General features: G+C 65.3%; 52 protein-coding genes (1 of these 52 running past the window's edge). 33 read left to right on the forward strand and 19 right to left on the reverse strand.

The window, feature by feature from the left end:
* Positions 1 to 153: 153 nt before the first annotated feature.
* Genes U0025_RS17870 through U0025_RS17880 form a run of 3 tightly spaced genes read left to right on the forward strand, consistent with a single transcriptional unit; the run spans position 154 to position 5,810 of the window.
* A complete protein-coding gene (locus tag U0025_RS17870; protein WP_004208826.1) occupies positions 154 to 1,296 on the forward strand; it encodes an efflux RND transporter periplasmic adaptor subunit in 1,143 nt (380 codons plus the stop codon).
* 1 nt (position 1,297) lies between these two features.
* Complete coding sequence (locus U0025_RS17875) at positions 1,298 to 4,387, forward strand: efflux RND transporter permease subunit (protein WP_004208827.1); 3,090 nt, start codon at positions 1,298 to 1,300, stop codon at positions 4,385 to 4,387.
* The gene (locus U0025_RS17880) at positions 4,380 to 5,810 is read left to right on the forward strand and encodes an efflux transporter outer membrane subunit (protein ID WP_004208828.1); all 1,431 of its coding nucleotides are present in this window, start codon (positions 4,380 to 4,382) and stop codon (positions 5,808 to 5,810) included. The genes U0025_RS17875 and U0025_RS17880 overlap by 8 nt, the downstream gene beginning before the upstream one ends.
* A 100-nt stretch (positions 5,811 to 5,910) precedes the next feature.
* Here U0025_RS17880 and U0025_RS17885 read toward each other — a convergent pair whose 3' ends face one another.
* Both U0025_RS17885 and U0025_RS17890 read right to left on the reverse strand, forming a co-directional pair.
* The gene (locus tag U0025_RS17885; protein ID WP_254792327.1) at positions 5,911 to 6,078 is read right to left on the reverse strand and encodes a TrbI/VirB10 family protein; all 168 of its coding nucleotides are present in this window, start codon (positions 6,076 to 6,078) and stop codon (positions 5,911 to 5,913) included.
* A gap of 190 nt (positions 6,079 to 6,268) precedes the next feature.
* Complete coding sequence (locus U0025_RS17890; RefSeq protein WP_004208829.1) at positions 6,269 to 6,943, reverse strand: DUF2490 domain-containing protein; 675 nt, start codon at positions 6,941 to 6,943, stop codon at positions 6,269 to 6,271.
* Positions 6,944 to 7,217: 274 nt separating this feature from the next.
* On the opposite strand from U0025_RS17890, the gene U0025_RS17895 reads away from it, so the two are divergent.
* Complete coding sequence (locus U0025_RS17895) at positions 7,218 to 9,332, forward strand: TonB-dependent siderophore receptor (RefSeq protein WP_004208831.1); 2,115 nt, start codon at positions 7,218 to 7,220, stop codon at positions 9,330 to 9,332.
* A 19-nt stretch (positions 9,333 to 9,351) separates the two neighbouring features.
* Here U0025_RS17895 and U0025_RS17900 read toward each other — a convergent pair whose 3' ends face one another.
* The 8 genes from U0025_RS17900 to mnmA all read right to left on the reverse strand — a co-directional run bounded on the left by U0025_RS17900 (position 9,352) and on the right by mnmA (position 19,975).
* Positions 9,352 to 11,343: an alpha/beta hydrolase family protein gene (locus U0025_RS17900; protein ID WP_004208833.1), complete on the reverse strand. Its 1,992-nt coding sequence runs from the start codon at positions 11,341 to 11,343 to the stop codon at positions 9,352 to 9,354.
* A gap of 54 nt (positions 11,344 to 11,397) precedes the next feature.
* A complete protein-coding gene (locus U0025_RS17905) occupies positions 11,398 to 13,521 on the reverse strand; it encodes a sodium-translocating pyrophosphatase (RefSeq protein ID WP_004208834.1) in 2,124 nt (707 codons plus the stop codon).
* A gap of 227 nt (positions 13,522 to 13,748) precedes the next feature.
* Positions 13,749 to 14,666 (reverse strand): thiamine-phosphate kinase, encoded by a 918-nt coding sequence (gene thiL / locus U0025_RS17910; protein WP_004208835.1) that lies wholly within the window; start codon positions 14,664 to 14,666, stop codon positions 13,749 to 13,751.
* A 102-nt stretch (positions 14,667 to 14,768) separates the two neighbouring features.
* Complete coding sequence (nusB, locus tag U0025_RS17915) at positions 14,769 to 15,215, reverse strand: transcription antitermination factor NusB (protein ID WP_004208836.1); 447 nt, start codon at positions 15,213 to 15,215, stop codon at positions 14,769 to 14,771.
* A gap of 84 nt (positions 15,216 to 15,299) precedes the next feature.
* The gene (gene hisD, locus U0025_RS17920; RefSeq protein WP_004208837.1) at positions 15,300 to 16,586 is read right to left on the reverse strand and encodes a histidinol dehydrogenase; all 1,287 of its coding nucleotides are present in this window, start codon (positions 16,584 to 16,586) and stop codon (positions 15,300 to 15,302) included.
* The gene (gene hisG / locus U0025_RS17925) at positions 16,576 to 17,238 is read right to left on the reverse strand and encodes an ATP phosphoribosyltransferase (protein WP_004208839.1); all 663 of its coding nucleotides are present in this window, start codon (positions 17,236 to 17,238) and stop codon (positions 16,576 to 16,578) included. Before hisG ends, hisD begins: the two co-directional genes overlap by 11 nt.
* A 65-nt stretch (positions 17,239 to 17,303) precedes the next feature.
* A complete protein-coding gene (locus U0025_RS17930; RefSeq protein WP_004208840.1) occupies positions 17,304 to 18,767 on the reverse strand; it encodes a CYTH and CHAD domain-containing protein in 1,464 nt (487 codons plus the stop codon).
* A gap of 101 nt (positions 18,768 to 18,868) precedes the next feature.
* Positions 18,869 to 19,975: a tRNA 2-thiouridine(34) synthase MnmA gene (mnmA, locus tag U0025_RS17935; RefSeq protein WP_004208842.1), complete on the reverse strand. Its 1,107-nt coding sequence runs from the start codon at positions 19,973 to 19,975 to the stop codon at positions 18,869 to 18,871.
* Between the two features lie 294 nt (positions 19,976 to 20,269).
* On the opposite strand from mnmA, the gene U0025_RS17940 reads away from it, so the two are divergent.
* From U0025_RS17940 to U0025_RS17950, 3 genes are all read left to right on the forward strand, one after another.
* On the forward strand, positions 20,270 to 20,398 hold the full coding sequence (locus U0025_RS17940; protein ID WP_289305503.1) for a hypothetical protein: 129 nt from the start codon (positions 20,270 to 20,272) through the stop codon (positions 20,396 to 20,398).
* A gap of 107 nt (positions 20,399 to 20,505) precedes the next feature.
* Entirely contained in the window at positions 20,506 to 20,805 is a 300-nt protein-coding gene (gene sciP / locus U0025_RS17945; protein ID WP_004208844.1) for a CtrA inhibitor SciP, read from the forward strand.
* A 195-nt stretch (positions 20,806 to 21,000) separates the two neighbouring features.
* Positions 21,001 to 21,258: a GlsB/YeaQ/YmgE family stress response membrane protein gene (locus tag U0025_RS17950; RefSeq protein WP_004208845.1), complete on the forward strand. Its 258-nt coding sequence runs from the start codon at positions 21,001 to 21,003 to the stop codon at positions 21,256 to 21,258.
* A 60-nt stretch (positions 21,259 to 21,318) separates the two neighbouring features.
* Here U0025_RS17950 and U0025_RS17955 read toward each other — a convergent pair whose 3' ends face one another.
* Positions 21,319 to 21,567 carry a GlsB/YeaQ/YmgE family stress response membrane protein gene (locus tag U0025_RS17955; protein ID WP_004208846.1) on the reverse strand — a complete coding sequence of 83 codons (249 nt, stop codon included), beginning with the start codon at positions 21,565 to 21,567 and terminating at the stop codon, positions 21,319 to 21,321.
* Positions 21,568 to 21,799: 232 nt separating this feature from the next.
* Between U0025_RS17955 and U0025_RS17960 the strand changes: the two genes are divergently transcribed.
* From U0025_RS17960 to U0025_RS17970, 3 genes are all read left to right on the forward strand, one after another.
* Positions 21,800 to 22,972 carry an efflux RND transporter periplasmic adaptor subunit gene (locus U0025_RS17960; RefSeq protein ID WP_004208847.1) on the forward strand — a complete coding sequence of 391 codons (1,173 nt, stop codon included), beginning with the start codon at positions 21,800 to 21,802 and terminating at the stop codon, positions 22,970 to 22,972.
* 92 nt (positions 22,973 to 23,064) lie between these two features.
* The gene (locus tag U0025_RS17965) at positions 23,065 to 26,229 is read left to right on the forward strand and encodes an efflux RND transporter permease subunit (protein ID WP_004208848.1); all 3,165 of its coding nucleotides are present in this window, start codon (positions 23,065 to 23,067) and stop codon (positions 26,227 to 26,229) included.
* Positions 26,230 to 26,310: 81 nt separating this feature from the next.
* Complete coding sequence (locus tag U0025_RS17970) at positions 26,311 to 27,576, forward strand: DUF445 domain-containing protein (RefSeq protein ID WP_004208850.1); 1,266 nt, start codon at positions 26,311 to 26,313, stop codon at positions 27,574 to 27,576.
* Positions 27,577 to 27,666: 90 nt separating this feature from the next.
* Here U0025_RS17970 and U0025_RS17975 read toward each other — a convergent pair whose 3' ends face one another.
* On the reverse strand, positions 27,667 to 28,275 hold the full coding sequence (locus tag U0025_RS17975; RefSeq protein ID WP_004208851.1) for a hypothetical protein: 609 nt from the start codon (positions 28,273 to 28,275) through the stop codon (positions 27,667 to 27,669).
* A 187-nt stretch (positions 28,276 to 28,462) separates the two neighbouring features.
* Here U0025_RS17975 and U0025_RS17980 point away from each other — a divergent pair, with 187 nt between their 5' ends.
* The 6 genes from U0025_RS17980 (at position 28,463) to ribH (ending at position 33,126) form a co-directional block, all read left to right on the forward strand.
* On the forward strand, positions 28,463 to 29,152 hold the full coding sequence (locus U0025_RS17980) for an energy transducer TonB (RefSeq protein WP_004208852.1): 690 nt from the start codon (positions 28,463 to 28,465) through the stop codon (positions 29,150 to 29,152).
* Positions 29,153 to 29,203: 51 nt separating this feature from the next.
* Positions 29,204 to 29,704: a hypothetical protein gene (locus U0025_RS17985; protein ID WP_004208853.1), complete on the forward strand. Its 501-nt coding sequence runs from the start codon at positions 29,204 to 29,206 to the stop codon at positions 29,702 to 29,704.
* Between the two features lie 35 nt (positions 29,705 to 29,739).
* Positions 29,740 to 30,693 carry a bifunctional diaminohydroxyphosphoribosylaminopyrimidine deaminase/5-amino-6-(5-phosphoribosylamino)uracil reductase RibD gene (gene ribD, locus U0025_RS17990; protein WP_051156951.1) on the forward strand — a complete coding sequence of 318 codons (954 nt, stop codon included), beginning with the start codon at positions 29,740 to 29,742 and terminating at the stop codon, positions 30,691 to 30,693.
* Positions 30,694 to 30,729: 36 nt separating this feature from the next.
* Entirely contained in the window at positions 30,730 to 31,338 is a 609-nt protein-coding gene (locus U0025_RS17995; protein WP_004208855.1) for a riboflavin synthase, read from the forward strand.
* Between the two features lie 73 nt (positions 31,339 to 31,411).
* Positions 31,412 to 32,692, forward strand: a complete 1,281-nt coding sequence (gene ribB / locus U0025_RS18000) for a 3,4-dihydroxy-2-butanone-4-phosphate synthase (RefSeq protein WP_004208856.1) — start codon at positions 31,412 to 31,414, stop codon at positions 32,690 to 32,692.
* A gap of 11 nt (positions 32,693 to 32,703) precedes the next feature.
* Positions 32,704 to 33,126, forward strand: coding sequence for a 6,7-dimethyl-8-ribityllumazine synthase (ribH, locus tag U0025_RS18005; protein ID WP_004208857.1), 423 nt, complete (start codon positions 32,704 to 32,706; stop codon positions 33,124 to 33,126).
* Between the two features lie 75 nt (positions 33,127 to 33,201).
* Here the strand turns inward: ribH and U0025_RS18010 are convergent, their stop codons facing one another.
* On the reverse strand, positions 33,202 to 34,293 hold the full coding sequence (locus U0025_RS18010; protein ID WP_004208858.1) for an alkene reductase: 1,092 nt from the start codon (positions 34,291 to 34,293) through the stop codon (positions 33,202 to 33,204).
* 68 nt (positions 34,294 to 34,361) lie between these two features.
* Here U0025_RS18010 and U0025_RS18015 point away from each other — a divergent pair, with 68 nt between their 5' ends.
* From U0025_RS18015 to U0025_RS18045, 7 genes are all read left to right on the forward strand, one after another.
* Positions 34,362 to 35,243, forward strand: a complete 882-nt coding sequence (locus U0025_RS18015; protein ID WP_004208859.1) for a DMT family transporter — start codon at positions 34,362 to 34,364, stop codon at positions 35,241 to 35,243.
* A 9-nt stretch (positions 35,244 to 35,252) separates the two neighbouring features.
* Complete coding sequence (locus tag U0025_RS18020; RefSeq protein ID WP_004208860.1) at positions 35,253 to 35,918, forward strand: COQ9 family protein; 666 nt, start codon at positions 35,253 to 35,255, stop codon at positions 35,916 to 35,918.
* Between the two features lie 75 nt (positions 35,919 to 35,993).
* Complete coding sequence (locus U0025_RS18025) at positions 35,994 to 36,251, forward strand: FeoA family protein (RefSeq protein WP_004208861.1); 258 nt, start codon at positions 35,994 to 35,996, stop codon at positions 36,249 to 36,251.
* Positions 36,248 to 38,104 carry a ferrous iron transporter B gene (feoB, locus tag U0025_RS18030; RefSeq protein WP_004208862.1) on the forward strand — a complete coding sequence of 619 codons (1,857 nt, stop codon included), beginning with the start codon at positions 36,248 to 36,250 and terminating at the stop codon, positions 38,102 to 38,104. Before U0025_RS18025 ends, feoB begins: the two co-directional genes overlap by 4 nt.
* 89 nt (positions 38,105 to 38,193) lie before the next feature.
* Entirely contained in the window at positions 38,194 to 38,820 is a 627-nt protein-coding gene (gene ssb / locus U0025_RS18035; protein WP_004208863.1) for a single-stranded DNA-binding protein, read from the forward strand.
* Between the two features lie 29 nt (positions 38,821 to 38,849).
* A complete protein-coding gene (locus U0025_RS18040) occupies positions 38,850 to 39,803 on the forward strand; it encodes an NAD-dependent epimerase/dehydratase family protein (protein ID WP_004208864.1) in 954 nt (317 codons plus the stop codon).
* 162 nt (positions 39,804 to 39,965) lie between these two features.
* Entirely contained in the window at positions 39,966 to 40,097 is a 132-nt protein-coding gene (locus U0025_RS18045; protein WP_257010957.1) for a hypothetical protein, read from the forward strand.
* Positions 40,098 to 40,140: 43 nt separating this feature from the next.
* Here the strand turns inward: U0025_RS18045 and U0025_RS18050 are convergent, their stop codons facing one another.
* The 3 genes from U0025_RS18050 to U0025_RS18060 form a co-directional block, all read right to left on the reverse strand.
* The gene (locus U0025_RS18050; RefSeq protein ID WP_004208866.1) at positions 40,141 to 41,019 is read right to left on the reverse strand and encodes a UTP--glucose-1-phosphate uridylyltransferase; all 879 of its coding nucleotides are present in this window, start codon (positions 41,017 to 41,019) and stop codon (positions 40,141 to 40,143) included.
* Between the two features lie 91 nt (positions 41,020 to 41,110).
* Complete coding sequence (locus tag U0025_RS18055) at positions 41,111 to 41,590, reverse strand: hypothetical protein (protein WP_051156887.1); 480 nt, start codon at positions 41,588 to 41,590, stop codon at positions 41,111 to 41,113.
* 158 nt (positions 41,591 to 41,748) lie between these two features.
* Positions 41,749 to 41,922, reverse strand: a complete 174-nt coding sequence (locus U0025_RS18060) for a DUF1674 domain-containing protein (protein ID WP_004208868.1) — start codon at positions 41,920 to 41,922, stop codon at positions 41,749 to 41,751.
* A 108-nt stretch (positions 41,923 to 42,030) separates the two neighbouring features.
* Between U0025_RS18060 and htpX the strand changes: the two genes are divergently transcribed.
* The 5 genes from htpX (at position 42,031) to U0025_RS18085 (ending at position 47,366) form a co-directional block, all read left to right on the forward strand.
* Complete coding sequence (htpX, locus tag U0025_RS18065) at positions 42,031 to 42,981, forward strand: zinc metalloprotease HtpX (RefSeq protein ID WP_037490615.1); 951 nt, start codon at positions 42,031 to 42,033, stop codon at positions 42,979 to 42,981.
* A 39-nt stretch (positions 42,982 to 43,020) separates the two neighbouring features.
* The gene (locus U0025_RS18070; protein ID WP_004208870.1) at positions 43,021 to 44,331 is read left to right on the forward strand and encodes an RsmB/NOP family class I SAM-dependent RNA methyltransferase; all 1,311 of its coding nucleotides are present in this window, start codon (positions 43,021 to 43,023) and stop codon (positions 44,329 to 44,331) included.
* 51 nt (positions 44,332 to 44,382) lie between these two features.
* Positions 44,383 to 44,868: a hypothetical protein gene (locus U0025_RS18075; protein ID WP_004208871.1), complete on the forward strand. Its 486-nt coding sequence runs from the start codon at positions 44,383 to 44,385 to the stop codon at positions 44,866 to 44,868.
* 72 nt (positions 44,869 to 44,940) lie between these two features.
* Positions 44,941 to 45,603 carry a ribulose-phosphate 3-epimerase gene (rpe, locus tag U0025_RS18080; RefSeq protein ID WP_004208872.1) on the forward strand — a complete coding sequence of 221 codons (663 nt, stop codon included), beginning with the start codon at positions 44,941 to 44,943 and terminating at the stop codon, positions 45,601 to 45,603.
* Positions 45,600 to 47,366, forward strand: coding sequence for a heparinase II/III family protein (locus U0025_RS18085; protein WP_004208873.1), 1,767 nt, complete (start codon positions 45,600 to 45,602; stop codon positions 47,364 to 47,366). The genes rpe and U0025_RS18085 overlap by 4 nt, the downstream gene beginning before the upstream one ends.
* A 170-nt stretch (positions 47,367 to 47,536) precedes the next feature.
* Here the strand turns inward: U0025_RS18085 and U0025_RS18090 are convergent, their stop codons facing one another.
* Entirely contained in the window at positions 47,537 to 49,483 is a 1,947-nt protein-coding gene (locus tag U0025_RS18090) for a S9 family peptidase (RefSeq protein WP_004208874.1), read from the reverse strand.
* 159 nt (positions 49,484 to 49,642) lie between these two features.
* Here U0025_RS18090 and purH point away from each other — a divergent pair, with 159 nt between their 5' ends.
* The 5 genes from purH to U0025_RS18115 all read left to right on the forward strand — a co-directional run bounded on the left by purH (position 49,643) and on the right by U0025_RS18115 (position 55,713).
* Positions 49,643 to 51,235, forward strand: a complete 1,593-nt coding sequence (gene purH, locus U0025_RS18095) for a bifunctional phosphoribosylaminoimidazolecarboxamide formyltransferase/IMP cyclohydrolase (protein ID WP_004208876.1) — start codon at positions 49,643 to 49,645, stop codon at positions 51,233 to 51,235.
* A 228-nt stretch (positions 51,236 to 51,463) separates the two neighbouring features.
* The gene (locus U0025_RS18100; RefSeq protein WP_004208877.1) at positions 51,464 to 51,796 is read left to right on the forward strand and encodes a UrcA family protein; all 333 of its coding nucleotides are present in this window, start codon (positions 51,464 to 51,466) and stop codon (positions 51,794 to 51,796) included.
* A gap of 180 nt (positions 51,797 to 51,976) precedes the next feature.
* Positions 51,977 to 53,500 (forward strand): NAD(P)/FAD-dependent oxidoreductase, encoded by a 1,524-nt coding sequence (locus U0025_RS18105; protein WP_037490620.1) that lies wholly within the window; start codon positions 51,977 to 51,979, stop codon positions 53,498 to 53,500.
* Between the two features lie 25 nt (positions 53,501 to 53,525).
* A complete protein-coding gene (locus U0025_RS18110; protein ID WP_004208879.1) occupies positions 53,526 to 53,927 on the forward strand; it encodes a GtrA family protein in 402 nt (133 codons plus the stop codon).
* Positions 53,905 to 55,713 (forward strand): hypothetical protein, encoded by a 1,809-nt coding sequence (locus U0025_RS18115; protein WP_004208880.1) that lies wholly within the window; start codon positions 53,905 to 53,907, stop codon positions 55,711 to 55,713. The genes U0025_RS18110 and U0025_RS18115 overlap by 23 nt, the downstream gene beginning before the upstream one ends.
* Here the strand turns inward: U0025_RS18115 and msrB are convergent.
* Both msrB and U0025_RS18125 read right to left on the reverse strand, forming a co-directional pair.
* The gene (gene msrB, locus U0025_RS18120; protein ID WP_004208881.1) at positions 55,700 to 56,176 is read right to left on the reverse strand and encodes a peptide-methionine (R)-S-oxide reductase MsrB; all 477 of its coding nucleotides are present in this window, start codon (positions 56,174 to 56,176) and stop codon (positions 55,700 to 55,702) included. The genes U0025_RS18115 and msrB overlap by 14 nt on opposite strands.
* A gap of 18 nt (positions 56,177 to 56,194) precedes the next feature.
* Positions 56,195 to 56,806 carry the 3' portion of an ABC transporter permease gene (locus tag U0025_RS18125; protein ID WP_004208882.1) on the reverse strand. Its footprint extends 579 nt past the window's final position, so 612 of the gene's 1,191 nt are visible here — the last part of the coding sequence; its start codon lies off the right edge, out of view — the gene reads right to left on this strand; it ends in the stop codon at positions 56,195 to 56,197.

A 56,806-nucleotide genomic window follows, 5' to 3' on the forward strand; every position in this document is an offset into this window, starting at 1 on the left:
ACTGTCTTTGACGAAGTCCTGCGCGACTTCGCGGCAGCCATCTCGCCTATATTCCTCTTATCCAACTGGATTTTCGATGAGCATCGATCCTTTCGGCCTTGCGGTTCTCCTCTGGCCCCACTTCGTTCGCCCGAAGCGGGGGGAGGTGAAAGCATGAGCGATCATAATCTGCCCGAACCATCGCGCGTTGCCCCGCGATTGATCCGCCCGACACGCACCATGTTGCTGACGATCGTCCTGCTTTTCGTGCTTCTGGGGACCCTGTATCTTTGGCGTGGATGGCGTGCGAGCCAGGCGCAAGCCTGGGAACCCAAAGCGGTACCGGTCGCTGCCATGGTCGTGCAGTCGCGCGACATTCCTGCCGCGCTGGAGGCTGTCGGTTCTCTGCGTGCCGTGCGCGAAGTCACTTTGTCGCCCGAAATTGCCGGCAGAGTTTCAGCGATTCATTTCGAAGCGGGGCAACCGGTTGGAGCCGGCGCGCTGCTGGTGCAATTGTTCGACGGGCCGGAACTTGCGGATCGTAGAGCGGCGCAGGCCAAGGCTGCCTTTGCCGGCCTTCAGGTCGCCCGATCACAGGAACTGGCGCCAACCGGTGCGGAACCGCGAGAGACACTCGAACAGCGCCGCGCTGATCGCGATCAGGCCGCAGCCGCCGTGCAGCAGATCGACGCACGGCTGGTCCAGAAGCAGGTGCGCGCGCCTTTTGCCGGGATATTGGGCATCCGGCAGGTCAATCTCGGCCAATATCTCAATCCCGGCGATGCCGTCGCGACGCTGACCGCGCTTGACAGCCTGTTCGTGGATTTCGCCCTGCCGCAACAGGAACTGAGCCGATTGCAGCCGGGGGCAACGGTCATCGTTACAAGCGACGCCTGGCCCGGCCGTCGCTTCACGGCAAAGGTGAATGCGATCGAGCCGAAGATCGGCGCGGATACCCGCAACGTCACCGTCCAGGCGCTGCTGGGGAATGGCGATCGCGCATTGCGTCCGGGCATGTATGTCACCGCCGCGCTGGAACTGCCGGTGCAGCAGGGCGCGTTGCTCGTGCCCGCCACCGCGATCCAGACGTCCGCACAGGGGGACAGCATCATCGTCATTCGTGGCAGCAATGCGCGCCTTGGCGGCAAGGCGGAGATCGTGCCGGTCCAGACCGGGCGCCGGGTCGGCAATGATGTCGTCGTCACGAGCGGCCTGCGCGCCGGCGACGTGATCGTCACCGAGGGCCAGTTGCGGGTGCAGCCGGGCGCCGAGGTCAAGGTCGCCGGGGCCATCCCTGCCAAGCAGGGAGGACGCTGATATGACGGCCACCCGTTCCTTCACCGATCTCTTCATCCGCCGGCCGATCCTGTCGGTCGTCGTCAGCCTGCTGATCCTGCTGGTCGGCCTCGCCGCCCTGTTCAGCCTGCCGATCCGCCAATATCCCAAGATGGAAAGTGCGACGATCACGATCGACACGGCGCTGCCGGGCGCGACGCAGGACGTGATGCAGGGCTTCGTCACGACGCCGATCGCACAGGCGATCGCGACCGCCAACGGTATCGAATATCTCAGCTCCACCTCCAGCCAGGGCAAGAGCCATATCGCGGCCAAGCTGGTGCTGAACGCCAATGCCGACCGGTCGATGACCGAGATTCTCGCCAAGGTGCAGCAGGTGAAATATCGCCTGCCTGCCGGCGTGACCGATCCGGTCATCGCCAAGATCACCGACGGCGCGTCGGCGATCCAATATGTCTCCTTCTCCAGCAAGGCTTTGTCACCGCCGCAGATCCAGGATTTCGCCACCCGCGTGGCGCAGCCGATGATCACCTCCGTCCCGGGCGTCGCCTCGGCGGAGATGACCGGCGGCGCACCGCTCGCCATGCGCATCTGGGTCGATCCGGTGAAGCTGACCGCACGCGGCCTGACCGCCAGCGACGTCGCCAATGCGCTGCGCGCCAATAATGTGCAGGCGTCGCCCGGCCAGTTGAAGGGCGCCAGCACGGCGATCAACATCACCGCCGGAACTGACCTGCGCGATGTCGGCGCCTTTCGTGACATGGTCCTCAAGAGCGAGGCGGGCGGTATCGTTCGTCTGGCCGATGTCGCGACGGTGGAAATGGGCGGTCAGAATTATGATGCCGGCGCCCTGTCGTCGGGCGTGCCCGGCATTTCGATCGCCATTTCCCCGACGCCCGATGGCAATCCGCTGGAAATCGTAAAGGCCGTCCAGGCAATGATCCCAGAGATGCAGCGGGTCGCGCCGCCGGGGGTGAAGGTCCATAATGATTTCGACGTCGCCCATTTCGTCAACGCCTCGATCGAGGAGGTCGAACATACGCTGGTCGAGGCGATCCTGATCGTCGTGATCGTCATCTTCCTGTTCCTCGGTTCCTTCCGCGCGGTCATCATCCCGATCGTCACCATCCCGCTCTCGCTGCTCGGCACGGCGGCGCTGATGCTGGCCTTCGGCTTCTCGCTCAATCTCCTGACCCTGCTGGCCATGGTGCTGGCCATCGGTCTGGTGGTCGATGACGCCATCGTCGTGGTTGAAAATATCCACCGTCATATCGAGGAAGGCCTCTCTCCCTTCAACGCGGCCTTGGTCGGTGCGCGGGAAATTGTCGGTCCGGTCATCGCCATGACCATTACCCTGGCAGCAGTCTATGCACCGATCGGCCTGATGGGTGGCCTCACCGGTGCGCTGTTCCGGGAGTTCGCCTTCACCCTGGCCGGATCGGTGATCGTGTCGGGCGTGATCGCGCTCACTTTGTCTCCGATGATGAGCGGCAAGCTGCTCAACGCCAAGCTGGCCGAAGGCAGGCTGAGCCAGGCGATCGAGCATAATATGGCGCGGCTGACCCAGGGCTATGGCCGGCTGCTCGACCGCACGCTGGCGGCGCGCGCGGCCGTACTGGTGGTCGGTGTGGCGATGCTGGGTACGATCGTCCTGCTCTTCACTGGAAGCCAGCGCGAACTCGCCCCGCAGGAGGATATGGGCTATGTCTTCGTCGCGACCAAGGCGCCGCAATATGCCAATATCGACTATATCTCGCGCTTCAACCGCCAGGTTGATGACATCTTCCGCACCTTCCCGGAATATCGCGGCAGTTGGTTCGACGCAGGCGGCGCCAATGCCACCAATAATGGGTTCGGCGGTATCATCCTGTCCGAATGGGGTGAGCGCAAACGCAATGCCGACGCCATTCAGGGTGAACTGGCCGGCCGCACCAGCGCCGTCACCGGCATCTATGCCACCGCCTTCCAGGACAGCCCCTTGCCGGCGGGCAGCGGCGGCCTGCCGGTGCAGATGGTGATCCGTTCCTCCGATGACTTCTCGCAAATCTACCAGACGCTGGAGGCCGTGAAGGGCGCGGCCTGGGGCAGTGGCCTCTTCGCCTTCGTCGACAGCGACCTCGCCTTCGACAGTCCCGAAGCGCATATCAGCGTCGATAGGGCCAAGGCCGGGCAACTGGGCGTCACCATGGCGGAGATCGCCGATACGCTGGCGGTGCTGGTGGGTGAAAATTACGTCAATCGCTTCAACTGGCATGATCGCAGCTATGACGTGATCGCGCAGGTGCCTCGCGACAAGCGCGTCACGCCTGACAATCTGGGCCAATATTATATCAAGGCCGGGTCGGGCGCGCTGATCCCGCTGTCCACCGTGGCAAAGGTCGAGATGCGCCCGCAGCCCAACAAGCTGCCGCAGTTCAACCAGATGAACTCCGCCACCCTGTCCGCGGTGCTGATGCCGGGTGTCACCATGGGCCAGGCGGTGGACTTCCTGAAGAAACAGCCGATGCCGGCCGGCACCAGCATCGACTGGCTGTCCAACAGCCGCCAATATGTGACCGAGGGCGACCGGCTGACCGTCTCCTTCGCCTTCGCCCTGATCGTCATCTTCCTGGTGCTGGCGGCGCAGTTCGAAAGCTTCCGCGATCCGCTTGTGATCCTGGTGACGGTGCCGCTGGCGGTGTGCGGTGCGCTGGTGCCGCTCTATCTCGGCTTCACCACGCTCAACATCTATACCCAGATCGGGCTGGTGACGCTGATCGGCCTCATCTCCAAGCACGGTATTCTCATGGTGTCCTTCGCCAATGAGATGCAGGAAAAGGAAGGGCTGAGCCGCATGGAGGCGATCCGCCATGCCGCCGCCGTCCGGATGCGGCCGGTGCTGATGACCACGGCGGCGATGGTAGCGGGGCTGGTTCCGCTGCTCTTCGCTGGCGGCGCCGGCGCAGCCAGCCGCTTTGCCATCGGCATCGTCGTCGTCATGGGCATGCTGATCGGCACGCTCTTCACCCTGTTCGTCCTGCCCACTTTCTACACGCTGCTGGCCGGCGACCATCGCAAGGCGGTGCCTGGCGATGAAGGCGCCCAGCCGGCGGGAGACCTTGTCCATGCATAAGAGCCTGTTGCCGCTGCTAGCGGCGCTGCTGGCCGGCGGATGCGCCGCCGGCCCCGACTATCACCGTCCCGAACCAAAGGCCGCCGCCAGTGGCGCTTTCGTGACGCAGGCCAATGCCTTCGATCCGACCGCGCCGCTGCCGGACCAATGGTGGAAACTCTATAATGATCCGGCGCTCGATGCGCTGGTGGCGCAGGCGCTGGTCGCCAACACCGACCTGCGCGTCGCCGCCGCCAATCTCGCCAAGGCCCGCGCCACGCTGAGCGAGGCCAAGGCAGGACGCCTGCCGGCCACCGACATCAATGGCGGGGTCAGCTATGGCGATGGGATGCAGGGCGCGGGCGGCGCCTTCACCCAGGATCAGGCGCAATGGTCGCAAAATGGCAGCCTGGCGCTGAGTTGGGAGGTTGACCTGTTCGGCCGCGTCAGCCGCGCGGTCGAGGCGGCCCGTGCCGATGCGCAGGCTGTGGAGGCGGCCCGTGACGCCGTGCGCGTGACGGTCGCGGCGGAAACGACACGGGCCTATCTCGATGCCTGTTCCTATGCTCATGCGCTTGGCGTGGCGCAGGATAGCTGGCGGGTCAGCACCGACAGTCTGGGGCTGGTGACCGCGCAGGAAAAAGCCGGATCTGTCGGCAAGTTCGATGTCGAGCGTGCCGCCGCCGCCGCCGCAAGCGCGCGTGCAGCGATCCCGGCGCTGGAAGCGCAGCATCAGGTCGCCCTGTTCGAGCTTGCGGCCCTGCTGGGCGCCACGCCCGCCGACATTCCCCTTTCTGCCCGGCAATGCATGACGCCGCCTGCCCCCGTGGCGGCATTGCCGGTGGGCGACGGCGCATCCCTGTTGCGCCGTCGCCCCGATCTGCGCCAGGCGGAACGGCAACTGGCGGCCGACACCGCACGGATCGGCGTCGCGACCGCCGCGCTCTATCCGAAGATCAGCCTGGGCGGGTCGGGCAATGTCTTCCGCAACGACAGCGTCCGCGGCAATGACAGTCTCAGCTTTTCGGTGGGACCGCTGCTCAGTTGGAGCTTCCCCAATATCAGCGTCGCGCGTGCCCGCATCCGTCAGGCCGAAGCGCAGGGGGACGCCTCGCTCGCCGCCTTCGACGGCACCGTCATCACGGCGCTCAAGCAGGTTGAACAGGCATTGACCAATGTCGGGCGTGAACAGGAAAGGCTGGCCGCTCTTGACGAGGCTGAGATTCGCTCGGCCCGCGCTTTCGATTTCGCCAGCCAGCGCTATCGGGCCGGGTCTGTCAGCCTGCTGGATGTGCTTGTTGCACAATCGGCCTTGCTGGACGCCCGAACGGCGCAGGCGACGGCGCTCCAGCGCCTATCCACCGCGCGCGTCGATCTGTTCAAGGCGCTTGGCGGTGGCTGGCAATCGGGCAACGCAAGCGCGCCCATTACTGGCGTCAGATAGAAGGACAAGCTGCAGCCGGCCTCCTGGAACAAATGCTCATCCACGGGAGGTCGGCTGCAGGGGGAGCGCCGCTGACGTCGCTTTCACCGTTGATGGTCAGTTAGGATCCAACATCCAGAAGCGTTGCGATGGCGATTCCCTTGAGCCGGGACCAATTGTGGAAAACGACCTTGTCGGCCAGCCCGGCATATCCAGCCGTATCCGTCGCTGGAAAATTGTCGAGCCGCAGCGAACTGCCGTCCGTGAGAAGGAGGCGCTGACAGATCACCAGCGCGCGCCGCTGGCCGAAAACATCAATGCTTTGACTTCACAGTAATTCAGCATCCTTATGCTCCAATTCGATGTCGTCTCCGCACCATTTCTCGAAGTATCGCAAATTCCGTTCCTTCAAGAGAGCAACGTTAATTTTGTCATCAATCGCTACAGGATTCCCTTCCCCCCCCCAATCAATCCAGCGATCAGAAACTGAAGCTGAGCGAGAGCGAGGCGACATTGTCGTTGCTGTCGTCGGCATCGGGGCGGAAGCCATGCTGATGGAGATAGCCGATCTCCGCATTCACATTCTTGGCCAGCGGCGTGGTGATCGCGATCAGGTTGCGCATCCGCTCCTCGCCCTGGACACGCTGGAAATTGGTCTTGTTGAGATCGATGAAGCTTTCATGGCTCAGGATCAGCGCGGTCTTGCCGCCTTCCTTGAAGGGCATGGTCAGCTTCACATAGGGCCGCAGGCGCCAGGCGGTGCCGTCAATCCCTTCGCGCCAGCGCTGCTCCATCCGCATCCGCGCGCTGACCGACACCGGGCCGAGCTTGAGGATATTGTCGACCGTCACCTGTTCGCGGGCGCGATGCTCCATCACGGTGAAATCGCCCCCATTATATTGCGGGTCATGGGTATAACCGGCCCAGACCGTCACCTGCTTGTCGAGCTTGTAACCAACCAGCGTGTTGCTCTCGATCTCGTACAGGCCATTCCGATCATTGCTGAAGCGGGCGACGATCTCCTGCTGGAGGCGCCAATGGTCGGACAGCTTCACCGTCGCGCTGGTGGTGGTCCAGAGTTGCTCATCCTCGCTGGCATGGGCGGTCGCGGGCAGCGCCATCAGGGCGAAAAGACAGAGGGACAGGCGGCGCATCGGGCATTGCTCTCCAACAGGGTTGGCGGGCCTCTATGACGATTCGATTACATGACAGCGTCAGTTTGATTGCTATTTTGTGACAATGGCAGTCCGGATGATTGCTGATACGCACATCCTCCGTCAGGCATTCGGCAGGCCGGAACATGTCGCGCCAAATCAGCCCGTTACATATTGCAATATAGTCGCAATATCATTAGCCGAGCGACATTGGGGAGAGGCCAGAAGGAGCGAACCGGCTCCATTCCTTATCCATTTCAACGGGATCGCCGCCTTGCCCAGCCTCCGCCTCGCGCGTCTTTGCGCCCTGCCCTTCCTGTTCGCGCCACTGCCCGTGCTGGCGCAGGCCCCGCTTGATGCGGCCGCCGGCGACAGCGACATCCTGGTCACCGCCCGCGCACAGAAACTCTATCGCGTCGAGGATAGCGAGATCGGCAAGATCCCGGCTGATCCCATGGACATTCCCCAGTCGGTGCAGGTCATCACCAGCGAGTTGATCCGCGATCAGGGCGCACGCGACATCACCGACCTTTATCGCAATGTCGCGGGCGTCAGCGCCAACCAATATGCCACCGTTACCTATCGCGGTTTCCGGCAGGAATCGATGTTCTATGACGGGCTGCGCGGCGACCCGTTCCAGGGCTTCGCCGTGCCGAACCTGTTCAGCATCGACCGGGTCGAGTTTCTCAAAGGACCGGTCGGCATGCTCTATGGCGCCAGTTCGCCGGGCGGCATGGTCAATTATGTCACTAAGAAGCCGCAGGACAAGTTCGCCGCATCGGTGCGCGCGGTGGTCGGCAATTATGATCGCTATGGCGCGTCGGGCGAAGTGACCGGGCCGATCGACGCCAATGGCGTGGTCGCGGGCCGGGCTGGCCTGTTCTACGAGAGCTTCGACACGGTGCAGCGCTTTTCCGGCAGTCGCAGCCTGGTCGCGGACGGCGGGCTGAAGTTCAAGCTGGCGCCCGACACCAGCCTGACGGTGCAGGCGACCCGTTATGACCAGGATCTGCCGGGCAACCGGCTGCGCGGCGTGGCAATCGATGCGGACGGCCACTTCCTGGCCGACCGGAGCTGGACCCATAATGAAAAGAACGACAAGCTGGACCTGAAGGGCACTGTGCTGCAGGCGCGGTTGGACAGCAAGCTGTCGGATGCGGTCAGCATCAATGCATCGGGTCGCTGGTTCCGCTATACCGAATATCAGCGCTATCATGAACCGCTGGGGCCAATCGACACCGATGGCGATGGCGTGGTCGATACCCAGCCGCGCGAATTCCGCTCGCAGCATCGCACGATCGAGGGCGCGAGCCTAGCGAGCAACATGATCGCCAGGCTGGAGACCGGCGGGATCAAACACACAATATTGGTCGGCGCCGACTGGTATCGCGAAACCCAGGATTTCAGTGGTGTGACGATCAAGGGCGTGCCGGGCCTGTCGCTGAGCAATCCCGTCTATGGCTTGAGCAATCCGACCGAGGCGGATCTGGCCGGCCTGACCCCGGAAGTGAATGCGTCGCGCGCCCATCGCTATGGCGTCTATGCCCAGGAACAGGCCGATATTGGCGAGCATGTCATCCTGGTCGGCGGCGTGCGCCATGACTGGTTTGACGACAAGGACGAGATTGGCGGCGCCTATGCCGATGGCGGTCGCTGGAGCTGGCGTGTCGGCGGCATCTACAAGCCGGTGCAGTCGGTGTCCCTCTATGGCAGCTATGCCCAGAGTTTCGAGCCGCAAAGCCCCGGCAACCAGAATCCGGCCGTCGGCGGCCCCTTCGCCCCGATCGCCAGCCGCCAGTTCGAGGTCGGCGCCAAGGGCGAACTGATGCAGGGCAAATTGCAGCCGACGATCGCGCTCTATCATATCGTGCGCAACGGCATCGTGCAGGTCGATCCCGATCTGGAACCGGTCAATGGCCTGGACCAGCTGTCGCCGGTCGGCGAAGTCACCAGCAAGGGGATCGAGCTGACGCTGGCGGCCGACATTAGCAAGAATTGGGTGCTGACCGCCAATTACGCCTATAGTGATGCGCGCATCACCGACAGCGCGGAGGGTGCGACGATCGACAATGCCGTCGGCGGCCGCTTCCCCAACGCACCGCATCATCAGGCCGGGCTATGGTCCCGCTATCAGATCCCTGCCTGGGGCACGGCGCTGGCGCTGGGCGGCCAATATGTGTCGGGGCAGATCGACCGGCGCGGCGCGCATATCCCCGGCTTCACCGTGTTCGACGGCAGCATCACCCAGGATCTGGGCTTTGCCGAGGCGATGATCCGGGTCGAGAATATCTTCGACAAGACCTATGCCGTCGCCACCTTCGACGCGCGCAAGGGCGCCTTTGTCGGCCGGCCGCGCACCGTCTTCCTGGAACTGCGGCGCGACTTCTGACGGTCGCGCCGCACCTCGCTCAGGCGGGGTTATGCGCTTTCAGAAAGGCTTCGAGCTGCTGGAGGAATTCCAGCCGGTCGGCCTGACGCGAGAAGAAATGGTCGGCCAGCGGCTGTTCGACATAGATATAGTCGCGGCCATCCACCTTGCCGGCAGCCTTGAGCTTTTCCGCCATCTCGCGGGACTGGCCGACCGGCACGCGTCGGTCCTTCTTGCCATGCATCAGCAGGATCGGCGTCGAGAAGCCGGCGGCATAGTTGATCGGCGACACGACAGCAAAATCGGGCGCCTGCTCCTTCAGCCAGTCGCCACTGGCACCGGAATTCAGGAAGCGCCGGTCATAGCGCATCATCGCGCCCAGATCCGACACGCCGGCATAGGAGACGGCGCAGCGATAGCGGCCGCCGTCGCGCTGGGCCGCGCGCATCGCGGCATAGCCGCCATAGGAGGCGCCGACGACGCAGACCCGCTTGGCGTCGGCAATGCCCTGCTTCACCGCCCAGTCGACCGCATCATTGAGGTCATCCTGCATGGCAAGGCCCCATTGCCCCTCGCCCTTGGCCGCGAATTCCGTGCCATAGCCCGATGAGCCGCGATAATTGGGCTGGATCACCGCATAGCCGCGATTGGCCAGGAACTGCACCCACCAGTCCCAGGTCTCCGCGTCGCGGGCGAAGGGGCCGCCATGGGGCATCAGGATCAAAGGAAGATCCTTCGCCTCCTTGCCATAAGGCAGGGTCAGCACCGCCGCGATTTCCAGACCGTCACGCGCCTTGTAGCGGATCGTCTTGACCGGCGAGAGTTGAGGCCGGACGCCCAGCGTCTCGCTGACTTTCGACAGCAGCGACATGGCGCCATAGTCGGTGTCGTAATAATAATAGGCGCCCGGCTGGCTGGCCGCGCCGACATGGACGATCAGTTTCTTCAAGTCCTGGCTGGTCGAGATGATGCGCGCGCGGCGATCACCCACGGCCTTGTCGATATCGGCCTGAATCTTCGCCAAAGTCGGGTCGAACCAGTGAACGGCCGGCGCATCGGCCGTGTAGCGCACGCCCGCCATGCCGGTGCCGGCAGCGTCGACCTCCAGCCCGCCAAGGTCGAAGCCAGGTGCTTCATAGAGCTTCTTGCCCAATTCCAGCGTGCCGAGGTCCAGTTCATAGAAGGCATCGGTGCCGTCGCGATCGTCACTGGCGATCGCCTTGCCCGGATCGGCCGTGAACAGCATCGGCACGATCAGCGATTCATGGCGACGCCGATTGGCCTTGTCGACCACGCGAAAACTACCGCGACCATCGGGGCGGTAGAGCAGTTTCGAGGAACGGGCCGTGTCATTATAGCCCACCCCCATGCGCACCGCGCCGGTCGCATCGGCATACCAGCTGCGCACATATTGGCGCGAGGGCACGACGGTGCGCATCTTGCCGGTGCTGACATCCACCTCGCTGACCTGCGGCCAGAAACCAAGATCATCATAATAGATGGAGGTCTGGTAGGAGAGCAGGATGCGCGGGCTGCCATCACGGGCGACCCAGATGACATCGTCGCCATTTTGCGCGGCGACAGCCTTGGCAAGGATGCTGGCCTTGGTGCCGTCCGCCTTGATGCTGGCGACGCGGCTAATCGACCAGGGCATGCCCTGCACATTGGTTTCCGCGCCGATGCCGACGATCAGCCAGTCATTATTGACCCAGCGCCACCAGTTGAGGTCATTTTCGCCCAGGCCCATGGTGCGAACATTGCCGCCTTTCACTTCGGCGATCACCAATTGCTGCACGCCCTTGATCGCGATCCGCGCGGCGACGCGCGCGCCATCAGGCGAGAGTTCGGGTGAATCCATTGCCGGCAGTTCGGCAAAGGCCTCGACCGGCCAGGTCTTGGCGGCGGTCGCCGGCACCTTGGCAGCGTCGGCCTTGGTCGCATCGGCTTGCGCAGAGACAGCAGGTGCGAAAGCCGCGAGCGCGCAGGCTGCGGCGGACAGAAACAGTTTCAAACATACCCCCCAGTCAAACATGACCCCGCCCGTTGCCGGGCGGGGTCATCGTCAGTCCGGCGATTTAAAACCGGGTTAAGCGCCGTGCGCAAGCGCCGCGAGCAACAAGAGCGCGACGATATTGGTGATCTTGATCATCGGATTGACCGCCGGGCCGGCGGTGTCCTTGTAGGGGTCACCGACCGTATCGCCGGTCACCGCGGCCTTGTGCGCCTCGCTGCCCTTGCCGCCATGATGGCCGTCCTCGATATATTTCTTCGCATTGTCCCAGGCGCCGCCGCCCGACGTCATCGACAGGGCGACGAACAAGCCCGAGACGATGACGCCCAGCAGCAACGCGCCCAGCGCGGCAAAGCCGTTGGGCACGCCTGCCACCGCCGCGATGATGAAATAGACCGCAATGGGCGCCAGCACCGGCAGCAGCGAAGGGATGATCATCTCCTTGATCGCGGCGCGGGTGACGAGGTCGACGGTGCGGGCATAATTGGGGCGCGACGTCCCTTCCATGATGCCCTTGTTGGTGGCGAACTGGTCGCGCACATCCTTGACCACGTCGCCAGCCGCGCGGCCGACCGCCGTCATCCCCATCGCGCCGAATAGATAGGGCAACAGCGCGCCCAGCAGCAGGCCGACGATGACATAGGGGTTGGACAGGCTGAAATCGACCGGCTCGGTAAGGCCGAGCGCGGAATTGTAGAATTTGAGATCCTCCGTATAGGCGCCGAACAGCACCAGCGCAGCGAGGCCCGCCGACCCGATGGCATAGCCCTTGGTCACCGCCTTGGTGGTGTTGCCCACAGCATCCAGTGCGTCGGTCTTCACCCGAACGCTGTCGTCGAGATGCGCCATTTCGGCGATGCCGCCGGCATTGTCGGTGACCGGCCCATAGGCGTCCAATGCGACGACCATGCCGGCCAGCGCCAGCATGGCGGTGGCGGCAAAGGCGATGCCGATCAGGCCCGCCAGCTGATAGGCGACGATGATGCCGATCACGATCACGATCGTCGGCAGCGCGGTCGATTCTAGGCTGATGGCGAGGCCCTGAATGACATTGGTGCCATGGCCGGTTTCCGATGCCTTGGCGATCGAGCGGACCGGGCGGTAATTCGTGCCGGTATAATATTCGGTGATGACGACCAGCAGGCCGGTGACGGCAAGCCCCACCATCATCGACCAGAACAGCGCCATGCCGGTATAACCGCCAACGCCGTCGAGATCGGTGCCGAACGGCGTGCTGAGGTCACCCAGCGTATAATGGGTAACGAACCAGAGCGCCGGGATCGACAGGATCGCGGTGGTCCAGAAGCCCTTGTAGAGCGCACCCATGATCGACTGGCTGGCGCCGAGGCGGACCATATAGGTGCCGATGATCGAGGTGATGATGCACACCCCGCCAACGATCAGCGGCAACGCCATCAAGCGCATCAGGAAGGCGTTGTCGACGCCGGTTACCAGCAATGCGGTCAGCACCATGGTGGCGCCGACGGTAACGACATAGGTTTCGAACAGGTCGGCCGCCATGCCGGCGCAGTCACCGACATTGTCGCCGACATTGTCCGCGATCACCGCCGGGTTGCGCGGGTCATCCTCCGGGATGCCGGCCTCCACCTTGCCGACCAGATCAGCGCCAACATCGGCCGCCTTGGTGAAGATGCCGCCGCCCAGTCGCGCGAAGATGGAGATGAGGCTGGCGCCGAAGGCGAGAGCGACCAGGCTGTCGATCACCAGACGGTCATCGGGGGCATGGCCGGCCGGGCCGGTCAGATACCAGAAGAAGGTGCTGATCGCGAGCAAGGCAAGCCCCGCCACCAGCATGCCGGTGATCGCGCCGGCGCGGAAGGCGACGGTGAGACCGCTCTGCAACGTGCCGCGCGACGCCTCTGCCGTGCGCACATTGGCGCGGACCGAGATGTTCATGCCGATGAAACCGGCCGCGCCCGACAGCATCGCGCCGATCAGGAAGCCGATGGCAGAGGTTATCCCCAAAAAGAGGAAGACGAGGACGGCCGCGACGATGCCGACCACCGCAATGGTGGTATATTGGCGGCCGAGATAGGCCTTCGCCCCTTCCTGGATCGCTCCCGCAATCGCCTGCATGGTTTCATTGCCCGCCGGCGCGGCGAGCACCTGCCGACTGGTGAAAAGCCCGTAGAGCACGGCCAGCAGGCCGCACCCTATGGCGATATAGACTATCTGCATGCTTGTTCCTCTCCCCCTATTGTTGCTGTCATCGATCGCTCCGCAGGGAATGACGGGCGGGCGAAGGGCGCAACAGCGGGCGGCCGGACGGGCGAGGTCCGGCATCGGGCACCGCGTCAATCAGCAACAGGGCGATGCGCATCGGGCGCTCCAACCGGCTGAGAATAGGGTCAGGGGAAGCTACAGTTCAGGCGGCGCGCGTCAAGCCGGTAGCGCAATGATCGAGATCAACCATGTTCCCAGCCGAGCCTATCGGGCAGCGGCATGACCGCACCGTCGATCAGCAGGGTCAGGCCCGCCCCTTCCGCGAAACAGCCGACCGGGATCGCCCGCACCGGCGGCGACACGCCGGGCGGCAGGGCAAAGAGCAGTTCATAATCGTCGCCGGCGCGTGCCGCAGCGAGTTGGATCGCGGTACTGGCGCCGCGCACGCTTTCTAGTGCGGGCGAAAGCGGAATATGATCGATGGTGACGGCGAGGTTGCTGGCTGCGCCCATGCGGGCAGCGTCGATCAGCAGTCCGTCGGACAGGTCCATCATCGCACTCGCGACGCGAGCGAGCAAGGCGCCCTCAGCCAGACGCGGGCGCGGGCGGCGATAGGCGGCGACCAGCGGGCCGGATGCGGCGGGATCGGCACGGGCAAGATCGAGGCCGATGCCGGCATCGCCGACCGGCCCGGTGACATAAAGACGGTCGCCAGCCCGCGCGCCGGCACGGCTTGGGACTGGATCGCTGGTCGCCTGACCAATGGCAGTCAGGCTGTAACTGCGCGGTGCGCCTGTCGGCATGCTGACCGTATCGCCGCCGAGCAGCGGCATGGCGTGGCGCTCCAGCGCCTCGCCCAGACCTTCGAGGAAAGCCGCGTCCCAGCCATCGTCGCCCGACAGGCTGTAGTTGAGCAGGCAGCCCATGGGCTTCGCGCCCTTGGCGGCGAGGTCGGACAGATTCACCGCCGCCAGTTTCCAGCCGATATCGGCCGGCGGATCGGTAGGGAGATAATGGACGCCCTCGACCATCGTGTCGCTGGTGAGGATGAGGCGCGTGGCGCCGACCGGCAGCACCGCGACATCGTCCTGCAACCCCTGCGCGGCAGGATCATGCGCGAGCAAGCGCAGCAGGGTAAGGAAGCGGGATTCGGCGGACATGGCTCCCTTCCTGAAATAAATCCGTTCGGTTCGAGCCCGTCGAGAACCGACTGGCGCGACGGCCGCGTTTCTCGACTTCGCTCGAAACGAACGGGGGTAAACCTATTTCCGCACATCCTTCGACACGCCGTCGAGCAGGCCGTTGACGAAGCCGGCTTCGCGCTTGTCGTAGAAGGCGTGGGCGACGTCGACATATTCGCTGATGACGGTGCCGGTCGCGACATCCTGACGGGCGAGCAGTTCATAGGTGCCCGCGCGCAGGATCTGGCGCATCGGCTTGTCGAGGCGGTCGAGGGTCCAGCCGCTCGACAGGCGCGCACTGATCAGCCCATCAATCTCGGCGCGGCGGCGATCGACGCCCGACACGACGTCATCGAAGAAATTCTGCTCAGCTTCGGCATAGGTCACGTCCTCGATCGTCGCGCCCAGGCGATGTTCGTGGAATTCATGCAGCAGCAGATGGAGCGGCGTGCCCTCCATTTCGAGCTGGTAGAGCGCCTGGACCGCGGCGAGGCGCGCGGCGGAGCGGGATTTGGAGCGGTCGTTCATGCGGCTTTCTAATCCGTGAATATCATGCCTGTCGAGAAGCCCGCATAACCGGTTCTCGACAGGCTCGAACCGAACGGGAAGAAATCAGAGCCGCAGCGCGACCGATGCGGCGTGAGCGGGCAGCCCTTCCGCCTCCGCAAGCGCGACGGCCGCGGGGCCGATCGCCTGGATCGCGTCAGGGGTAAGGCCAAGAAAACTGGTGCGCTTCATGAAATCGAGCACCGAAAGCCCCGAGGAGAAGCGCGCGCGGCGACCGGTCGGCAGCACATGGTTGGGGCCAGCGACATAATCGCCCACCGCCTCGGGCGTCATACGGCCAAGGAAGACCGAGCCGGCGTGGCGGACCTGCGCGAAATAGCGGTCGGGATCGTCGACAGCGAGTTCAAGATGCTCGGGCGCGAGTCGATCGACCAGCGGCATCGCTTCATCCAGGTCGCGCACCAGAATGATCGCGCCATTGGCGGCCCAGCTGGTGGTGGCGACGGCCTGCGTCGACAGCAGCGGCAGGCGGCGCATCACCGCCTGTTCGACGGCATCGGCAAAGGCGGCATCGTCGGTGAACAGGATCGACTGGCTGGTCGGGTCATGTTCCGACTGGCTCAGGAGATCGGCGGCGATCCAGTCGGCATCGTTCTGGCCATCCGCGACGACCACGATTTCGGACGGGCCGGCAACCATGTCGATGCCGACCACGCCGTAAAGTTGGCGCTTGGCTTCCGCGACCCAGGCATTGCCGGGGCCGGTGATGACGTCGACCGGCTTGATGCGATCGGTGCCATAGGCCAGCGCGGCGACGGCCTGCGCACCACCGACACGCCAGATTTCCTCGATCCCCGCGATCTGGGCAGCGGCCAGCACCAGCGGGTTGATCTCGCCTTTCGGCGTCGGTGTCACCATGGCGATGCGCTGCACGCCCGCGACCTTGGCCGGGATGACGTTCATCAGCAGCGAGCTGGGATAGGCGGCGCGGCCACCCGGCACATAGAGGCCAGCCGCATCCACCGCGGTCCAGCGCGCGCCGAGGCGCACGCCGGCGGCGTCGATACCGTCACTATCCACCGGCCTTTGCTTTTCATGATAGGCAGTGATGCGCGCGGCCGCGAGTTCGAGCGCATCGCGCAGCGGCGTAGACAGGCCATCGAGCGCGGCGCGGCAATCGGCCGGGTCGACCGCCCAGCCGCTGACATCCAGATCATGATGGTCGAAGCGGCTGGTATAATCGGCGAGCGCGGTGTCGCCATGGGCGCGCACGGCCTTCAGGATGGCGCTGACGTCGCGCGACACATCCTCGTCCGCCTCGCGCCGGGCATCGACCAGGGCGGTGAAATCGGCGGCGAAGCCGGCGGCCTTGCTGTCGAGCCTAAGCGGCATCGCGCACCTCCACGGCCTTGCGGAACGCCTCCACCAGCGTGGTGAGATCGGCCGAACGCATCTTGTAGGCGGCGCGATTGACGATCAGCCGCGCCGAAACCGGCATGATGATCGCGGTTTCAACGAGGCCATTGGCCTTGAGCGTGGCGCCCGAGGACACAAGATCGACGATGCGACGCGACAGGCCGAGCGAGGGCGCCAGTTCCATCGCGCCATTCAGCTTGACGCATTCGGCCTGAAGCCCGCGCGCCTCATAATATTTGCGGGTGAGATGCGGATATTTGGTGGCGACACGGACATGGCTCATCGCCGCCTGATCCTCGTCGCCCGCATCCGCCGGCTCGGCGACCGACAGGCGGCAATGGCCGATATTGAGGTCCACCGGAGCGTAAAGTTCGGAATAATCGAACTCATCGACCACGTCGGAACCGACAATGCCGATCTGGGCTGCGCCATGGGCGACGAAGGTCGCCACGTCAAAGGCGCGCACGCGGATGATCGACACGTCGGGCCGGTTGGTGGCGAAGCGCAGCGCGCGGCTCTTCTTGTCATGAAATTCCGCCTCCGGTTCGATACCGGCTTTGGCGAGCAGGGGCAGCGCCTCTTCGAGGATGCGGCCCTTGGGGATGGCGAAGGTGATCGGGCGAGTCATGACCGGCGGGCCTTAGCCATCGACGCGCCAAAGCACAAGATTTTCGGGGCAGGAAGGACGGAAGCTCAGCCCCAGAAGCGCCTTGTGTCGAGCAGAGAGGCATAGGCCTTTTCGGCGCGGCGCAGCAGACGGCGCTGCGCCTTGTCATCCGGCGCGGGCAAATCGAAGCCGATACCGGCCGCCGCGAGGGTGGCGGGCGCGGTCGCCAGATCGTTGAGCGCGCCCAGGTCATCCTGTAGCTTTTCCAGCATGGCGGAAAAGGCCGCATGGCGCCGCTGCTGCTTGTTCTTGGGGAAAAGCGGCGCAAAGAATTCGCTGGCGTAGCGCAGCTTCTTGGCGGCGATGCGGGCCTGATGACGCCGCTCGTCGCTGCGCTTGGCAAGATTCTTCCCCTTGTGCTTCAGCCGCTTGCGTCGATCCGACAGGATTTCCGTAGCAAAGGGCCTGGCAGGCGCATGCAGCAACGCGGCATCGGCCGGTCGGCTACACCAGTCGCCCAGCGCCAGCCATTCGGCCAGATCCAGCATCAGGATTCGGGTCTCGCGTGCCTGCAGGCGGAGTTCGGCGTCGGCCAGCGCTTCCGCCCGGACAAGCGCGAGGCGGGCGGCGGCATCGTCGGGCAGACTGGGTAGCAGCACGTCGATATTGCGGACCCGGCCAAGCGTGGCAGCCAGTGCGCGCAGACCATCCTTGAGCGGCGCGAGTGCCGGATCGCCCGCCAGCACCGGCGCAAAGATCGACAGCGCCGAGCGCAGTCGGCGCAGCCCCACCCGCGCCTGATGCAGAGCGCCCGGCGCACCGGTGGTGAACAGCAGATCCTCGTTCAGGCGGAATTGGCGGATGCAGCCTTGGGCGATGGCTCGAAAGGCCTGCTCGACGGTTGCGTCGGGCGCGATCGCAATGGGTTCAGCCTTTGCCGGCTTGCGCCGTTCCTTCGCGAGCAGGGCATAGCCGCGCTCCGACTTGGAGCGCATGCCCAGACGCAGCGGCACCAGATCGTTGAGCTGGCGGGCCATCGAAAAAAGCAGGGCCGGTTCACCCGACAATAATTCCAGTTCCACCTCTGCCAGCGGGGTGGCACGACGGCCGACCCGAACCCGGCCGATGTCGATCGCGCATTCGACCCCCTGCCCGTCTCGATTGAGCCGATGCACGGTGCGTTCGATATCGGTGACGAAAATCTTGTCGGCGGTCGCGACAGTGGCGGCGCCGACGGCCCGATCGAGCGGATCGGGAATCGCATCGAACAGCGGGACATTACCCTCGACCGGCTTTTCCCATTCCGAGCGGGCGAAGAGGCCAGCCGCCCTGCCGCCATCGGCCTTGATCGTCTGAACATGGGCACGCCCCTTGCGCCGGACGCGCAAGGAAAAGCCCGCACGGTGCAGATCGAGCGCGGGCGTATCGAAATAGGTCGCAACCAGATGGGCCGCCTGGCCCTTCTGCCCCGCGAACAGCGGTGCATCGGCCAGCAGGGCGCGATCGGCCGGATCAAATTCCAGTTTCAGCTCGACTTCGCGGTTGTCCATCCGTGCGCCCCTTGTTGCGAGCGGTGCCGCCAGGGCGGGGACGCTAGATCGAATCGGGCGCGAAAGGAAATATAAATGTCACAATTGGCCGTGCCGCCGGCTCAGGCGGCCTCGGCCAGCGCAGCTTCGGTCGCGGCGATCCAGCCTCCGCCCAGCACCTGATCGCCGGCATAGAGAACCGCCGCCTGCCCTGGCGCGACACCATATTCGGGCGCGTCGAAGATCAGTCGGTCTCCTTCCAGACGCGCGGGAACAGGCTTGGCCATGGAGCGGACCTTGGCTGTCAGCGGCCCGGTGAAATCCCGACCGAGCCAGTTGATGTCGCTGAGGCGTGCGCCCGACACAGCCAGCGCAACCTTCGGCCCGACGATCACCCGCCGTCCTTCGGCATCGAGCCGCACGACATAGAGCGGTTCGGCCTGGCCGCCGATCTCCAGCCCCTTGCGCTGGCCGACCGTATAATGGATCAGCCCCTTGTGCCGGCCCAGCACCCGGCCGTTGACATGGACGATATCGCCCCCCTCATCCGCATCGGGGCGCAGCTTGCGTACGATCTTGGCATAATCGCCATCGGGCACGAAGCAGATGTCCTGACTGTCAGGCTTCAACGCCACCGACAGGCCAAGTTCAGCGGCGATTTCGCGCACCTGCGGCTTGGGCAAACCACCCAACGGGAAACGCAGATAGTCGAGCTGGGCCTGAGTCGTGGCGAACAGGAAATAGCTCTGGTCGCGGGCCGGATCGGCAGCGCGATGCAGTTCCGCGCCCTGCGACCCTTCAACCCGGCGGACATAATGGCCGGTCGCCAGACAGTCGGCCCCCAGGTCGCGCGCGATCTGGAACAGGTCGGTGAACTTCACCCCCATATTGCATTTCACGCACGGGATCGGGGTGCGGCCGGCCATATATTCATCGGCAAAGTCGGCGATCACCGAATCGCGAAACTGGCTTTCATAATCAAAGACATAATGCGCAATGCCGATGCGGTCGGCGACGGCGCGCGCATCGCGGATATCCTGGCCCGCGCAACAGCTGCCGGTACGGCCGACGGCGGCGCCATGATCGTAAAGCTGGAGCGTCACGCCGATCACTTCGGCGCCAGTCTTCGCGGCGAGCGCGGCGACGACGCTGCTGTCCACGCCACCGGACATGGCAACGACAATGCGCCGCTGCGAGAGCGGCTCTGGGAGCTGAAATTCGGGCTGCATGGCCGCCCATATAGTCGCAGGCGGCGCCGCGTTCCAGCATCTTCCCCAAGAGGCGCATCGTTTCGATGACGAAAATGTGTCCGGCATTTACCGGACCTTATCGATTAGCCCGGTAGAAGCCTGGTCATGGATCTGAGTTTTCTCCGGACAGGCGGGCTGAAACCCGCCCTGACAAGGCCGACAGGCCGGGCACGCGTCCCGGCCTGGCCTTTCCTGCGGGCGGCTTCGGCTGCGGCGCAGGCGGCCAGTCCCACGGCCCTGGCGGTCGCGGGCGTCCTGCGGGGGCAGGATGGAATGGAGGACTGGATTCAGGAACTGGCCGAGGTTTTCGCGCCACGTTCCGACGGCAAGATCGAAGCCGTTCGTCTCGCAGGAAGCTTTAACCCGCTGATCGCGAGCCATTTAGGGGTGGGGCAAGGATGATGAAGCCTGTGTTTACCTTGGGGCTTTAGCCGATCTTCAGGGCTGATGTGACAACGAGGTTTCGCTGCTGAATTCGGCAACGCCAATGCCGCTAATTGAGGGTAAAGATGATAGAGAACCAGAAAATCAGGCCTGCACAGGTCGTAGGACCGCTCGGCGAACCCCTGACGCTGGAAAATCTGCCGCCCGTGAACACCACCCGTTGGGTGGTGCGTCGCAAGGCGGAGGTCGTCGCTGCCGTCAATGGGGGCCTGCTGACCGTGGACGAGGCCTGCGCCCGCTACAGCCTGACGCTGGAAGAATTTGCCAGCTGGCAGCGGGCGGTGGACCGTTCGGGCATGCATGGCCTGCGCGTCACGCGCATCCAATATTATAAGTCGCTCTACGAGCGGCAGCAGAAATATTGAGGGATCGGGTGCCGCCGACGGGCGGACACCGTGGAAAATGATGCGGGGACCGCCGGACAGACCGTCCGACGGTCCCTTTCGCGTTGCGGGTCGGGGATGGTTTCCAAGGCGGAATCATTTTGTGCGGGAACGCGAAGCCATGTTCCGGGTTGAATAGCCAGCAAACCCGTTGGGGGTGTGGTTAAGGAGAGTAACATGGGCATCATCTTGTGGCTTATCGTCGGCGGCATCATTGGCTGGCTCGCCAGCATGATCATGCGCACGGACGCGCAGCAGGGCATCTTGCTGAACATCGTCGTCGGCATCGTCGGCGCCTTCATCGGCGGCCTGATCTTCAGTGGCGGCTCGATCAACAATGCCGGACTGACGCTCTACAGCTTCCTTGTTTCGCTGCTGGGCGCGGTCATCCTGCTGGCGATCGTCAACCTGGTACGGCGCGGATCGGTCCGCTAACGACCGGACATGCAATATCAAAGGCCGTGTCCTTCCCAGGAAGGACGCGGCCTTTTTGCGTCAGCGCCGGACGCTGAACCAGCGATAGAGCGCCAGCACTGCAATCGCGCCCAGCACGGCGGCGATGAAACTGGCATGCTCGCCCGGCGCATAGAAGCCCATGATCTGGCCTACAAAGGCCGCCAGCAAGGCCCCGGCCATGCCGAGCAGGATGGTCACGACACATCCCCCCGGATCGCGCCCCGGCATGACCAGACGCGCCAATGCCCCCGCGAGCAGGCCCGTGATGATCCATCCCAGCAATTCCATGGCGCGTATCCTCTTGCACTGTCCAACCCGCCCCAAGGCGCGGCATAGCGACATAGTCCGGCCCCTTTGGCAAGAGACGGACAAGATGCAAGAGCCCGCCAAGCCCTTCGCATCAGCACAATTGGCTTTGCGAAGGCCCGTCCAAGCGTGATATTGGGGCTTGAGGGCGGTGATATATTCATATAACACAGTTCCGAGTTTGGGCGGAACCCGCCGGAGAGATGGAAACGGCATGAATTACGAAACTACGCTGACGGGCGAATCGTCCGCGATCCTGGTCGATGACGAAGACCGGACTCGCCGTCGCCGGCGTCTGCTGATCATCGGTGGCGTTGTTGCGGTTGCGCTGGTGGCAGCTGCCGCCGCGCTGTCGATGCGGGGCAAGGATGCCGCCGCGCCCGACGCGGCACCGCAGGCGCCGGTCGTGACCGTGCTGACCCCCGGCCAGACGATGGTCGCCCGCACCGTGAGCAGCACCGGATCGCTGGCCGCCCGTGTCGACATGCCGGTCGGCGTGGTCGGCGAAGGCGGCATGGTGACGCGCGTGCTGGTGCAGCCGGGCGACTGGGTCCGTGCCGGCCAGGTGCTGGCCACCGTCGAACGGTCGGTCCAGAGCGAGCAGGTCAATTCGCTGGCCGCCCAGGTCGAGGTTCAGCGTGCCAATGCCAAGCTGGCCCAGGCCCAGTTGGAACGCGCCAAGGCGCTGGTCGGCCGCGGCTTCATCAGCGCCGCCGACATCGACCAGCGCACCGCCACCCGTGACCAGGCCGTCGCCCAGGTCCGCGTGGCCGAAGCGCAACTGGCCGAACAGCGCGCCCGTACCGGCCGCCTGGACATCCGCGCGCCGGCATCCGGCCTGGTGCTGACCCGCACGGTCGAGCCCGGCCAGATCGTCCAGGCCGGCGGCGGCACATTGTTCCGCATGGCCAAGGATGGCGAGATGGAAATGCAGGCGCAGGTGGCCGAAGCCGATCTGGCGACGCTGCGCGCCGGCAACAGTGCGACCGTGACCCCGGTCGGCAGCAACCAGCATTTCAGCGGTCGCGTCTGGCAGGTATCGCCAGTCGTCGATCCGCAGACCCGCCAGGGCATCGCCCGCATCGCGGTCGCCTATAATGACGCTATCCGCCCCGGCGGCTTCGCGTCGGCGACGATCACCAGCGGCTCGGGCAATGCCCCGCTGCTACCGGAATCGGCGGTGCAGAGCGATGCCAAGGGCAGCTATGTCTATATCGTCAACGGCAAGAATCAGGTCGAACGGCGCGACGTGAAGGTGGGCCAGGTGTCCGACACGGGCGTCGCCATCACCAGCGGCATCACCGGCGCCGAACGCATCGTGACGTCGGCCGGCGCCTTCCTGACCGTGGGGCAGAAGGTGAAGCCGGAAGCGCTCAAGGCGCGCTGAAGCAATGGTCCCGGCCGGGCCATCGTGCCCGGACCGGCAGGACTGACAATATTGGAAGCGGACGCGGTGGCGTCCGGTGAGGGAAGCCCGTCATGAGTTTTCGCAATATCTCCGCATGGGCGATCCGCAATCCGGTACCGCCGCTGGTCCTGTTCGCCGCGCTGATGCTGGCCGGTGTCGTCAGCTTCCTGCGGATGGACATCAACCAGAATCCCGACATCAGCTTCCCCATGGTCAGCGTCACCGTGTCCCAGCCGGGTGCCGCGCCGACCGAACTGGAAACCCAGGTGACCCAGCGGGTCGAGGCCGCCGTGCGCGGCATCAGCGGGGTCGAGGACATCACCTCCTTCGCATCCGAAGGCCAGTCGCTGACCAATGTCCAGTTCAAGATCGGCACGCCGGTCGATCGCGCAGTCAACGACGTCAAAAATGCCGTCGACCAGATTCGCAGCGACCTGCCCGACGGCATCCTGGAACCGCAGGTCCAGCGCATTGACGTGGATGGCGGCCCGATTGCCTATTTCAGCGCCGAAGCGACCGACATGACGCTGGAGGAACTGTCCTGGTATGTCGACAATACGGTCGCCAAGCGATTGCTGTCGGTCAGCGGCATGGCAGCGGTGCGGCGCGGCGGCGGCGTCAGCCGCGAGATCCGCGTCATTCTGGATCCTGCCCGTCTGCAGGCCTATGGCGTCACCGCCGCGCAGGTGAATGCGCAGCTGAGCCAGGTCAACATCAACGCGGCCGGCGGCCGCACCGAGATTGCCGGCGCCGAACAGTCGATCCGCGTGCTGGGCAATGCCCGCAACGCCCATGATCTGGGCCAGACCCAGATCGCCATTTCCGGCGGCCGCACGGTCAAGCTGGCCGATATTGCCGATGTTCGCGACATGTATGCCGAACAGCGCAGCCTGGCGCTGATGAACGGCCGGCAGGTCACCAGCTTCAGCCTGGAAAAGGCCAAGGGATCGTCCGACGTCACCGTCTATGATGATGCGATGAAGGTGCTGGACAAGCTGAAGAAGGAAAATCCCAAGGTCCAGTTCAAGCAGCTCTATTCAAGCGTCGAATATACACGTGGCCAGTATCACAGTGCCATGTCGGCGATGATCGAGGGCGCGGTGCTGGCGGTCGTCATCGTCTTCCTGTTCCTGCGCGACTGGCGCGCGACGATGATCTCTGCCCTCGCCATCCCGCTGTCGGCGATCCCGTCCTTCTGGTTCATGGACATGCTGGGCTTTACGCTGAACGGCATTTCGCTGCTGGCATTGAGCCTGGTGGCGGGCGTGCTGGTCGATGACGCGATCGTGGAGATCGAGAATATCGTGCGCCATATGCGCATGGGCAAATCGGCCTATCAGGCGTCGATCGACGCAGCCGACGAAATCGGCCTGGCCGTGCTGGCCACCACCATGGCGATCGTCGCGGTGTTCCTGCCGGTCGCGCTGATGCCGGGCATTTCGGGCCAGTTCTTCATCCAGTTCGGCATGACCGTGGTCGTGTCTGTGCTGATGAGTCTGGCCGTGGCGCGCCTGATCACGCCGATGATCGCAGCCTATTTCCTGAAGGCCCATGGCGAGGCGAGCCATGGCGAAGGCTGGCTGATGGACCGCTATATGAGCGTGCTCCACTGGTCGCTGGACCAGCGCAGGGCGAAGGCCCGACGCGCGCGCGGCGGTTTCCGCAACCGCTTCGTCGCCTTCTTCGTCGACCATCGCGTGTGGACTTTGGGCATCGGCATGCTGGCCTTCGTGGCGACCCTGTTCGCCTTTGGCACTTTGCCCATGACCTTCCAGCCGACGATCAACACCGATTTCAGCCAGGTGAAGATCGAGACCGTGCCGGGCAGCACGCTGGAGCAGACCACCGCCATCACCCGCAAGGTTGCCGACATGCTGGCCGCCGACACGGATGTGGTCGAGGCCGCCTTTGCCGATATCGAGCCGACCAGCGCCGACATCTTCCTGACGCTCAAGAAGACCCGGCCGATGTCGTCGGTGGATTGGGAGCGCAAGATCGCGCCCAAGTTCCAGACGATCGCCGACGCACGGGTCAATTTCCAGTCGCAGTCGGGTGGTGGCTTCGGCCGCGACATCATCATGATGTATGGTTCGGACGATCCGGAGCTGCTGGAAAAGACCGCCAACCAGCTGGTGCATGAAATGGCCGGCATCCGCGAACTGCGCGCGCCGCGCGTGCAGGGCGACATGCAGCGGCCCGAAATCATCATCAAGCCGCGCCTGGACCTGGCCGCCAGCATGGGCGTGACGACCGCTGCGCTCAGCCAGTCGATCCGCATCGCCACGATCGGCGACATCGACCAGAATGTCGCCAAATTCTCGCTGTCCGATCGCCAGATCCCGATCCGCGTCGCGCTGGCCGAGGATAGCCGCAAGGATATCGCCACGATCGAGAATATGCCGGTGCCGACCGTGTCGGGTGGTTCGGTCCCGCTCAAGGTGGTCGCCGACATCAGCTTTGGCGCAGGCCCGACGCAGATTCGCCGCTATAACCAGATCCGCCGCGTCGTCGTCGGCGCGGACCTGGCGCCCGGCATCGTCACCAGCCAGGCCAACCAGAAGATCAACGAACTGCCGACGATGAAGGCCATCAAGGAAGGCCGCATCCAGGGCGTGCAGAAGATCGAGGCGGGCGACAGCAAGTTCCAGGCGGAAATGCTGACCAACTTCGTGATCGCCGTCTTCTCCGGCATCATGCTGGTGCTGGCGGTGCTGGTGCTGCTCTACAAGCGGATCATGCCGCCCTTCGTGAACCTGGGGTCGCTGCTGCTGGCGCCGCTGGGCGGGGCGATCGCGCTGCACATTGCCGGCCAGCCCATGTCGCTGCCGGTGTTCATCGGCCTGCTGATGCTGCTGGGCATCGTCGCCAAGAACTCGATCCTGGTGATCGACTTCGCGCTGGAGGAAATGGAGAAGGGCGTGCCCAAGCAGGAGGCGATCCTCGACGCCGGCCACAAGCGCGCGCAGCCGATCGTGATGACCACGGTCGCGATGGTCGCGGGCATGGTGCCGACGGCCCTTTCGCTGTCGGGTGACGCCGCCTGGCGCGCGCCGATGGGCATCACGGTGATCGGCGGCCTGCTGCTATCGACGGTGCTGACGCTGGTGATCGTGCCGGCCGTGTTCAGCCTGGCGCTGGGTGTCGAGCAATGGGCCGGGCCGCGGCTGAGCCGCCGCTTCCTGACCCACAAGTCGCATGACGGCCATGCGGGCAGCCATGCCCAGCCGGCGGAATAAGGGGCCGCGATCGCGCGGGCGGCCCCATGGCAAAATATGGGGCTTGCCTGAACGAAACGGGCGCGTAACCGTTTCACCACCATGAAGCTGCTGCGCATGCCCCGCTCGCCCCTCGACGCCGCCGCCCATCCCGCGCGGCGCATGCGGCTGGTGGCGACGGGGATGTTGCTGGCGATGGCGGCGCTCTTCATCGCGGCGCGCGCCACCGTCCATCTCCATCCCGCGATCGGCTTCGTCCAGGCCTTTGCCGAGGCGGCGATGGTCGGCGGCCTGGCCGACTGGTTCGCGGTCACCGCCCTGTTCCGCCATCCGCTCGGCCTGCCGATCCCGCATACGGCGATCATTCCGCGCAACAAGGACCGGATCGGCGACACGCTGGCAATATTCCTGCGCGACAATTTCCTGATCCCGGCCGTCGTCGCGCGGCGGATGCGCGGCATGGACGTGGCCGGTGCGGCCGGCCGTTTCCTCGCCAGCCCGTCCGCCGGCGACGGGCGACTGCGCGTCGGCGCATCCCGGTTGCTCGCCGACATGCTGGAGGCGCTGGACCAGGAACGGCTGGGCGGGATGGTGAAGGGCGCGATCGGCCAGCGGCTGCGCGCGATCAAGGTCGGCCCGCTGGTGGGGCAAGCAATTGAGGCGGCGATGCGCGACGGCCGCCATGCGCCGGTGATGGATGGCATCATCCAGTGGGCCGACAGGGCGCTGGAGGCGAATGACCATCTGATCCGCCAGATGGTGCATGAGCGCGCCGGCACGGTGCTGCGCTGGACCGGGCTGGACGAAAATCTGGCCAATGCGATTCTGGGCGGCCTGCGCAAGTTGTTGGCGGACATGGCCGCCGATCCTGGCCACAGCCTGCGCCTCAAGGCCGAGGAAGGCATGGCCAAGCTTGCCTTCGATCTGCAGTTCGACATCGAGATGCAGGCGAAGGCCGCGAAGATCCGCGACGAGATACTCGACAATCCTGCGATGCAGCGCTGGATCGAGGGGATGTGGGAACAGGCCCGCACCGGCCTGCTGCGTGCGGTGCGCGATCCGGGCAAGGCGATGGCGGGGCGACTGGGCGAGGCGTTGCAGCAACTGGGCGGCACCCTGCAGGAGGATGCGCGGCTAAAACTGGTGATCAATCGCTTCGTGCGGCGCGGCGCGGTCGGGGCCACGGCGACCTATGGCGATTCGATCGTCAAGCTGGTGAGCGAGACGGTGCGCGGATGGGATGCCGGCACGGTCACCAGCCGGCTGGAGAATGCGGTCGGTCGCGACCTGCAATATATCCGCATCAACGGCACGCTGGTCGGCGGGCTGGTTGGGCTGGCGATCCACGCGATCGACACATTCTTCTGAGAAATGGTCGGGGCGCATCGGGCCAAAAACGACGCGCCCCGACCGGAACCGGTCGCACAGAGGAGAAGGCCCCCGGTTCCTAACTGAACATCAGTCTTCGGGACCGCCCTCACCCCCCGGTGGTGGCGGCGATGGCGGTAGCTCGTCGGCGCTCAGCACGCCGTCGCCATTGCGGTCTAGATCATGGAACATGGCGAGCGACGGGGCGGAAAATTCGGCGCGATCGATCACGCCATCCTCATTACCATCCTCGGGATAGGGCATGGCGCGGCCCGGAGGTGGGGGTGGAGCGGCGTCGCCACTCTGGCCGCCCGGTCGCGGGCCGGGTGGCGGACCACCGGGCGGAGGGCCGCCAGCGCCACCGGGGCCGCCGCCAGGACCACCACGGCCATGCCGACGTTCGCCCTGCCCTTCCTGCCGCGGGGTGCGCTGATGGCCCAGCATCTGTTGCATGGCTTCGGCCGAGATCGCCCCATCGCCATCCGAATCCATCGCCGAAAAGCGGCGGTCGAGCCAGGCGTGCATCTCGTCCCGCGTGATCCGGCCATCACCGTCGGCATCGGCTGCCCAGGGCCCCTCGGGCCGTGTCCCGCCGTCATGCGGACCTTCCGTCCGCGCAGACAGGTCGGCTGGCTGCTGGGCGAACAGCGGCACCGGCAGCAACAGGGTCGACAAGAGCAGCATCGTGGGAAGGCGCATCGGGGTTCCTGGATTTGCGTTGCCCCAATGTCTCGCACCGCCGCATTGCCCCGATATGTCCCGAGGCAACGCGAATATTTCAGGCGCACCGCATTCCTGAAAATTGATGTTGCAACATATCATATTTTGATGTTGTATCATTTCATGGCCGTCGGAGAGACGGCGCCACGAGAGGAGGGTGCAGTCCATGTATATGACGATGCAACCGACACAGGATGCGACCCGGTCGGGCTATGCCGCGCGGCGCAAATCACCGATCGGGATCGGCGGGGCAATTGCGGTCCATGCCGTGGTGGTCGGCGCCTTCCTGCTGATGCCCAAGGAGGTCATCGACTGGGTGCGGCCGACGCCGCCGATCACCGGCTATCCGGTGCCGCTGCCCCCACCGCCTGAACCGGCGCCGCCGGAACCGACCACCCAGACGGTCCAGACCAATCCGCTGCCGCAAAAGCCGACGACCACCGATCCGATCGTACCGATGCCCGTTCCGGCCGGCCCGACGATCGAAACCGGCCCATCCTCGCCCTTTGACGGCTCTGGAACCGGGACAGTCATCGATCCCCCCCTGCCCCCGCCACATATCCCGGTCCTGATCGATGCGACGATAGCGCCAAACGCGCTGGGGTCTTTCCAACCCGATTATCCCGGCGCGATGATCCGCCAGGGGCTGGAGGGCAACGTCACCGTGCGCGTCACCATCAGTCCGGAAGGCCGCGTCAGCGACATCGTCAAGATTTCGGCGACCGACGAGAGCTTCTGGCTCGCCACCCAGAAGCATGCGCTGCGCAAATGGCGCTTCCGGCCGGCAACGCGCGACGGTGTTGCTGTGAGCAGCGTCAAGACGCTGACCGTGCGCTTCACCCTGACCGATCGCTGAGCAGAGGACGGGCGGGCATAGCCCGCCCGTTCCTTCATGGAGGGATGTTCGATGGATCATTTTGCATCCGCGCCCGCCCTGCCCTATAAGCGCGGCATGGCGATATTTCCCCGTCCCGTTTCTCCCAAGAGCGCCTTTGGTGATTTCTGGAGCTATTTCCGGCAGCAGCGCCAGCATAAATGGCCGCTGCTCGGCGTGTCCGCGGCCTTCACCTATGTGATCGTCTGGGCCTTCATCGTCGACGCGAACACAAACACGATGCCGACCCGCAACAAGATCATCTATGTCCAGAGCTGGGATGCGAACCGTTCCGACGCGGCGGTGATCCTGCAGCAGAAGATCGACTTCGCCAAGCGCGAGGCGGCCCTCGTCAAGCAGCAGAAGAAGATGCAGGGCTTTGCCGACGCATTCGGCATCGAATGGCGCGACGAAGAGGCCCGCAACACTGCGCGGCGCAAGGAAGCCGTCCGCCAGATCAATGGCTTGCTGGACCAGCGGCTGGCCAAGGCGGAGGCCGAACAGAAGGTCGACGCGGCGACCGCCAAACCCTGACCATGATCACCGACGTCGCCGCTGACCGTCGCTATATGGCGGCGGCGATCGCCCTGTCGGAACGTGGCCGGGGCCTGTCCACGCCCAATCCCAATGTCGGCTGCCTGATCGTGCGCGGTGGCCATGTCGTCGGCCGCGGCTGGACCCAGAAGGGCGGCCGCCCCCATGCCGAGGCGCAGGCGCTGGACGAGGCGATGGACCGGGCCGAAGGTGCCACCGCCTATGTCACGCTGGAACCCTGTTTTCACCTGAGTCCGCGCGGGCCGCGCTGCGCCGACCTGATGGCGCGCGCCGGCGTCGCCCGAGTCGTGATTGCGCTGCGTGATCCCGATCCGCGCACCGATGGCCAGGGCGCCGCCTGGCTGCGCGAACGTGGCGTGACGGTCGAGATGGGGCTAATGGCGGCCGAGGCCGCCGAGGCGATGCGCGGTTTCGTGCTGCGCCAGACTCTGGGGCGCCCGGCAGTGACGCTGAAGCTGGGCCTCTCGCTCGACGGGCGGATCGCGCTGGCTGACGGGTCGAGTCGCTGGATCACCGGGCCGGATGCTCGTGCCCATGCCCATCTGGAGCGGGCACGGCATGACGCCATATTGGTCGGCGGCGGCACGCTGCGCGCCGATGCGCCCAGTCTGGACGTGCGCCTGCCGGGGCTGAAGGAGCGATCGCCCCGCCGGCTGCTGCTGAGCCGGAGCGCCGCGCCCGAAGGCTGGAGCGCGATTGCCGATCCGGAGGATATCGCGACGCTCGACCGGGTCGATCATCTGATGATCGAGGGCGGGGCCGAGACCGCCGCCGCTTTCCTGCGTGCCGATCTGGTCGACCGGCTGCTGCTCTATCGCGCGCCGATCCTGATCGGGGCGGGCCTAGCCGGGATCGGCGACATCGGCCTGACCGACCTGGCTGATGCCCATGGGCGCTGGCGCCAGACCGACCAGCGTCAGTTCGGCCCGGACCGGCTGGAGGTTTACGCGCGGACGCGCAGCGCCTAGATCAGCGCAAATTTCTTTCCCAAGGATCTGGGCACCATGTTCACCGGCATCATCACCGACATCGGCACCATCCGCACCCATGAGCAGCGCGGCGACCTGCGCCTGGTCATCGAAAGCGGCTATGACATGGAGACGGTCGCGATCGGCGCATCGATCGCCTGTTCGGGCGCCTGCCTGACGGTGGTCGAAAAGGGGCCGGGCTGGTTCGCGGTCGACCTGTCGGCCGAGACTGTCGCCCGCACCGCGCCGGGCCTGTGGGTGCAGGGCGGCAAGCTCAACCTGGAACGCGCGTTGAAGGTCGGCGACGAGCTGGGCGGCCATATCGTCACCGGCCATGTCGACGGCATCGGCCATCTGGTGTCGGCCAGCCGCGAGGGCGATTCGATCCGCCTGGTCATCAGCGCACCGGCGGAACTGGCTGCCGCACTGGCCGCCAAGGGGTCGATCACATTGGACGGCATCTCGCTGACCGTGAACAGCGTCGAGGATCAGCCCGACGGCAGCGTGCATTTCGGCCTCAACATCATCCCGCACACCGCGATTGCTACCACGCTGGACAGCCTGCCCGACAGCCGGGCGTTCAATCTGGAGATCGATGTGCTGGCCCGCTATCTCGACCGGATGCAAAGTCTTCGCAGTAAATGATGTGATTTCACTCTTGAAGAAATCACATCACAGTGTGATATAACGCTCATCCCCGATCCGGGAAGGAGTGTTTATGTCGTCCTCGCTTATCGATTCCGTCCGCGCCCTCGTCACCGATGGCGGCATGTCCCGATCGGGTCTGGCGCGCGCCGCCGGTCTGCACGCCAACAGCTTGCGCAAGCTGGGCGAAGGCGACTGGAACCCGACCGCCGAGACGCTGGGCAAGCTGGAGGCCTATCTGCTCAAGCGCGAGGGCGGCACCGCACTTGCCAGCCCCGAGGAAATCATCAACGAGGCCCGCAACGGCCGCATGTTCATCCTGGTCGATGACGAGGATCGCGAGAATGAGGGCGATCTGGTCATCCCCGCCCAGATGGCGACCCCCGACGCGATCAATTTCATGGCCACCCATGGCCGCGGCCTCATCTGCCTGGCACTGACCAAGGATCGCGTCGACCAGCTGGGGCTCGACCTGATGAGCCGCAACAATGGCACCCGCCACGAAACGGCGTTCACCGTGTCGATCGAGGCGCGTGAAGGCGTCGACACCGGCATCAGCGCCGCCGACCGCGCCCGCACCGTATCCGTCGCCATCGACGCGTCCAAAACGCGCGCCGACATCGTGACGCCTGGCCATGTCTTCCCGCTGATCGCCCGTGACGGCGGCGTGCTTGTGCGGACCGGCCATACCGAGGCGGCGGTGGACGTCGCCCGCCTGGCCGGCCTCAATCCGTCCGGCGTCATTTGCGAAGTGATGAAGGACGACGGCACGATGGCGCGCCTCGACGACCTGATCGTCTTTGCCCAGAAGCACAAGATGAAGATCGGCACGATTCGCGACCTGATCGCCTATCGCCGCCGCCACGACCATGTGGTCGAGCGTCGCGCCGAAACCAGCTTCGAAAGCAAATGGGGCGGCGAGTGGAAGGCAATCACCTTCTTCAACCGCGCCACCCAGTCCGAGCAGCTGGTTTTGCAGAAGGGCCGCATCAGCCCCGACCAGCCGACCCTTGTGCGCATGCATCAATTGGCTCCGCTGAGCGACATTTTCGGTGCCGAAGGCCCGCGTGGCGACATGCTGGCCCGATCGATGGAAATCATCGACAAGGAAGGCGCCGGCGTGGTCGTGCTGCTGCGTGACGGCGAACCCGACATGCTGACCCGCATGATCCAGGCCCATGCCGGCAAGGCACCGGCGGGCATGGACGAACTGCGCGACTATGGCGTGGGCGCACAGATCCTGGCGGAACTGGGCGTGCATGACATGATCCTGCTCAGCAACACCCAGCACAGCCTGATCGCCCTTGACGGCTATGACCTGGCCGTGGTTGGGCAGCGTCCGATCGAGCTCTGAAGGATATTCACATGGCCAAGTTTCTCATCGTCGAAGCCCGCTTCTACGACCATCTCAACGACCTGCTGATCGAAGGCGCGAAGGCTGCGCTGGACGAAGCCGGCCACAAATATGAGGTGGTGACCGTTCCGGGCGCGCTGGAAATCCCCGGCGCGATCGCGCTGGCAGCCGAGACCGGCCGCTTTGACGGCTTCGTCGCGATCGGCGTGGTGATCCGCGGCGAAACCTATCATTTCGAAGTGGTGTCGAACGAAAGCGCGCGCGGCCTGATGGCACTGAGCATGGACGCGATCGCCATCGGCAACGGCATCCTGACCGTCGAGAATGAGGAGCAGGCCCTGGTCCGCGCCCGTCCCGACCAGAAGGACAAGGGCGGCGAAGCGGCCAAGGCAGCGATCGCCATGCTGGGCCTGCGCGAGCGTTTCGCGATCTGATCCCCGGCCTTTCGGCAGACACAAATAAGGGCGCGCTCCGCGAGGAACGCGCCCTTCTTCATGGGTGACGAGGGATCAGGCGGCCGCCTTTTTCTCGGCCAGGGTCGGATAGTCGGTATAACCCTCCGCACCCTGGCTGTAGAAGGTCGCCATCTGCGCCTGGGTCAGCGGCGCGCCTTCGCGCAGACGATCGACCAGATCGGGATTGGCGAGGAAGGGGCGACCGAAGCTGATCGCGTCGGCCAGGCCAGAGGCGAGATCGGCCTGGGCGCGACCCAGCCCATAATCGCTGTTGAGGACCAGCGGCCCCTTGAAATGCTGGCGGATCAGCGGCGACAGGCGCGGCACGTCGGTGGCGCCGAAGGTGCCGTCCGGGCCGGGCTCGCGCAGTTCGAGGAAGGCGATGCCGATCTGGTTCAGCACATCGGCGGCGGCGGCGAACAGCGGCTCGGGATTGCTGTCATTGACGCCCTGGGTATCGCCATTGGGCGACAGGCGCACGGACACGCGATCGGCACCGATCGCATCGACCACCGCCTGAGTCACTTCGCGCAGCAGGCGGACGCGATTCTCGATGCTGCCGCCATAGATGTCATCGCGAAAATTGCTGTTGTCGCGCAGGAACTGGTCGATCAGATAGCCATTCGCGGCGTGGATCTGGACCCCGTCGAAGCCGGCGGCGATCGCGTTTTTGGCTGCCTTCACATAGTCTGCGATAATACCGGGAATTTCGTCGATCGCGAGCGGACGGGCGACCTCATAGGGCTTCTTGCCCTCATAGGTATGGGCGTCACCCGGCGTCGCGGTGGCACTGGAGGAAACCGGCTGCTCGCCGGTGACGGCCGAATGGACGGCACGGCCCATATGCCAGAGCTGGGCGACGATCAGCCCGCCCTTGTCATGCACGGCCTGGGTGACCGGCTTCCAGGCCTCGACCTGTTCGTCGGACCAGAGGCCCGGCGCATAGGGCCAGCCCAGGCCCTGGTGCGAAATGCCGGTCGCCTCGCTGATGATAAGGCCGGCCGAGGCGCGCTGCGCATAATAATCGACCATGATCGGGGTCGGGACATGATCGCGGGTGGCGCGGCCGCGCGTCAGCGGCGCCATGATGGCGCGGTTGGCAGCGGTATCGGCGCCGAGCTTTATCGGATCGAAAATAGTGGTCATGAAACCTCCCTCATGAACGTTGCAATTTGCAACGGGACTTGATGCAGAAAGCCAGCTAGGGAGCCGCCATGGCCGCTTCAACCCCCATGGCGCATATCGCGACGCCCAGACTCGCTTTTCCGGCGCTGATCCTGGCCAATATCATTCTGGCGCTCGGACCGGTGCTGGTAAGGCTGGCCGATGTCGGGCCGGTAGCGGCCGCCTTCTGGCGATTGGCGATCGCCATGCCCTTCCTGTTCATCCTGGCATTGCCGAAGCTGCGCAAGAGCCGCTTGTCGCGCGGCCAGTGGACGATCGTGATTGTCGCTGGGGTCTGCTTTGCCGCCGACCTGGCCGCTTGGCATCTGGGCATCGGCCATACCAAGGTCGCCAATGCAACGCTGTTCGGCAATATGAGCGCGCTGATGCTGCCGCTCTGGGGGCTGATCGTGCTGCGGGAGCATGTATCGAAGCTGCAGATCGGCGCGCTGATCCTGGCCGCGATCGGCGCGGCCATATTGATGGGCAGCAGCTATGAGCTGTCGCCTGTCAACCTGAAGGGCGACCTGTTCTGCCTGCTCGCCGGGCTGCTCTACACTACCTATCTTCTGCTGATCCAGGGCGCGCGCAAGCGGCTGGACAGCTGGTCGGTGCTCGCGGTCGTCAGCGCGGCCGGGGCCTTGCCGCTGCTGCTCGCCGCCAATGCGATGGGCGAAACGGTGATGCCGCAAGACTGGACGCCGCTCATCATCCTTGCCCTGTCCAGCCAGATCGTTGGCCAGGGGTTGCTCACCTATGCGCTCGGCTGCTTTTCGCCGCTGGTGCTGGGGCTCAGCCTGTTGCTGCAACCCGCCGTCGCCGCGCTGGCCGGTTGGCTGCTGTTCGGCGAAACATTGAGCGCGACCGACATTGTCGGCGGCGTGGCCGTGACGATCGCACTGGTGCTTGTGCGCCTGCCGCGACGGGCCTAGATTGGCGCCATGACCGACCAGACCCAAGACCTGACCCTGGACGAGATCCGCGCATTGCTGGCGCCGATCCTGCCGCGCCACGCCGCCTTTGACGGCTGGCGGCCCGAAGCGGTGGCGATGGCGGCGGCGGAAAAGGGCATCGATGCCGATGTCGCCGCGCTGGCCTTCGACAATCGTGCCATGGGCATGATCGAGGCCTGGTTCGCCAGCATCGACACGCGGATGCTGGAGGCGTTGCCCCCCGAAAAGCTGGCCGCCATGTCGATCCGCAAGAAGATCAGCGCGCTGATCGAGACCCGCCTGGCCCTGTTGGCGCCCGACCGCGAAGCGCTGCGCCGGGCGCAGGCGATTCTGGCGATGCCGACCAATGCCGTGCGCGCCGCCAAGCTGGGCTGGCACGCCGCCGATATCATGTGGCGGGCAGCGGGCGACACCGCCACCGACCTCAACCATTATAGCAAGCGCGCGACGCTCGGCAGCATCTATGCCGCGACGCTGCTGACCTTCGTCAATGACGAGAGCGAGGATCATGCCGACAGCCGCGCCTTCGTCGGCCGGCGGATCGAGGGGATCATGCGTTTCGAGAAGATGAAGGCCCGTTTCAAGGGCGTGGGCGATGGCGAGCATCTCAGCCTGTCGCGCTTCATCGGCCGGCTGCGCTACCCGGCGGTGTGAAGTTCGGGCTGGCCTTCACCAGACGTAATTGATAGTCAGTCGCAAATCTGATTTCTGGTTAAGAGTCCATCCTCCTTGCGCCTGACCGATCTGCCCCTGCGCCAACCCGCTTTTGTTGAAACCATCGACTGGGAATCGCTGTCGTCCGTGGAAGGACAGCGCCTGCGCGAGTTCGGCCTGTGCGAAGGTGCCAGCGTCGAGGCACTGCATCATGGCGGCCTGCTGGGTCGTGGACCGCTGGCGGTGAAGATCGGGCGCATGACCATCGCCATGCGCCGCACTCATGCCGCCGCCGTGGAGGTCAGCACCGGCCCGCAGGAGGCGCAGGCATGAGCGGTCTTCCCCTCGTCGCGCTGGTCGGCAATCCCAATGCGGGCAAGTCCGCCCTGTTCAACGCGCTGACCGGTGCGCGGCAGAAGCTGGGCAATTATCCGGGCGTCACGGTGGAGCGCAAGGCGGGCCGCCTGTCGCTGGCCGACGGCCGGCCGGTCGAACTGGTCGATCTGCCCGGCACCTACAGCCTGTCGCCTGCCAGCCCCGACGAACAGGTGACGCGCGACTTCGTGCTAGGCAAACAGACCGGCGAGAAGCTGCCCGATGCACTGGTGATCGTGGTCGACGCGTCAAACCTCGACAATCATCTGCGCTTCGCGCTGGAGTTGATCGCGCTGGGACTGCCCACCGTCGTCGCACTCAACATGGTCGATCTGGCCACCCGCGACGGGCTGGAACTGGACGCCAATGTGCTGGCGCAGGAACTGGGCGTGCCGGTGGTGTCCACCGTGGCGGTGCGCAAGCGCGGCCTGGATCATCTCAGGACCGAGCTGGAAACGCTGCTCGGCGCCCAGACGGGCATGTTGCGCGCCTCCGCCGGTGAACCCGATTTCGACGCCGTGCGCCGCGAGGCCCGGCGCATCGCCCGCGCCGCAATCGTGCGCGAGACGCCATCGCGCCGGCTGACGGCAGCGGTCGACCGGGTTCTACTGCATCCGATAGGCGGCCTCATCGTTTTGGCAGCCCTATTGTTCGTCATGTTCCAGGCGGTCTTCACTTGGGCCAAACCGCCGTCCGATATTCTGGAAGGCTGGGTCACGGCACTCGGCGAAGCAGTAACTAGCACCCTGCCGCCCGGCATCATCCACGACTTCCTGTTGCAGGGCGTGGTCGGCGGCGTCGGCGCGGTGATCGTGTTCCTGCCGCAGATCCTGATCCTCTTCTTCTTCATCCTGATGCTGGAGGCGACCGGCTATATGGCCCGTGCCGCCTTCCTGATGGATGGCATCATGGCCAAGGTCGGCCTGTCGGGCCGGGCCTTCATCCCGCTGCTCTCCTCCTTCGCCTGCGCGGTGCCGGGGATCATGGCGACGCGCACGATCAGCGATCCCAAGGACCGGCTGACCACGATCCTGATCGCGCCGCTGATGACCTGTTCGGCGCGGCTGCCGGTCTATGGCCTGATCATCGCCGCCTTCATTCCGGCGCGCAGCGTGGGGCCGGGCATCGGCCTCCAGGGGCTGGTGCTGTTCCTGCTCTATGTCGCCGGCATCGTCGGTGCCATGCTGGCCGCCTGGGCACTGCGCCTGACCGTGGCCAAGGGCCGCAGCGGCGGGTTCCTGATGGAAATGCCGAAATATCAGTGGCCCCGGCCCCAGGATATCTTGATCGGCCTGTGGCAGCGCGGCGTCATCTTCCTCAAGCGCGCCGGCACCATCATCCTGGCCACCAATATCGTGCTGTGGGTGCTGGCCAGCTTCCCCCATGCGCCCGAGGGCGTGAAGCAGAGCGAATATTCGATCGCCGGGCGGATCGCGGGCGGCATCAACGTGCTGGTCGAGCCGATCGGCTTTAACCGCGACATTTCGCTCGCCCTGCTGCCCAGCATGGCGGCGCGCGAAGTCGCCGTGTCCGCCATCGCCACCGTCTATGCGATCGATGCCGAGGATGATGCCGAGGCGCTGGAACAGGGGCTGGGTGATCGGCTGGCCGGCCGCTGGAGCCTGGCTACCGCGCTCGCCTTCCTGGCCTGGTTCGTGTTCGCGCCGCAGTGCATCTCGACCATTGCCGTTACCCGGCGCGAGACCAATGGCTGGAAATGGCCGCTGTTCATGATCGGTTATCTGTTCGTGCTGGCCTATGCCGCGGCGGGCGTGACATATTGGGCAGCAATCGCGATGGGACTCGGCTGATCCCAAGCCCCGGACATTTGGCCTAGCTTTGTTCTTTACCGCCAAGGCGAGGCTTCTATAACGGCGCCTTTAGTGCTTTCGGAGGAATCATGGCAGGCTCGGTCAACAAGGTCATTCTCATCGGGAATCTGGGGGCCGACCCGGAAGTGAAGAGCTTCCAGAATGGCGGCAAGATCTGCAACCTGCGGATCGCGACCTCGGAAAGCTGGAAGGACCGCATGTCGGGGGAGCGCAAGGAGCGCACCGAATGGCATAGCGTCGTCATCAATTCCGAAGGCCTGGTCGGCGTCGCCGAGCGCTTCCTGCGCAAGGGATCGAAGATCTACATCGAAGGCCAGCTGCGCACCCGCAAGTGGCAGGACAATAATGGCAATGACCGCTACACCACCGAAGTCGCCCTGTCGGGCCCCGGCGCGGTGCTGACCATGCTGGACGGTGCGCCGGGTGGCGGTGGCGGTCAGGGCGGCGGCTATGGCGGTGGTCGCTCGTCGGGCGGCGGCAACCAGGGCGTCAGCGACTGGGGCGCAAGCAGCGGCGGCTTTGGCGGCGGCGATTATGACGATTTCGGCGGCGGCAACAGCGGCGGCGGCTTTGGTGGCGGACGCTCCTCGGGCGGCGGCAACCAGGGTGGCGGCTTTGGCGGCGGACGCTCCTCGGGTGGCGGCCAGGGCGGCCCGAACTTCGACAACGACCTGGACGACGAAGTGCCGTTCTGATCGATCCTTTCCACAGGGATTGACCTGACATGCATGTCCTGCTGACCGGATCGTCGGGCTGGCTGGGCCGTTTCCTGGCGCCGATGCTGCGCGCGGCGGGACATGCTGTGACCGGCCTGGACGTCGCGCCGGGCCGGGGCACCGACATCATCGGATCGGTCGCCGACCGGGCGCTGATCGACCGGGCCTTTGCCGAGCGCGGGATCGAAGCGGTGATCCATGGCGGCGCGTTGCACAAGCCGGACATCGCCCGCTACCCCGCCCAGGCCTTCATCGGCGTCAATGTCACCGGCACGCGCAACCTGCTGGAGGCTGCGGTCGCGGCGGGGCATGACCGCTTCGTCATGACATCCACCACGTCGCTGATGATCAGCCAGGCGGTGCGCGACGAGGCGGGCGACGCGGCGGTGTGGCTGGACGAGCAGAGCGGGCCGCTGGAGCCGCGCAACATCTATGGCGTGACCAAGCTGGCGGCCGAGGGGCTGTGCCGGGTGCAGCAACTGGAGCAGGGCATTGGCTGCACCATCTTGCGTACTGCCCGCTTCTTCCCGGAGGATGACGACACGGACGCCAGCCTGTCGGGGCAGAATCTGAAGGCCAATGAATTTCTCCATCGCCGGCTGACGGTCGAGGATGCGGCGCGAGCGCATCTGGTCGCGCTGGAACGGACGCCGCCGGCGCGCTGCGAAACCTATCTGGTGTCGGCACCGACGCCCTTCTGTCGGGAGGACGCCATCGAACTGAAACGCGATGCGGCAGCGGTGATCGCGCGGCATTTTCCGGAAGCCGCAGAGCTATATGCCCGGCGTGGCTGGCAACTGCCGGCGTCAATCGGCCGGGTCTATGACGCGGGGTTGGCGCAGCGCCAGATGGGGTTTCGCTGCGCGACGGCCTTTGCCGCGATCCTGACGGCGCTGGCGAATGATGCGGCGATGCCGTTCATCCACGACGCCGATTATGTGTCGCCGGCGGTGCAAAGTTGACAGTGAAGCTGACAGTTTGAGCCCATTGTTGCGTTACTGATTTGAAAGCAGCCATTCCGATCATTCGTTACTTTTAATCACGAATGATGATCGATCCGCTGCATCAGTGTGAGTGGAGAGATGGATGTGACTCTCCGCTCGCATTATGCGATAATGATTTGCATGAGCAAGATTGAAGCTGCCATCGGTGTGCCAATCCGGCAGATAGTCCGCCCGCTGCAACTGGCAATCGGTGGCACCATCACCCTGTCGGGCATCGGGATTTTGCTGGCACAGGCCGTCCGCCTGCTCTGACGGTCAGCAGGGGCGACCAGCGGCCACCCCTGCGGATCGAAGCCTAGTTGGCCAGTTCGGCCTTCGCGAAGTCGCGGATATGGGCGCCGATATCCTCGCGCTCCAGCGCCAGGGCGAGGTTCGCCTCGATATAGCCGGCCTTGGAGCCGCAGTCGAAACGGCGACCGTCGAAGGTGACACCGTGGAAGGGCTGCTTGCCGATCAGCGAGGCCATGGCATCGGTCAGCTGGATCTCGCCGCCCGCGCCCTTTTCCTGGGTTTCCAGGATCGTCATGACGTCGGGCTGCAGGATATAGCGGCCGGGCAGGATGAGGTTGGAGGGGGCGGTGCCGAGCTTGGGCTTTTCCACCAGGCCCTTCACCTCGGTCAGGGCGCCGTCGCGCGCGCCCGGATCGATCACGCCATAGCTGGGCGTCTGGTCCATCGGGATTTCGAGCGCGCAGACCAGATTGCCGCCGACCTTTTCATAGGCCTCGACCATCTGCTTCATGCAGCCATTGCCGGGCGCGCCCTTCATGAACTCGTCGGGCAGGATGATGGCGAACGGTTCGTCACCGACGATGTCGCGGGCACACCAGATGGCGTGGCCAAGGCCCAGCGGCTCCTGCTGGCGCAGGAACACTGCATCACCGGGCGCCAGGCGCGTCCCTTCGAGTGCCGACAGATCCTTGCCGCGCTCGCGCTGGGTGATCTCGCATTCGAAGGCGATGTCGAAATAATCCTCGATCGCGCCCTTGCCGCGTCCGGTGACGAAGATCATCTGCTCGATCCCCGCTTCGCGCGCTTCATCCACCGCATATTGGATCAGCGGACGATCGACCACGGGCAGCAATTCCTTGGGCACCGACTTGGTGGCGGGCAGGAAACGCGTGCCAAGACCGGCGACAGGAAAGACGGCTTTGCGAATCGGTTTGTTCGACATGGGACTCCGTTCTCGATGAGTGCCGGCTCGCTTGGGGGGATCGCGAACCGGGAGAAAAAGGTCAAGCGCTACGGCAACTTGTCTTTATGGGTCAGATCGTCAGAAGACGCTGTGCAACCTGTTCCAGCGCCGCAATTTCATTATCCAAATGCTCCAGGCTTACATATTGAGCATTGTTACGTAAGTCGCGGCACAGAAAGCCTTCAGGTGACGGCTGCTGAAAGCCGCCGATGATGAGGGTACGGAAACGGTCGATCCGCTGGAGATCGCGCTCGACCTCCGCAATTTCGGTCAGCCCGGCCGCGTTGCGCCGATCCCGCATGGCGACGGTCGTGCGCAATTCGGTCATCAGCTTGGTCATGGTCGGCCGCGTGCGGGCCCCCACGGTGCGGACGTCGCCCATGGTTTCCCGCAGTTCGGCCAGCCGCGCCTCCAGACTATGTTCCAGCATCGTCCAGGCGCAGACCAGCCGACCGATACCGCACAATAATGCCGCATCTTCCGGCGCATAGGCCGCAACCGGCTTCGTCACCTTGTCGTCCTGCGCCAATTCCGCGCTCACGCCCCGCATACTCCTCATGCCCCTGAATCTGCGCAGACCCGGCCGGAAAGGCCAGAGCAACGGGTCGCGCTCGCCCGCTAGCCGGGCACGGGCCAGCGGAATATGTGCTGAAACGTCGGCAAGCCGAACAAGTTGCGTTCAGCGGTGGCCGATCGGAAGGCGCCAGATCAGAAGTCGATGGCGATGCCCTTGCGCTCCCAGTCGCCATAGCGGACCGGGCTCAGCTCCTCGTCCAGCACCAACTGCTGGTCGACCGGGTCAGGCTGGGGCACGGGCGGGCTCTTGGAGAGATGCTCGGGCGCCTTCACATGCGCCGGGCGCTTGCCGTTGAAATGTCCCATGGCGGGCCTTTCGATTGCGGAGCGCGCGCGGCAACCCCATATTCAGTGTCAGGCCCGCTATCTGGGCCGCAAAGGAGCGATGTGCAAGTGAGTGGTTTTCGCACGGTGATGCTGTTGTCGGCGCTGACGGCGCTGTTCATGGCGCTGGGCTATACGCTGGGCGGCAGCGGCGGCGCGGTGATTGCCCTGCTGGTGGCGGCGGGGATGAACCTGTTCACCTTCTGGAATGCCGACAAGATCGTGCTCTCCATGCACAATGCGCGCGAGGTGGATGCGCAGAGCGCGCCCGAATTTTACGGCATGGTCCAGGCGCTGAGCCAGCGCGCAGGCCTGCCGATGCCGCGCGTCTATGTGATCGACCAGGATGCGCCCAACGCCTTTGCCACTGGCCGCAACCCCGAAAATGCTGCCGTGGCGGCGACCACCGGCCTGCTCAACATGCTGACCCGCGACGAGGTGGCGGGCGTGATGGCGCATGAACTGGGCCATGTGAAGAATCGCGACACCCTGATCATGACGATGGTGGCGACCATTGCCGGTGCCATTTCGATGCTGGCCAATTTCGGCCTCTTCTTCCGCGGCGGCAATGAGGAGAATGGCCATAGCAACATGATCGCGACCTTGCTGGCGGTGATCGTCGCCCCCTTTGCCGCGATGATCGTGCAGATGGCGATCAGCCGCACCCGCGAATATGGCGCCGACCAGGCCGGGGCGGAGATCAGCGGCAATCCGCGCGCGCTCGCCTCCGCCCTCGCCAAGATTTCCGGCCGGGCCGAGCTGATCCCCAACCCGGTGGCCGAGCGCAATCCCGCCGCCGCGCAGCTCTATATCGTGCCGGTACATGTGAGCGAGTTGTTCTCGACCCATCCGGCGACCGAGAAGCGCATCGCCGCGCTGGAGGAGATTGCGCAGGATATGGGGCAGAGCGGTAGCCCACCGCCCGTGAGCATGTCGGGGCAAGAACGAGCGACGCAGGCATCGGCGCTGTCTCCGGTGGCGCCGCCGGTGGCATCGCCCAAGCCGCGCCGCAGCGCCCTTGACCCGCACGGGCGCGACTGAGTTTTTGCGCGCGGAGCGGAAAGCGCGTAGGGGCCGCTGATGTCCCGTCGTCCTAACGCCCGTTCCGGTGCCCCGCGCGCCGATGATGTTCCCGGCCTGCCCGCACGCCGCGCGGCCCTGAAGCTGCTGGACGCCGTCTTGCGTCGGGGCGATCCGCTGGAAATCGCGCTGCATGGCGCGACCCAGGGGCTGGCCGACCGGGCCGACCGCGCGCTGGTCCATGCCATCGTCGCCGAGACGTTGCGCCATTTGCCCGATCTCGACGCGCTGATCGACGGCGCGACCAAGCAGCCGCTGCCCGATGATGCCAAGGCGCGGATGGTGCTGCGCATCGCGCTGATCCAGGTGCTGGCGCTGGGCACCGCGCCCCATGCGGCGATCGCCACCGCGCTGCCGCTGGTCGATGGCGGGCCGCGCAAGCTGGTCCATGGCGTGTTCGGCACCGTGACCCGCGCCGAGCCGAGCCTGCCCGTGCCGCCCACCCTGCCCGCCGACGTCGCCGAACGCTGGACCGGGCAATGGGGCAAGGCGATGCCGCTGGCCGCCGCCCACGCCTATGCCGTGCGCCCGCCGGTCGACATCAGCCTGCGCGATCCGGCCGAGACCGGCAAATGGGTCGAGGCGCTGGGCGGCACCAGCTTTGCGTCCGGCCATGTCCGCCTGCCCGAGGGGGCGGTCGTGCCCGAATTGCCCGGTTTTGCCGAGGGGGCCTGGTGGGTGCAGGATATCGCTGCCTCCTGCCCGGCCCGGCTGCTGGGCGCGGGCGAAGGCCGGACCGTGCTGGACCTGTGCGCCGCGCCGGGCGGCAAGACGATGCAGTTGGCGGCGGCCGGATGGGCCGTGACCGCGGTCGACCAGTCGAAGAAGCGGCTGGAGCGGCTGAGCGAAAATCTGGCCCGCACCGGCCTGTCGGCCGATGTCGTGCAGGCGGACCTGCGCCAATGGGCACCCGAGGCGCCGGTCGATGCGCTGCTGCTCGACGCGCCCTGCACCGCCACCGGCATCTATCGCCGTCATCCCGACGTTTTGCACCGCATCGGCCCGCGCCAGATCGCGGAACTGGCCGAACTGCAGGGCGAACTGCTGGCCCGCGTCGCTGACTGGGTGAAGCCGGGCGGGACGCTGATCTACGCCACCTGCTCGCTGGAGCAGGCCGAGGGCGAGGCGCAGATGAGCCGCTTCCTGGCGGCGCTTCCCGATTTCCAGGTCCAGCCAGCGCAGGCAGACGAACTGCCCATCGGCATGGCGCCCAGCGCCGACGGCTGGCTGCGCACCCTGCCCGACACGCTGGCGGAGCAGGGCGGCACCGACGGCTTTTTCGTTGCAAGGATCGTGCGCATCGGGAACTAAGGCTTAACCATGAGGGGCTTAAGGTGAGGTCCTTCGCTGGAAAGGCCCGCCTTGCGTCCGACCGAACCCCTGCCCCTGCATCATAGCTGGCCGCTTTACGACCTGCGCGAGCATCTCGCGCCGGTGGTGCTGGACCAGGATATTGCGGGGAATGAGGCGGCGCTGGCCGATCGGGGGCTGGGCCTGTGGCATTGCAATCTGGCCGACAACAGCATCAGCTGGACCCAGGGCGTCTATGACATATTCGGGCTGGAGCCGGGCAGCATCGTGCCCCGGCCGCTGTCGGTGTCGCTCTATGCCCATGACAGCCGCGAGGCGATGGAACGGCTGCGCGCCTATGCCATCCGCCACCAGCGCGGCTTCACCCTGGACGTCGATATTCGCCGCCCGGACGGTAGCGATTGCGCGATGCGGCTGATCGCCGCGCCGGTGCTGCTGGACGGCGAAACGGTGGCGCTGCACGGGGTCAAGCAATGGCTGCCCAAGGATGTCGGCGCGCCGGTCAGACTGGAACCCACGACCTTCTTCATCCCCTGATGCGACTCATCGCCGCACGGCGCAAATCATGCGTTGCCCTCGCCCCAAGGGAGGGCTAATGCGAGCGGTCAAATGACCCATCCCATTCTCATCTCTCCGTCCATCCTGTCCGCCGATTTCGCACGGCTGGGCGAGGAAGTCCGCGCCATCGACGAAGCCGGTTGCGACTGGATCCATATCGACGTGATGGACGGCCATTTCGTGCCCAACATCACCATCGGTCCAGCCGTGGTGAAGGCGCTGCGCCCGCACACGAAAAAGCCGTTCGACGTGCATCTGATGATCTCGCCGGTGGACCAGTATCTCGACGCCTTCGCCCAGGCCGGCGCCGACATCATCACCGTCCATCCCGAGGCCGGCCCGCACATCCACCGCACCGTGCAGCATATCAAGTCGCTGGGCGTACAGGCGGGCGTGGTGCTGAACCCCGGCACCCCGGCCAAGATGCTGGACTATCTGATCGACGATATCGACCTGATCCTGGTGATGAGCGTCAATCCCGGCTTTGGCGGCCAGAGCTTCATCGAGAATCAGCTGCGCAAGATCGAGGCGTGCCGCAAGATGATCGAGAAGAGCGGCCGTGACATCCGCCTGCAGGTCGATGGCGGCATCGACATCAACACCGCGCCCAAGGCGATCGCGGCGGGCGCCGACGTGCTGGTGGCCGGCACCGCGACCTTCCGTGGCGGCCCGGCCGCCTATGCCGACAATATCAGGACGCTGCGGGGCGGGTGACGAACCAGCGGCGCCAGTCCTCCCCTGTCGCGGTCGACGCCGGTCATGAACCGGCCGACGACGGCATCGAACAGGGCAAGCGGCTCATCCGCGTCGCGGATGACAAGGGCCTGTCGCTGGCCGAGCGGATCGCCAATCATTTCTATCGGCTGAGCTGGAAGACGCCGCTGCACAGCCGGCGGCTGAAGGGCAAATATCCGCTCAAACTGCTGGCGGTGCCGGACGATGTCGTGCCCGGCGACCCGCGCGCCGGCCAGGCGATCCGCGCCGGCTATTTCCTGTTCCGGGGCCAGAAGCTGGCGATCGACACGGTCGATTTCGGCAAATTGGCGGTCGGCCCGGCCTTCACCGACTATCTGCACAGCTTCCGCTGGCTGCGCGACCTGTCGACCGCCGCGACGCGCGAGCAGGGCGCGCCGGTGGCCGAGGCGCTGATGCGCAAATGGCTGGCCGCCCATGCCGAAACGCCGAGCGACCCGGCCTGGCGCGCCGACAATGCGGCCTGGCGGCTGCTGTTCTGGACCGCCCATGCGCCGCTGATCCTGTCGTCGAGCGACCTTGTCTATCGGTCGCTGGTGCTCAACTGCATCGCCCGCACCGCGCGCCATCTGGACCAGAGCGCGGACAAGGCCGCGCCGGGCCTGCCGCGTCTGGTCGCCTGGGGCGGGATCGTCGCGGCGTCGATGCTGATGCCCGGCGGCAATCCGCGCAAGCTGTTCGGCGAAGCGGGCCTGAAGCGCGCGATCGACAGCGCCTTCCATGCCGATGGCGGCATCATTTCCCGGTCGCCGCTGGCGCAGCTGGAAGGCGTGATGCTGCTGGCGATGGTGGTCGCGGTCTATGAGGTGCGACGCGAACAGGTGCCCGGCTTCCTGATCGACGGGCTGAGCCGCGCGGTGCCGGCCTTGCTGGGCCTGACCCATGGCGATGGGGGTCTGGGCAACTGGCAGGGCGCTGGCGCGGTCGACCCCGACATGGTCGAGGCGCTGGTGCAGGCCAGCCGGGTGCGGACCCGGCCGCTGCGCCAGGCGCGCGACTGGGGCTATCAGCGGATCAGCGCCGGCAATACGGTGGTGCAGATCGATGCGGCGCCGCCGCCGGTCGCGCGCCTGGCCGCCGCCGGCTGCGCCTCCACCGGCGCGATCGAGATCAGCGACGGGCGGCTGCGGCTGGTCATCAATTGCGGCGGCGCGGCGCTGGAAGGCGCCTATATCCCGCGCGATCTGGCCCAGGCGCTGCGCTCCACCGCGGCGCACAGCACATTGGTGCTGGACGACAGCAATTCGACCGCGCTGATGCCCGACGGCACGCTGGGCAAGGGCGTGACCGAGGTCGAGCTGAACCGGCAGGAGCTGGACAATGGCAGCCGGGTGGAGCTGAGCCATGACGGCTATGTCCGCCGCATGGGCTATGTCCACCGCCGCCTGCTGATGATGAGCGGCGACGGCAAGGAAGTGCGCGGCGAGGATATGCTGACCCCGGCGACGCGCGGCAAGAAGCCGGTCAAGCGGCCGGTGCAGCTGCGCTTTCATCTGGCGCCCGGCGTGGAACCGACCCTGACCGCCGACAGCCAGGGCGCGCTGTTGCGGATCGAGCTGGGCGCGCTGTGGCAGTTCCGGACCGGGGCCGGCGTGCTGAGCGTCGAGGATAGCCTGTGGGTCGATGGCGACGGCCGCCCCCACCCCACAAGGCAGCTGGTGGTGACGAGCGAGGCACTGCCGGGCGGCTCCAGCATCGGCTGGCTGTTCAAGCGGGTCGGCTGACCCGCATCGCACCGGCGCAATGTTGCACCATCGTGACAATGTCCGTTTTTTCCTATGAACAGCCCGGACAAGGGCGCATGCAAGAGGGGCGACCCGAGGCCCGTTTGCTACCAATCAACGACCTCGCTCTCAGGCCCGGCCACTTTCAGCGGCCGGGCCGCTAGAGCCTTTCACCGGACAGGCGACGGCTTGAGATAGGTATCGAACCAGGCGACGGTGCGGGTCAGCGAGTCGAGCTGATTCTCCTTCTTCTGGAAGCCATGGCCCTCGGCCGGGTAGAAGATCGTCTCCACCACATTGCCCTTCGCCTTGAGGATGTCATGCACCTCCTGCGCCTGGCCGCGCGGCACGCGAATGTCGTTCTCGCCCTGGATGGTCAGCAACGGCGCCTTCGCCGCGCGGATATAGGTGAGCGGCGAGGCCGCATCATAGACCTGCGGATCGCTTTCGGGCGTGCCGAGCAGGCTGCGCTGATAGGCCTTCAGCTCCTCATCCTGGTCGCGATACATGGTGCGCCAGTTGATGATGCCGAACCACTGGACGGCGGCGGCGAACTCGTCGGGCGCCCGGCCGATCGCCATCAGGGTCATGAAGCCGCCATAGCTGCCGCCGAAGATGCCGACCCGCTTGGCATCGACATAGCCGCTATCGACCAGGAAATGCTTGGCCGCGACCGTGTCCTTGAGGTCGGCACCGCCCAGATCCTTGACATTGCCGTCCTGGAACGCCTTGCCATAGCCGGTCGAGCCGCGGAAATTGGGCTGGATCACGACATAGCCGCGGCTGGCAAAGGCGGTGGCGTAGCGGCTGTAGCCGTCCTGCGCCTGACCGGTGGGGCCGCCATGGGGCAGCACGATGGCGGGGTTGCTGCCGTTGCGCTTCAGATTGGCGGGCATGGTCACGATCGCGCTGATCAGCGTGCCGTCGAAGCTCTTGTAGGTGACGACATCCGACTTGGGCAGCGCGGCAGGCTGAAGGCTGGCGATGGCGAGTTGCGTCGCGGGACGCGCAGTGCCGGCCGCGAGGTCATAAAGATAGAGATTGGCCGGCGAGTCGGCGCCCGAATGATTGAGCATCAGCATGGTGCCATCGGGTGAGCGCGGCTCGCTGCCGACCAGATAATTGACGCCCGGCGGGATGGCGAGCGGGGTTTCGGCGCCACTCGCGAGGTCGAAGCGATAGAGCGTGCTGCGCGCGTCGGCGTTGATGCGGAAGATGAGCGCCCTGCCGTCGCGGGTGAAGCTGGCCGGCACCTGTTCCCAGGGCGTGGATTTGAGCCAGCGCAATTTGCCGGTAGCGGCTTCGAGCAGGCCGCCATGAATCTGGCCGCTGCCCTCATCGGTGGAGACGGCGATCCATTGGCCGTCCGCACTCGCATCGGTCGCGGCATAGACGGTGTCGGCCTTGCCGAGCAATTTCGCCGACTTGCCGCTGGCGACGTCGATGCGCCAGATTTCGCTGACCTTGGAATCGATCCGCACGCGGTTGGCGATCAGCGCCTTGCCATCCGCGATCCAGGCGACCGGTGACCAGCTGAACTGCGGGTCGGCCTCCCGCGTCAGGTCGCGCACCCTGCCCGCCCCGTCCATCACCGCGACATTGGACTGGCCCTGCGTCTTCAATTTGGTGACGAGCGCGACCAGGCCACTGCTCGGCCCCACCAGCAGGTCGCTTTCGCGCCGGTCGGGGGTGTTGGTGAGATTCTCGACCACGCCGCCGTTCACCGGCACGCGATAGATGTCGCTATATTCATTGCCGCCGACATCCTGCTGGAACAGCAGGTAGCGGCCGTCGGCCGAAGCGGCGAGGCCGGTCTGGGCATCGTCCGACTGGGTCAGCTGCACCGGCCAGCTGCCGGCGGTGTCGGTGCGCCAGATATTGGTGCGGCCAGTAAGGTTGGTGGCGACGAAAATCTGTTTGCCGTCGGCGCTCCACGCCGCGCTCGACAGGCTGCGCGAGGCGCCGATATCGGCGAGCGGCACGGCGCGGGCGTCGGGATTGACCGGCGAGGTCAGGCTCTTGGGATCGGTAACTGCCCGTTCCGGCGTCGGAATTTGCGCCAGCGCCGGGAAGGCGACGAGCAAGGGCAAGGCGGTGGCGGCGAGCAGATAGCGCATGTCAGATCCCCCAACTGTTATGCAATCACAATACAGTAGCGGCAAAAGCCCGCAAGATCGGGAAATTCCCTGCGCTTGAGGACTGTATTTTTGCGCCGCGCGCGACTAGAGGGCTGCGGCAAGCCTGAAGCGGCATCCCGAACAGCAGGAAGCATCCCCATGACCACCGACGTCACCATCAAGCGCGCCCTCCTTTCCGTATCGGACAAGACTGGCCTCATCGAACTGGGCCAGGCACTGGGCCAGCATGGCGTCGAACTGGTATCGACCGGTGGCACCGCCAAGGCGCTGCGCGAGGCGGGGCTGGACGTGAAGGATATTTCCGAGCTGACCGGCTTCCCCGAGATGATGGACGGCCGCGTCAAGACGCTGCACCCCAAGGTCCATGGCGGCCTGCTGGCGGTGCGCAACAATCCGGAACATGTCGCGTCGATGGACGAGCATGCAATCGGCGCGATCGACCTGGTGATCGTCAATCTCTATCCCTTTGCCGCGACGGTGGCCAAGGGCGCCGACCGCGACGAGATCATCGAGAATATCGACATTGGTGGCCCGTCGATGGTCCGTTCCGCCGCGAAGAATCATGAGAGCGTCGCGATCGTCACCGATCCGACCGACTATGCCCGCCTGATCGCCGAAATGGCGGAGAAGGGCGGCGCCACCAGCTATGATTTCCGCCGGATGCTGGCGGCCAAGGCCTATGCCGCCACCGCCGCCTATGATTCGATGATCGCTAGCTGGTTCGCCTTTGCCGACCAGGGCGTCGCCTTCCCCGAGAGCCTGTCGCTGTCGAGCAAGCTCAGCACCACGTTGCGCTATGGCGAGAATCCGCACCAGTCGGCGGCGCTCTATTTGCCCAACGGCCCGACCGCGAACGGCATCGCCCAGGCCAGGCAGATCCAGGGCAAGGACCTGAGCTACAACAACTATAACGACGCCGATGCGGCGCTGGAGCTGGTCAGCGAATTCCGCGACGGTCCGCCGACCGTGGTGATCGTGAAGCACGCCAATCCCTGTGGCGTGGCCACCGGCGAAACGCTGATCGAAGCCTATGAAGCCGCGCTCGCCTGCGACAGCGTATCGGCATTCGGCGGCATCATCGCCGTCAACCGCCCGCTCGACGGCCCGACCGCCGAGGCGATCAGCGGCATCTTCACCGAAGTCGTCGCCGCGCCCGACGCCGATGACGAAGCCAAGGCGATCTTTGCCAAGAAGAAGAATCTGCGCCTGCTGCTGACCGGCGAACTGCCCGATCCGGCCCGCCCCGGCCTGATGGTCAAGAGCATCGCCGGCGGCCTGCTGGTCCAGAGCCGCGACAATGGCAAGGTTGACCTGGACGCGCTGAAGGTCGTGACCAAGCGCGCGCCGACCGAGCAGGAGTTGAAGGATTGCCTGTTCGCCTGGACCGTGGCCAAGCATGTGAAGTCGAACGCGATCGTCTATGCCAAGGGCGGCAGCACCGCCGGTGTCGGCGCGGGCCAGATGAACCGTCTGGAATCGGCCCGCATCGCCGCCTGGAAGGCGAAGGACGCCGCCGAGAAGGCCGGCTGGAGCGAACCGCGTACCATCGGTTCGGCGGTCGCCTCCGACGCCTTCTTCCCCTTTGCCGACGGCCTGCTGGCGGCAGTGGAAGCCGGCGCGACGGCGGTGATCCAGCCTGGCGGCTCGATCCGTGACGAGGAAGTCATTGCCGCAGCAGACGAAGCGGGCCTGGCGATGGTCTTCACCGGCATGCGCCACTTCCGCCATTAAGGCTTGTTTCCCAACGCGCTAGATAGCGCGTCGGGACGATATCGCGATCAGGTTTATGCGGGTGCGAAACGATCCTGTTCGCACCCGCAAAATCGCAGAAAACTGCCATTTTTTGGCAATTGGCCTCTTTTCAATGTCACCGGGCAATCCTATTTAGGATGACGACCCCGCACCCACGTCAGGCGTTGGGCACGACATAAGAAAAAGCATGTTCGACAGGAGAATAGGATGACCAAGAAGACGCTGGTGGCGATGGCCGCCACCCTGGCCCTTGCGCTGCCTGGCATGGCTATCGCCGGCAACAGCAGCAACGAAGTCGTCGTTGACGGCACCACCGGCCTCACCACCCGCACCATCGCCGTATCGGTCGCTGACCTGAACCTGGCCAGCAACAATGGCCTGCGCCGCGCCGATTATCGTATCAGCCGCGCCGCCAAGCAGGTGTGCGGCTGGGTCAACGGATCGATCCTGCCGGCGACGCCCGACTATCGCGACTGTGTCGGCAGCGCGCTCGACGGCGCACGCAGCGACCTCAACGCGCTGGCCCAGCGCCAGGGCTGATCTTCACCCATCCCGCAAGGGAAGCCTTCCCCGTCACGGGGACTGCAGGGGGCCGTTCCGCACATGCGGGGCGGCCCTTTCCTGTCGGCGGCTCATTCATGCTTACCGGCGATTAACCACTCCTTAGAGGATTTCCTTCACTCAGCGTGACACGAAGGACCATCCAGGGGACAAAATCGCATGTCGCGGATTGATCAGAACGTAGACGTTGCCATCATCGGTGCAGGACCCGCAGGCTTGACTGCCGCCTATCTACTGACAAAGCAGGGACTTAGCGCAACCGTGATCGAAAAGGATCCGGTCTATGTCGGCGGCATCAGCCGCACGGTCGAGCTGGATGGCTTCCGATTCGACATTGGCGGACATCGTTTCTTTTCGAAGTCTCAACAGGTTGTAGATCTGTGGAACGAAATCCTGCCGGACGACTTCATCCAGCGCCCGCGCATGAGCCGCATCTATTATGAGGGGAAATTCTACTCCTATCCCCTTCGCGCGTTCGAGGCGCTGTGGAATCTGGGTGTGTGGCGTTCGACCCTGTGCATGGCGAGTTTCGCCAAGGCCAGGCTGTTCCCGAACCGCAATGTCCGCTCCTTCCAGGACTGGACCGTCAACGCATTCGGCCACAAGCTGTTCTCGATCTTCTTCAAGACCTATACCGAGAAGGTCTGGGGCATGCCGTGCGACGAGATGTCGGCCGACTGGGCGGCGCAGCGGATCAAGGGCCTGTCGCTCTGGGGCGCAGTGACGGACGGCCTCAAGCGCTCGCTCGGCCTCAACAAGAAGCCCAATGACGGCATGGCGACCAAGACGCTGCTCGAAACCTTCCGCTATCCGCGCCTTGGCCCCGGCATGATGTGGGAAGCCGCACGCGATCGGGTGATCGAGGGCGGCAACCGCGTGCTGATGGGCCACAGTTTCAAGCGTCTCGAAGAAGATCAGGCGACCGGACGCTGGCGTCTGGTGACCGAAGGACCGGACGGTGATGTGGTCATCAATGCCGCCCATGTCATCAGTTCCGCGCCGATGCGCGAACTGGCGGGCCGCATCCATCCGCTTCCCGCGACGCTGCCGGAGGCCATGGACCTCAAATATCGCGACTTCCTGACCGTCGCACTGATGGTGAAGGGCGAAGACATCTTCCCCGACAACTGGATCTACATCCATGATTCGAAGGTGCAGGTCGGCCGCATCCAGAATTTCCGCAGCTGGTCGCCGGAAATGGTTCCGGATCCCAGCCTGGCTTGCGTGGGCCTTGAATATTTCTGCTTCGAGGGGGATGGCCTGTGGGCATCCGCCGATGCCGACCTGATCGCGCTCGCCACCAAGGAAATGGCGACGCTGGGCCTGTGCGATCCCAAGGATGTGGTCGGCGGCGCGGTGGTGCGACAGGAAAAGGCCTATCCGGTCTATGACGACGCCTACGCTGCCAATGTGCTGGCGATGCGCACCGAATTGGAAGAGCGCTATCCTACGCTCCACATGGTCGGCCGCAACGGCATGCACCGCTACAATAATCAGGACCACGCGATGATGACGGCGATGCTGACGGTGCGCAACATCATCGCCGGCGCGCGCGTTCATGACGTGTGGCAGGTCAATGAAGATGCCGAATATCATGAGGCGGGCGATGAAGGACAGGATGCCGATACCCAGGCCGCTCTGTCCAGCGTCCGCGCCGTGCCGGCACGGCTGAAGGCCGCCTGAGCCGATGCCAGGGCGAGCGGTCGCGATGGCGGGGCGATTGGGACAACTGGCCGCCCGCCTGATGCTGGCGCGCTATCTGATCGTCAGCATCGTATCGCTTTGGGCTGACACCGCCTTGTTCCTGGCGCTGTCCCACTGGGTCATGCCGGCCAGCTGGGCCGCCTTTGTCGCCTATGCCGCGGGCATGGTGGTGCATTGGGTGTTGTCTGTGCGCTTCGTGTTCACAGACAGCGATCGACGCCCCAGCCATGTCCAGCGCGCCAGCTTCGTGCTCAGCGGGCTGATCGGCCTCGCCATCACCGTTGGCCTGGTTTCCGCGCTGGGAGCCATTGGCACGCCGCTTCTGCTGGCCAAGGGGGCCGCCGTCCTGGTGAGCTTCACCGCCGTCTATCTGGTGCGCAAATATGTCGTCTTCGCTCGCCGCTGACCCTGCCTTTCCCTTGCGCAAGCCCGGCCTGGCTACGCCGGGTTCCTGGCTGACACTGGCCGCCCTGTGGGCGCTCTGCGCCGCAGTGATGCTGTTCCAGTTCCGCGCAGAAATCGCGCAGATGATGTTCATGGACACCGACGACGCGATGCGCCTGCAGCAGGTGCGCGACTGGATCGGCGGACAGGGCTGGTTCGACGTCAGCCAGCATCGCATCAATCCGCCAATCGGCGGGCCGATGCACTGGTCGCGACTGGTCGACCTGCCAATCGCGACGATCATCCTGCTGGCGCGGCCGTTGATCGGCCAGCATGCCGCCGAAATCCTGGCCTGCGCCACCGTCCCGCTGCTGACACTGGCGGCCCTGGTCGCTGCCCTGTTCCGCGCGGCCCGACTGATGACGACGGAGCGGCTGGCCCTATTGTCCGTAGCGCTGCTGCTGGTGACCCCGACCATCCTGATCCAGTTCACCCCGACCCGCATCGACCATCATGGCTGGCAGATTCTGATGGCGACGATCGCGCTGGGCGGCGCGCTCGATCCACGCCGGGTGCGGGGCGGCGCGCTGGCCGGCCTGGCGCTCGCCATCTGGCTGCAGATTTCGACCGAAGGCCTGCCTTATGCCGCCCTGTTCGGCGGGCTGTTCGTCCTGCGTCATGCAATCGACATGACGGAAAGCCCACGCCTGACCTCTTTCGCTGCGATGCTGGGGATGGCCGCACTGGGCCTGCTGGTTGCCACCCATGGCGGTGGCGCGCTGGCACAGACCCAGTGCGATGCGCTGTCCGCCGTCTATGCGTGGCCGCTGGCGCTGTTCGCGCTCATCATCGTGGCTGGTTCCCGGCTATCGCAGGGCCGCACCTTCCTGCGCCGCCTGCTCATACCGGTGATCGGCGGGATGGCCGCGCTGGCTGCATCATTGTGGATCGGTGCGGACTGCCTGACCGCCGGCCCATTTCACGAACTGACGCCGCTGGCCTATCAGCAATGGTATATGCGGGTGATGGAGGGCCGGCCGGTCTGGGAACAGACTCTGCCGCTGGCGGGCGTGAGTCTGTTGCCGGCGCTGGTGGGCCTTACGGCCACCATTGCGGCTGCGTGGAATGCGCGCGACGGGCAGAGCCGGACCAACTGGTTGGTCATCGCGATCCTGCTATTTGGCGCAACCGGCGTCGCTGCGCTGGTATTACGCGCAATGAGCGTCGCCCATGTCTTCGCCCTGCCTGGCATTGCCTGGCTGCTCGCCACGCTGTTCCAGCGCATTCAAAAATTGGACGCGGCGGCCGCGCGTGTGCTGTTGTCGGTGCTGCTCGCGCTGCTGACGCCGGTCGGGACGGCATCAGCATGGGCCAGCCTGGCCGAAACAGCAGATCCGACGCTGCCGATCAAAAAGGAAAACTGCCGCACGCCGTCCGCGCTGGCACCGCTCGACGCGCTGCCACCATCCCTGCTGTTCGCTCCGCTCGACATCGGACCAGACATTCTGGTCCACACCCATCATTCGGTGATAGGCACTGGCCATCATCGCAACGTCATCGGCATCAATGCCGTAACCCACGCCTTCCTCGCATCCCCAGACGCCGCCCGCGCCGATGTGATGGCGGCGAAGGCGGGTCATGGCGCGGACTATCTGGTGATGTGCGCGCGGATGAACGAAATGCTGCTCTACGCCCAGAGCGCACCGAACGGGCTGGCAGCGCAGTTGTCGCGGGGAAGGATACCCGGCTGGCTGCAGCCGCTGCCCACCAAGGGGCCGCTGCGCATCTACAAGGTCAGGCGGGACTGAAGGCCAGCGCCACGCCGTTCATGCAGTAGCGCAGGCCCGTGGGCTTTGGCCCGTCGTCGAACACATGGCCGAGATGCCCGCCGCAGCGGGCGCAATGGACTTCGGTCCGGGGCACGCCCAGGCTGAAGTCGCGCGACGTGCCGATGGCGCGGGGCAAGGGCGCATAGAAGCTGGGCCAGCCGGTGCCACTGTCGAACTTGGTCTTGGAACTGAACAGATTCTGGGCGCAGCCGGCGCAGGTGAAGGTGCCGGCACGATGTTCGCGGTTGAGCGGGCTGCTGTCGGGAAATTCGGTCGCGCCCTGGCGCAGCACCTTATAGGCCCAGGGGCTGAGCCTGCTGCGCCATTGCGCGTCGGTCAGGCGATAGGGATAGGCGGCTTCCGCCGCGTCGGGGCGGAATTGCCACAGGGCCAGTGCAGAGGCGCCGGTCGCGACGCCATAGAGAAAATGCCGCCGGTTCATTGTCCCTCCCTAGCCTGTTCAGCCTGTCGAGCTCCTGAACAACTGCTTCCACCAGCGGCCGCCCGATTTGAGCACATGGCGGCGGAACAGCAGCACGCCGATGCGGATGATGAGGGCCACCCAGACGCCCTGCCACAGGATCGCCACCAGATGCGGCCAGAGCGCCGCATCCTGGGCCGCCCGCGCGATCATCGCGAAGGGCGAGGAAAAGGGAAAGACCACTGACGCCACTTCGAGCGGCGATCCCATATGGTCGACCGTGTAGGAGACGAAGAAGAAGATCATCATCTGGCCCATGGTGATCGGCATGTTGAGCGTCTGCACCTCGCGCACGGTCGCCGCCTGCGCGCCGATGCCCAGGAACAGCGAGCCGAGCAGCGTATAGGCCATGGCGAAATAGATGATGCCGAGCGCGATGAAGGCAGGCCAGCCCACCGCCGGATCGGGCAGGACCGTGCCGGGCGCCTTCAACGCCATGAAGATGGTGAAGGCGGTGGCGCCCCAGAAGGCGATGCCGACGAAGCTCATCCCCAGCATGGCGATCAGCTTGCCGAGGAAGATCGCGTCCACCGGTACGGCGGCGGCCAATATCTCAATGATCTTATTCGTCTTTTCCTCGACCAGATTGGA

Origin of the sequence: Sphingobium yanoikuyae, from assembly GCF_034424525.1 — a bacterium.
Lineage (GTDB): Bacteria > Pseudomonadota > Alphaproteobacteria > Sphingomonadales > Sphingomonadaceae > Sphingobium > Sphingobium yanoikuyae.

Excerpts from the sequence above, each read along its gene's own strand:
- U0025_RS17890 (WP_004208829.1), bottom strand. The coding sequence starts at position 6,943 with ATGCGCCGCCTGTCCCTCTGTCTTTTCGCCCTGATGGCGCTGCCCGCG.
- U0025_RS17985 (WP_004208853.1), top strand. The coding sequence starts at position 29,204 with ATGGATCATTTTGCATCCGCGCCCGCCCTGCCCTATAAGCGCGGCATG.
- U0025_RS17880 (WP_004208828.1), top strand. The coding sequence starts at position 4,380 with ATGCATAAGAGCCTGTTGCCGCTGCTAGCGGCGCTGCTGGCCGGCGGA.
- U0025_RS18010 (WP_004208858.1), bottom strand. The coding sequence starts at position 34,293 with ATGACCACTATTTTCGATCCGATAAAGCTCGGCGCCGATACCGCTGCC.
- U0025_RS18115 (WP_004208880.1), top strand. The coding sequence starts at position 53,905 with ATGTCGTCTTCGCTCGCCGCTGACCCTGCCTTTCCCTTGCGCAAGCCC.
- hisG (WP_004208839.1), bottom strand. The coding sequence starts at position 17,238 with ATGACTCGCCCGATCACCTTCGCCATCCCCAAGGGCCGCATCCTCGAA.
- U0025_RS17900 (WP_004208833.1), bottom strand. The coding sequence starts at position 11,343 with ATGTTTGACTGGGGGGTATGTTTGAAACTGTTTCTGTCCGCCGCAGCC.
- U0025_RS18060 (WP_004208868.1), bottom strand. The coding sequence starts at position 41,922 with ATGGGACATTTCAACGGCAAGCGCCCGGCGCATGTGAAGGCGCCCGAG.
- U0025_RS18090 (WP_004208874.1), bottom strand. The coding sequence starts at position 49,483 with ATGCGCTATCTGCTCGCCGCCACCGCCTTGCCCTTGCTCGTCGCCTTC.
- ribH (WP_004208857.1), top strand. The coding sequence starts at position 32,704 with ATGGCCAAGTTTCTCATCGTCGAAGCCCGCTTCTACGACCATCTCAAC.
- htpX (WP_037490615.1), top strand. The coding sequence starts at position 42,031 with ATGCTGTTGTCGGCGCTGACGGCGCTGTTCATGGCGCTGGGCTATACG.
- hisD (WP_004208837.1), bottom strand. The coding sequence starts at position 16,586 with ATGCCGCTTAGGCTCGACAGCAAGGCCGCCGGCTTCGCCGCCGATTTC.
- U0025_RS17940 (WP_289305503.1), top strand. The coding sequence starts at position 20,270 with ATGGAGGACTGGATTCAGGAACTGGCCGAGGTTTTCGCGCCACGTTCC.
- U0025_RS18040 (WP_004208864.1), top strand. The coding sequence starts at position 38,850 with ATGCATGTCCTGCTGACCGGATCGTCGGGCTGGCTGGGCCGTTTCCTG.
- U0025_RS18050 (WP_004208866.1), bottom strand. The coding sequence starts at position 41,019 with ATGTCGAACAAACCGATTCGCAAAGCCGTCTTTCCTGTCGCCGGTCTT.
- U0025_RS17905 (WP_004208834.1), bottom strand. The coding sequence starts at position 13,521 with ATGCAGATAGTCTATATCGCCATAGGGTGCGGCCTGCTGGCCGTGCTC.
- U0025_RS18055 (WP_051156887.1), bottom strand. The coding sequence starts at position 41,590 with ATGCGGGGCGTGAGCGCGGAATTGGCGCAGGACGACAAGGTGACGAAG.
- U0025_RS17970 (WP_004208850.1), top strand. The coding sequence starts at position 26,311 with ATGAAGCTGCTGCGCATGCCCCGCTCGCCCCTCGACGCCGCCGCCCAT.
- U0025_RS17960 (WP_004208847.1), top strand. The coding sequence starts at position 21,800 with ATGAATTACGAAACTACGCTGACGGGCGAATCGTCCGCGATCCTGGTC.
- U0025_RS17995 (WP_004208855.1), top strand. The coding sequence starts at position 30,730 with ATGTTCACCGGCATCATCACCGACATCGGCACCATCCGCACCCATGAG.
- feoB (WP_004208862.1), top strand. The coding sequence starts at position 36,248 with ATGAGCGGTCTTCCCCTCGTCGCGCTGGTCGGCAATCCCAATGCGGGC.
- ribD (WP_051156951.1), top strand. The coding sequence starts at position 29,740 with ATGGCGGCGGCGATCGCCCTGTCGGAACGTGGCCGGGGCCTGTCCACG.
- thiL (WP_004208835.1), bottom strand. The coding sequence starts at position 14,666 with ATGTCCGCCGAATCCCGCTTCCTTACCCTGCTGCGCTTGCTCGCGCAT.
- mnmA (WP_004208842.1), bottom strand. The coding sequence starts at position 19,975 with ATGCAGCCCGAATTTCAGCTCCCAGAGCCGCTCTCGCAGCGGCGCATT.
- U0025_RS18100 (WP_004208877.1), top strand. The coding sequence starts at position 51,464 with ATGACCAAGAAGACGCTGGTGGCGATGGCCGCCACCCTGGCCCTTGCG.
- nusB (WP_004208836.1), bottom strand. The coding sequence starts at position 15,215 with ATGAACGACCGCTCCAAATCCCGCTCCGCCGCGCGCCTCGCCGCGGTC.
- msrB (WP_004208881.1), bottom strand. The coding sequence starts at position 56,176 with ATGAACCGGCGGCATTTTCTCTATGGCGTCGCGACCGGCGCCTCTGCA.
- U0025_RS17950 (WP_004208845.1), top strand. The coding sequence starts at position 21,001 with ATGGGCATCATCTTGTGGCTTATCGTCGGCGGCATCATTGGCTGGCTC.
- U0025_RS18015 (WP_004208859.1), top strand. The coding sequence starts at position 34,362 with ATGGCCGCTTCAACCCCCATGGCGCATATCGCGACGCCCAGACTCGCT.
- U0025_RS18070 (WP_004208870.1), top strand. The coding sequence starts at position 43,021 with ATGTCCCGTCGTCCTAACGCCCGTTCCGGTGCCCCGCGCGCCGATGAT.
- U0025_RS17965 (WP_004208848.1), top strand. The coding sequence starts at position 23,065 with ATGAGTTTTCGCAATATCTCCGCATGGGCGATCCGCAATCCGGTACCG.
- rpe (WP_004208872.1), top strand. The coding sequence starts at position 44,941 with ATGACCCATCCCATTCTCATCTCTCCGTCCATCCTGTCCGCCGATTTC.
- ssb (WP_004208863.1), top strand. The coding sequence starts at position 38,194 with ATGGCAGGCTCGGTCAACAAGGTCATTCTCATCGGGAATCTGGGGGCC.
- U0025_RS17930 (WP_004208840.1), bottom strand. The coding sequence starts at position 18,767 with ATGGACAACCGCGAAGTCGAGCTGAAACTGGAATTTGATCCGGCCGAT.
- U0025_RS18045 (WP_257010957.1), top strand. The coding sequence starts at position 39,966 with ATGAGCAAGATTGAAGCTGCCATCGGTGTGCCAATCCGGCAGATAGTC.
- U0025_RS18110 (WP_004208879.1), top strand. The coding sequence starts at position 53,526 with ATGGCGGGGCGATTGGGACAACTGGCCGCCCGCCTGATGCTGGCGCGC.
- sciP (WP_004208844.1), top strand. The coding sequence starts at position 20,506 with ATGATAGAGAACCAGAAAATCAGGCCTGCACAGGTCGTAGGACCGCTC.
- U0025_RS17975 (WP_004208851.1), bottom strand. The coding sequence starts at position 28,275 with ATGCGCCTTCCCACGATGCTGCTCTTGTCGACCCTGTTGCTGCCGGTG.
- U0025_RS17955 (WP_004208846.1), bottom strand. The coding sequence starts at position 21,567 with ATGGAATTGCTGGGATGGATCATCACGGGCCTGCTCGCGGGGGCATTG.
- U0025_RS18105 (WP_037490620.1), top strand. The coding sequence starts at position 51,977 with ATGTCGCGGATTGATCAGAACGTAGACGTTGCCATCATCGGTGCAGGA.
- U0025_RS17870 (WP_004208826.1), top strand. The coding sequence starts at position 154 with ATGAGCGATCATAATCTGCCCGAACCATCGCGCGTTGCCCCGCGATTG.
- U0025_RS18020 (WP_004208860.1), top strand. The coding sequence starts at position 35,253 with ATGACCGACCAGACCCAAGACCTGACCCTGGACGAGATCCGCGCATTG.
- U0025_RS17875 (WP_004208827.1), top strand. The coding sequence starts at position 1,298 with ATGACGGCCACCCGTTCCTTCACCGATCTCTTCATCCGCCGGCCGATC.
- U0025_RS17980 (WP_004208852.1), top strand. The coding sequence starts at position 28,463 with ATGTATATGACGATGCAACCGACACAGGATGCGACCCGGTCGGGCTAT.
- purH (WP_004208876.1), top strand. The coding sequence starts at position 49,643 with ATGACCACCGACGTCACCATCAAGCGCGCCCTCCTTTCCGTATCGGAC.
- ribB (WP_004208856.1), top strand. The coding sequence starts at position 31,412 with ATGTCGTCCTCGCTTATCGATTCCGTCCGCGCCCTCGTCACCGATGGC.